Below are 55,688 nucleotides of genomic sequence, written 5' to 3'. Positions count from 1 at the left end.
CGGCCTTGACCGCCCGTCGGGCTGCGGTGACGTGCGCGTACGGCCCTACGACGGGGACCGGACCACGATCGAGTTCCACGCGGTGGAGGGGGTCGCGATCGTGCTGATGCTGACGGCCGAGCTGCACCGGTTCCTGGAGCGGGCGGCGGCCGTCGTCCCGCCCGGTCTGGAGCACCTCTACCTCGACATGGACCACAGCCTCGCCGAGCTGATGCGCGACACCTGCTGATCGCCCGCCGTAAATCGTTTGCGGGCGGTCGGCGCCGCCCGTAGCTTCGAAGACGCCCCATCCCCGTCGAACGGAGCAGGACGTTGCTCTTCTGAGGTCCGAGACACCGACCACCGCGACCATCGCGAAACCCGCGACCGTCAACACCACCGTGATCCCGCATCACCGTCACGGTCGCTGATCCGAGCGTCGGCTGTCTCCCCGCGTTGCACGCACCACTCACGCAACCTGGAGGCCTCCATGAGTCACGCCCCTGCTTTCATCACCTGCTCCGCCCTCTCCTTCGACTGGCCCGACGGCACTCCCGTGTTCGACGGGTTCCAGCTGGCCGTCGGCCCCGGCCGCACCGGTCTGATCGGACTCAACGGGAGTGGCAAGTCCACCCTGTTGAAACTGATCGCCGGTGAACTGAAGCCGTCCGAGGGCCAGTCGTCCGTCGCCGGCACGGTCGGCCACCTCCCCCAGACCGTCACCCTCGACACTGCACTGCGCGTGGACGAGGCACTGGGCATCCGCGCCACCCGCGCAGCACTCCACGCCATCGAGGCGGGCGAGGCCACCGAGGCGAACTTCGCCGCCGTGGGCGACGACTGGGACGTGGAGGAGCGGGCCCTGGCCACGCTCGACCAGCTCGGTCTCGCCCGGATCGGCCTGGACCGCACCGTCGGTGAGCTCTCGGGCGGCGAGTCCGTCCTGCTGCGCCTGGCCGCACTGCTGCTCGCGCGGCCCGACGTCCTGCTGCTGGACGAGCCCACCAACAACCTCGACCTGCGCGCCCGGCGCCGCCTCTACGCGGCCGTCGAGTCCTGGTCCGGGGTAATGCTCCTGGTGAGCCACGACCGAGAGCTGCTGGAACGGGTCGACCAGATCGCCGATCTGCGCGACGGGGAAGTCCGCTGGTACGGGGGGAACTTCAGCGACTACGAGGACATGCTCGCCGCCGAACAGGAGGCGGCCGAGCGGATGGTCCGGGTCGCGGAGGCCGACGTACGGCGGCAGAAGCGCGAACTGGCCGACGCGCAGGTCAAATTGGCGCGGCGCAAGCGGTACGGCCAGAAGATGTTCGAGAACAAGCGCGAGCCGAAGATCGTGATGGGCGCGCGCAAGCGTGCGGCGCAGGAATCGGCCGGCAAGCACCGGATCATGCACACCGAGAAGTTGGCCCAGGCGAAGGAGCGGCTGGACCAGGCGGTGGAGGCGGTCCGCGACGACGCCGAGATCCGCATCCAACTGCCCGCCACCCTGGTACCGCCCGGGCGGCGCGTCCTGACCCTCAGCGATCTGCGCCTGCCCCACGGGGCCGCCGTACCCGGCGAGTGGGAGCTGCGGGGCCCGGAGCGGATCGCCCTCGTGGGCCGCAACGGCTCGGGGAAGACCACCCTGCTGCGCACGATCGCGGGGCAGCTCGCACCCGAGTCGGGGACCGCGGTGACCCATGTGACCACGCGGTTCCTGCCGCAGCGGCTGGACGTGCTGGACGAGGACAGCTCGGTCGTGGAGAACGTGGCACGGTTCGCCCCGCAGGCCACAAACAACGTGATCCGGGCCCGCCTCGCGCACTTCCTCTTCCGGGGCGGGCGGGCGGACCGGCCGGCCGGCACCCTGTCGGGCGGCGAGCGGTTCCGGGCGGCGCTGGCGGCGCTGCTGCTGGCGGAGCCCGCCCCGCAGCTCCTCATGCTGGACGAGCCGACGAACAATCTCGACCTGTCGAGCGTGCGGCAGTTGACGGACGCCCTGGAGTCCTACCAGGGCGCGCTGCTGGTGGCCAGCCACGACGTGCCGTTCCTGGAGTCGATCGGCGTCACGCGCTGGCTGCTGCTGGACGGCGAGCTCCGGCCGACCACGGCCGAGGAGGTCCGGGAGGCGCTGTGGCACGGATAACCGCCTGACGGGGCACGCCACCGGCCCGCCGGGGGGCGACCGCACCCGGATCCCGGACATCGAATCGGGCCTGCGGCATCAGCGCGGAGTGCGTCCGGGCCCTCGTCGGCCACTACGGCTGTCCGGCCGCCGAGCTCGTGGGCCTGCTCGCGGCGATGGCGCGGGGGCGGGGCACGCACGCGGGCCGGGGCTGCTCCGGGCCGGGGCGCACGCGCGGGCCGGGGCTGCTCCGGACCGGGGCGCACGGCGGGCCGTCTTCGGTGTTGCCGACCCGCCGTCGGCGCCGCCCGAGCTCCGGGCCCGCCTCGCGCTGCGGACGGCACGCCGGCAGGTGTTCGCGCGCGGGAGCGTCCGCCGCTGCACGAGGCGCACGAGGCGCACGAGGCGGTGGTGCACGCGACTGCGCGAGTACGTGCTCCAGCTGCTCCCGGACACCCCCGGCCCGCCGAACCGCATCCGCAGCGCCTCGCGGGAGGCGGCCTCCGGCAGCGAGTTCAGCGCCGGGGGCTTCCCGGGGTCCGGGGGCTGCTGAAGCGGCTGCGCGGATGGCCAGGATCGTCCGGTGCCCCCGCTCCCATCCGCACCGCCGTGCGGGACCTGCGAGCTCTCGCGCAGACCGGAGAACGCCATGAGCATCCCCGAGGCCGCCCCGACGCCACTGCCGGTCGGACAGTCGCCCGGGCGGTGCCGTTCGGCAGCGAGGGCGCGAACTGCTTCCGCTTCGACCGGGACGCCGGCGGGCGGGCGCACATCGGAACGACGGGGTCCGCCGCGTGCGCATGCGACTCAGCCGACGCCCCCCGCGGCCGGTCGCGCCGTCAAGGCGGGAGCGGCGGACCACCTACTGGCGTGAATTTGCCCTTTCGCTGCCCCTCCTGAGCCCTCCCAAACTGTATAGATAACGGGATGTAACCAGACATAGCCACACCGGGGGCTTGGCTGGGCTTGATGTCGCGCTTAACCTACGACTCCGTAGGCTACGGAACCGTAGGTAATTCGCTTTGCACCCAGGAGTACCCGTGACGATCACCTCTCCCCACCTCGGCAGCTCGGAGGCGTGGACCGACGCCAAGCTGCTGTACGCGCTGGAAGAGGTGGTCGAGCAGGAGCTCAACCGCCATCTGAAGGTCACCAAGGACTGGATGCCCCACGAGTACGTCCCGTGGAGCGACGGCCGGAACTTCCCGGGCTTCTTCGAGGACGGCGAGGCCTGGGACCCGCAGCAGTCCAAGGTCACCGACATCGGCAAGATCGCGCTGGTCGTGAACCTGCTGACCGAGGACAACCTCCCCAGCTACCACCACGAGATCGCGACGCTCTTCGGCCGCAACGGCGCCTGGGGCACGTGGGTGCACCGCTGGACCGCCGAGGAGGGCCGCCACGGCATCGTGATGCGCGACTACCTGCTGGCCTCGCGCGCCGTGGACCCGGACAAGCTCGAAGCGTTCCGGATGCAGCACATGTCGGAGGGCTTCGAGTCCGACAACCGCCACTCGATGCTGCACTCGGTGGCGTACGTGGCCTTCCAGGAGCTGGCCACCCGCATCTCGCACCGCAACACCGGCCACCAGTCCGGTGACCCGGTCTGCGACCGCATGCTGGCGCGCATCGCGCAGGACGAGAACCTGCACATGGTCTTCTACCGCAACCTGCTGGGCGCGGCCTTCGAGCTCGCCCCGGACCTGACGATGCAGGCGGTGCGGGACGTCGTCGTCAACTTCCGGATGCCCGGACACGGCATGCCCGGCTTCGAGCGCATGGCCGCGCAGATGGCCATCGGCGGGGTCTACAACCTGCGGATCCACCACGACGACGTACTGGCCCCGGTGCTTCGCTTCCTCAAGGTCATGGACATCGCCGACCTCGGTCCGGAGGGGCAGAAGGCCCAGGACGAGCTCGGACTGTTCATGAACGGCCTGGACTCGGAGGCCAAGAAGTTCGACGAGCGCCTGGCCGCCCGCGCGGCCCGCCTGGCGGCCCGCAAGGGCTGACCTGACCGGATTCCGCCCGCTCGGGCGAGTGACGCCGATTGCCCTGGTGGAGCGCTGCTCTGCCAGGGTTTCGCGTCATGACGTCACTGCAGGTGGACATCGACCAGCTGACCCGCTTGACCCGCGCCCTGGACTCCTCGCTGAGTTCCCTGCGGGAGGCCCGGCGGGCACTGGCCCACGTACGACCCGACCAGCTGGGCACGGCGGATCTCGATGCGGCGTGCGACGGCTTCCAGGAACGGTGGGCCTACGGCACGCGGGAGCTGACCGAGCGGGTCAAGGCCGTACGGGAGGGCGTGGACCGCAGCGCCGCGCAGTACACGGAGCTGGAGGAAGCCGTCCGCGCGGCCTTCCTCCGGGCAGCGGCCACCCATGGCTGAGCACGCGGCGCTGGGCTTCGACCCCGCCCCCGGGAACGCCGCCGCGGTGCTGGCGCTGACCAGGAAGCTCGGCGCGTCGGCGAAGTCCCTCGGCGAGGCCTCCCGGGTGGTGACGGACCTCGTCTCCCACAGCTCGTCCTGGCAGGGCGAGGCGGCGACCGCCTTCCGCGCCTCCCTCTCCCGGGATCTCCCCCGCTACCTGGCCTCGGCCCACACCTCCCTGGCGGAGGCCGCCCGCCGGCTCACGGGGTGGCACGACACGCTGGTCGCCCACCGCGAGCTGGCCGCCTGGTACGAGGCGCAGGCCGGGGCGGCGAAGACGGAGGAGGCCCTCGCCGACGTCCGCCGCCTGGCCCGCGAACTGGCCGCCGAACACGCGGCGGCGGCCCGCCGCGTGGCGGCCACGCTGAACGCGGCGACGGACAAACTGGCCCCGAAGGAACCGGGCCTCCTGTCCTCGATCTGGCACAAGATCACCGAAGACCCGGCCGACGCCCTCTCGAACGCCTCGGCCATCCTGGGCGCGATCGGCGCCGGCGTGGCCCTCTTCTTCCCGCCGGCGGGCCTCGCGATCATGCTGGTCGGCAGCGGCCTGTCTCTGGCCGCGCTGGCCATGCACGTCTCGGACGCGAAGTTCCGCAAGTCCCTGACGGACGGCTTCACCAAGGGCCAGTTCGACGCCGACTTCTGGAAGAGCAGCGTCACCCTCCTGGGAGACACCGCCGGCTCCGTCCCCGGCGTGGCCGCGATCGCCTCCGGCGCCAAGGCGGGCACGGCGGCCGCCCGCGCGGCCATGGCAGCCGCCCCGGAGGCCAGCGCCCTGACAGGGCTCGCCCCGGGAAGCACGGCCTTCCGGCAGGCGGCCTGGTCCACGTCCGACGAGCTGCGGCAGGTGGAGAGCCCGCTCACGGGATGGGCCATGCGGTCATCGACTCAGGAAACCCGCGACCGGGTCGGTGTGGCGGTGGCTGGCACGGGCGCGCTGACCGGCATCCTCGATTACGCCCCGGACAATGAGGCTCTCGAACACAGCTGCACATCGGTGGACGGTGCCCGCGGCGTGCTCGACGACGCCCCCTCAGCCGTCAAGAAGTCCCACCATGCCTGGTCGGTGCTGAGGCCGTGACACAGCAGAACTCCCTACCGCCGGTTTGGTTCCGGCTGCCTGCCGGCTTCCATGACATCGGCCCCAGCGACAGGGCTGCACTGAAGGCCGTCGCCGAAGCCCTGGGCAGCTCCGACGCCCAACAAGAACTGTCTCAGCTCATCGATGGCCTCGAAGAACTCGCAGACCATGATGTCGTACACACCGCGATCGGCCTTCACCCCGAAGAGCCAGTCGGCGTCGCGACGTCCTTGTTCGCCCTGACCCTCCGGCCTGTCCAGCAGCCCAACCCACGCCTCACTGTTGCACGTGCGGCGCTGGCCATCGCCCGCTCATCGCTCTGGACCAGCTCCATCCGTCGGTTCATCGATCTCGCGTCGGGGCTCCCCTGCTGCCTGATTGCCGGGACAATTTCCGTACCGAACGTCGAGCATCGCCTATTTCAGGCCAGAGTCGCGACCGTGCATCCAGAGGGACTCCACCTACTCGTCCTCGATCTGACCAGCGCTTCAATCCAACACGCCGACGCTTACACGGACATCCTCGAAGCGGTCGCACACACCACCCTCTTCTCCGACCCAGAGGCGAGTGCGCCGACGGCATCCGGGGCCTCACGCATCCTGGAGGTGCTCCTGTGAGCCTCGCACTCACCAAGGTCGCTTGGGACCACCCTCCCACGCCAGTCGGCTACAAGCGGTTGGCCGTCCGACGCCTCAAGTGGGTGCTCAGCCTCGGCGGCCCCCCATTGATCGCCCTAGCCTTCATCGACAGGGTTCCCCATGCAGGCACGGTCTTCGCAATGATCGCTGTGCTAGTCGCGCCTTACCTGCCCTGGGTCATCATCGCCTTCGTCAGGCGACATCGCGTCGCGGCCATTTTGCAGGCCTACCCCTGGCGGGATTGGCCGTGCCAGTACCCACGCCGCCCGCCCGGGAGCCCCGCGACCATCGTGATCCCTTTCCGGGAGGACTTCGCTGCCACGTTGCGGATCCTCCCGTTCCCCATCGCGCTCGCGCAGGTGGAGAACGACCACCCCGACCGGATCTGGTTCGCGGGAGACCCTCGTTTCGGTGGGGTCGTGTCGCCCGTCGGGGGGCATTACCCCGTTCGGGTGGTGCCCCACACGCCGCGGCGCGAGGAGTGTGGTGGCGAGGGGTTCGACCTCGCGCGGCGGGTGGGGCTGGTGCGTGCCAGTGGGAAGGCCACGCGGACCTGAATCAGCGGCGGCCGGGGCGCAGCGCGAGGCGCTCCGACTCCGACAGGCCGCCCCAGACCCCGAAGCGCTCGTCATTGGCCAGGGCGTACTCCAGGCACGCCGCCCGCCCCTCGCACGCCCCGCACAACCGCTTCGCCTCGCGCAATGAGGAGCCCGGCTCCGGGAAGAAGAAGCCCGGGCCGGTCTGGGCGCACAGGGCGAGTTCGTACCAGGCGGCGGTGTCGGTGGCTGCGGTAGAGGTGTTGATAGACATGCCGCAGATACTGCTCAGCGCGGATGGACGTCCGCTATACGCCTGATCAACATGACGCACGCCGCCGCTCCGAGAGCATCGCACCCCCCACTGACAGTGGCACGATGCGAAAGCATGACCGCACCGGTGGAAGCCGCCGGGCCGCAAGGCGATCAGTCCTCGTGCTTGGCCCGGCTGGGCTGGACGCGCTTCGGTTCGCCCGGCATCTTCGGGTAGTCCGGGGGGTACGGCATGTCGCCCAGGCCGTGTTCGTGTTCGTGGCGGGCGGCGAGTTCGAGTACGGAGTCCAGGGTGAAGGCGTGGTCGTCCATGTCCGCGTGCACGTCGCCCAGTTCCGCGAAGCGGGCCGGCATCGTCACGATGTCGAAGTCCCGCGGCTCGGCGTCGTCCACCTCGTCCCAGCGCAGGGGCGCGGAGACCGGGGCGTGCGGCCGCGGGCGGACCGAGTAGGCGGAGGCGATCGTGCGGTCGCGCGCCGTCTGGTTGTAGTCGACGAAGATCCGCTCTCCGCGCTCCTCCTTCCACCAAGCCGTCGTGACCTTGCCCGGCATGCGGCGCTCCAGTTCCCGGCCGAGGGCGATGGCGCACCGGCGGACCTCACTGAAGGTCCAGCGCGGCTCGATGGGGACGAAGACGTGCAGTCCCCGACCGCCGGAGGTCTTGGGCCAGCCGCGCAGGCCCAGCTCCTCCAGCAGGGCGCGCAGTTGGTGGGCGGCGGCCACCGCGTGGTGGTAGTCGGTGCCCGGCTGCGGGTCGAGGTCGATGCGCAGCTCGTCGGGCCGGTCGGTGTCCTGGCGGCGGACCGGCCAGGGGTGGAAAGTGAGGCAGCCCAGGTTGGCCGCCCACAGGACGGCGGCCGGCTCGGTCGGGCAGATCTCGTCGGCCGTACGGCCGCTCGGGAAGGCGATGTGGGCGGTCGGGATCCAGTCGGGGAGGTTCTTCGGGGCCCGCTTCTGGAAGAAGGACTCGCCCTCCACCCCGTCGGGATAGCGCTCCAGAGTCGTCGGCCGGTCGCGCAGAGCGCGAACGATGCCGTCCGCGACCGCCAGGTAGTACTCGGCGACGTGCCGCTTGGTGAGGCCCCGCTCCGGGAAGTAGACCTTGTCCGGGCTGGACAGCCGTACCGTCCGCCCGGCCGCCTCCAGCTCGATCGCATTGCCAGCAGCACCCATGTGCGCCACGGTAGGCGGGCCGGAGCGCGCGCGCATACCGGGCGGGTCAGGACGTACCACCGCAGAATCGAATGCATGGATCTGCCAGTGATGCCGCCGGTCAAACCGATGCTCGCCAAGTCAGTGGCGAAGATCCCGCCCGGCATGCAGTACGAGGCCAAGTGGGACGGCTTCCGGGCTGTCGTGCATCGCGACGGCGACGAGGTCGAGCTCAGCAGCCGCACGGGTAAGTCCTTGACCAGGTACTTTCCCGAGCTGGTGGAAGCCCTGAAGGCGAATCTGCCCAGCCGGTGCGTCGTGGACGGCGAGATCGTGATCGTCCATGGCGGGCGTCTGGACTTCGACCGGCTGACCGAGCGGATCCACCCCGCGCAGTCCCGTGTCGCCCTTCTGGCCCAGACCACCCCCGCCAGCTTCGTCGCCTTCGACCTGCTCGCCCTCGACGACGAGGCGCTCCTCGACACCCCGCTGACCGACCGCCGTACCGCCCTGGTCGCATCCCTGTCCACCGCTCGGCCCCCCGTTCATCTCGCGCCCGCGACCACCGACCCCGCGCTCGCGCAGGAGTGGTTCGACCGGTTCGAGGGCGCCGGGCTCGACGGAGTGATCGCCAAACCGCTCGATCTCCCCTACCGGCCCGACGCCCGCCTCATGTACAAGATCAAGCACGAACGTACCGCCGACGTCGTCGTCGCCGGTTTCCGTTTCCACAAGAGCGGTCCGATTGTCGGATCGCTCCTGCTCGGCCTCCACGACGCACAGGGCACGCTCCAGCACGTGGGTGTCTGCGCCGCTTTCCCCATGAAGCGCCGGGCCGAGCTGGTGGACGAGCTCGAACCCCTGCGGATGCCGGATCCGGCAGGGCACCCTTGGGCGGCCTGGGCCGAGGAGTCCGCGCACGAGAGCGCCCGGCTTCCCGGCGCGCAGAGCCGTTGGACCGGCAAGAAGGACCTCTCCTGGGTACCGCTGCGCCCGGAGCGCGTCATCGAGGTCGCCTACGACCACATGGAGGGGGACCGCTTCCGGCACACCGCCCAGTTCCGGCGCTGGCGGCCCGACCGGACCCCCGAGAGCTGCACCTACGCCCAGTTGGAGGAGGTCGTGGGCTACGACCTCGCCGAGGTGCTGGGCCCGTCCCCGGACGCCTGAGGCCGGGACCGGGACGGGGACCGGGACCGGAACATGGACCGGAACATGGACCGGGGCCGGGTCCCCGCGCGTCAGCCCGCCGTCAGCTCCTCCCACTCCTCCCGGTCCGGCCCCACCTCGTTCGGCGCGTAGTCCGGCCGCGCCGCCAGCCAGCGCACCACCCGGGCCCGGATCTCCGGGTCCGCGTACGCCCGCTCCGGAGGCTCGGCCAGGTGCCGGACCCGCGCCCGGGCGCGCATCACGTCGGGGTCCTCCAGCGCGCAGTCGAAGAGCGCGGCCACCTCGCGCGCCGTCCCCGTACGCCCCGCCCGCGTCGCGAAGCGCTCGCCTATGGCCGCGTCGGCGACCACCTGGAAGTCGAACCACGGCTTCAGGGTCCGCACCGCCCACTCGTGGTGCGTCAAGGCGAACCGGTCGGACCCCGGCTCCATGTGCGCCGTACGGGCCACCCTGCGCGCCGCCCACAGGGCGAGCGAGGTGCCCTGCCCCAGGGTCGGATTGGTGTGCGTGATCGAGTCCCCGACCGGCACCAGCCCCGTCACCACCGGACCCCGCTCGTCCACGAGCGCGCTCCAGCGGTTGTCCAGGCCGGCCGTGGCCAGTACGCCCGACAGTGGCTCCGCGCCGAGCGCCAGCCAGGCCTCACCGGGCGGGAAGGAACGTGCCGCCCGCTCGAAGACCGCGGGGTCGCGCAACGCCGACCGCGTGGCGTCCGCCGTGTGCACGAACAGCGTCACGGCGAAGACCCGGTTGTCGGCCGGGAAGACGGCGCACCCGGCGAAGGCCCCGCCGGTCACCGCCCAGGGCCGCCGCGGACCCTCCTCCATGCCCGCGGGCAGCCGGTACCAGCGGCAGAAGTACGCGAGCCCCGTCCGGTGCCGTTCCACGACGGGCGGCCGGCACCCCACCGCGCCGAGCCTGCGCTCGATGCCTCCGCGGCGGCCGCCCGCGTCCACCACGAGGTCCCCCTCGTAGCCGCCCGCCTCGGTGGTCACTCCCGTCACCCGGATCCCGGCGGCAGGTTCGCCCCCGGCCTGCGGGGCTGTGGCGAGTCCCGTGACCGGTTCCCCGTGGCGGACGACCGCTCCGGGCTCCGCGCGCAGCGCCGTGGCCAGCGCGCTCTCCAGCACGATGCGCCGCGCCTGCAGCATGACGAGGTCCTCGTCACCGGGCAGCGCGGGCGGCCGTACCTCGAACCAGTCCAGCTCGTGCCGCTCGCGCGCGCCGAGCCGGAGCATCTCCGCGTGGACGTCGGGCAGCTCGTCCCGCAGGACGTTGCGGGCGGCTCCCAACAGCGCGTGCGGCTGGACCGCCTGCGCCACGGTCGGCCGCCGCCAGCCGAAGAAGTCGCGGTCCAGCGCGGTGCCGGGGGCGCGCGTGTCGCGCTCGAAGAGCTCCGCCGTGTGTCCTCGCCGCGCCGCGAGCAGGGCGGTGGCGAGGCCGCCGATCCCTCCGCCGATGACCAGCACGTGTGCCATGGAGCGTCCCCCCGAACCGTTGGACCGTACGACGATCACACCGCCCAGAGCCTGCGCGTACGGAGAGGGGCCGAAACCCGCACACATGTCCGCCGCGTCGAGCCCCCGCCCGCGCCCACGACCGCGCCGCCGTCCGCCCGGTCAGCCGTGGACCGTACCCGCGGCCCCGCCCGCCGCCGCGCCCGCGCGGTGGGCCTCCAGCGCCCGCCGGGTCTCCGCCTCGATCAGGTCGGCGTTGATCGCGGCGGCTGCCTGCGCGCCCTGAGCGGCCGCCCCCGCGACCTTCTCCAGCGGCGCGGTCACGTTGCCCGCCACCCAGACCCCGCGAAGCGCCGTGGCCCCGGTGGCCGGGTCGGATTCGACGCTACGGCCGATCGCGTGCCCGTCCCGCGTCATGCCCGTGGTCGGCAGGCCCAGGCTGCTCAGGACCCCCGAACGGGCCGTGAACCGCGGGGCCACCACCAGCGCCCGGCACTCCACCGCCTCCCTGCCGGCCAGGGTGACCGCGGTCAGCCGGTCGTCCTCGACGACCAGGCCGGTCACCTCGCCCTCGATCACCCGGATCCCCAGGGCCGCCGCCAGCTCCCGGTCCTCCTCGCCCAGCGGCCAGGTGTGCGCCAGCAGCGTGGTCCGCTCGCTCCAGTGCCGCCACATCTGCGCCTGGTGCACGGCGAGCGGCCCGTCGGCCAGCACCGCGACCGGCCGGTCCCGGACCTCCCAGCCGTGGCAGTACGGGCAGTGCAGCACGTCCCGCCCCCAGCGCGCCCCGAGCCCCGGCACCGCCGGCAGCTCGTCCACCAGGCCGGTGGCGACCAGCAGCCGCCCCGCCCGCACGGTCGAGCCGTCCCCGCAGCGAACCAGGAAGCCCCCGTCGGACAGCCGGTCCGCGGCGACGGCCGTGCCCGGCCGGATCCGCCCGCCGTAGCGCTCCACCTCCGCCCGCCCCTTGGCGAGCAGCGCCGCCGGGCTCTCGCCGTCCAGGCCGAGGTAGCCGTGCATGTGCGCCGCCGGGGCGTTGCGCGGGCTGCCGGAGTCGATCACCAGTACCGAACGGCGGGCCCGGACCAGGGTGAGCGCCCCGGCGAGTCCGGCCGCGCCGCCACCGACGACGACCACGTCGAACGGTTCTTCTTGTGCGTTGTCCATGTCCTCTGCGTTGTCCATGTCCTCTGTGTTGTCCATGTCCGCGAGGGTCCGCCCGAAGCTGCCATTTGACAAATGCTCTTGCCGAAGCGGCAAATGGAGTCATGGCTCCCGAGAAGCAGGACGAGGAACTCGCCGACGTGCTCACCGCCGTGGGCCCGCGGCTGCGGGCCCTGCGCCGCCGGCGCGGCACCACGCTGGCCCAGCTCAGCGAAACCACCGGGATCTCCCTCTCCACCCTCTCCCGGCTGGAGTCCGGGCAGCGCAGGCCGACACTGGAGCTGCTGCTGCCGCTGGCCAAGGCGCACCGGGTGGCGCTGGACGAGCTGGTCGGCGCGCCGGAGACGGGTGATCCCCGGGTCCGCCCGCGCCCCTTCGTCCGGCACGGCCACACTTACGTACCCCTGACCCGCAACTTCGGCGGGGTGCACGCCTTCAAACAGATCCTCCCGCCCGTCGAAGGCCCCCCGACCGTACCCGAACTGAAGGTCCACGAAGGATACGAGTGGCTGTACGTGCTGTCGGGGCGTGTCCGGCTGCTGCTCGGGGAACACGACCTCGTGCTCGACCCCGGAGAGGCCGCCGAGTTCGACACCCGTACGCCGCACGCCTTCTTCAACGCCGGTCCGCAGCCTGCCGAGTTCCTCAGCCTCTTCGGCCCCCAGGGCGAGCGGATCCACGTTCGCGCCCGTCCCGCCACTCCTCCGGAAGGACGTCCATGACCACCACAGGCGATCGCCCCGAACACCCCGAGCGCGAGCGTCCCGAACGGGCCGTTCCCCAGCCGAACGCCGTCGTCGGCGTCGGTCTCGTCGTCATCGGCCACGACGGCCGCGTGCTGCTCGGCCAGGCGCACGACGGCCGTTGGGAACTGCCCGGCGGCAAGGTCGACCCCGGAGAGGGCTTCGAGCAGGCCGCCGCCCGGGAACTCGCCGAGGAGACGGACCTGCGGGTGGCCCCCGAGGGCGTGCGCGTCCTGTCCGTCCACATCGAGGCGAAGTCCGGCCTGACCCGGCTGACGGCTGCCGCCGTCACCACCATGGCGGAGGGCGTGCCCGCCGTCACCGAACCCCACAAGATCGCCCGCTGGGAGTGGTTCGCGCCCGCCGAGATCCCGCCGGCGCTGTACGCCCCCTCGGCTGCGGTGCTCCGCGCCTGGCGCCCCGACCTCACGGAACTGCCGGACGTCCCCTCGTACGACTATCCGGCGACCGGTCGGGCTCCGAGCGCCTGAGGCCTGGGGGCCTCTCAAGCCCGCATGCCGGAGCAGTCGGCCTGCCCCCGGAGCCCGGCTCCCCGGCCCTGTACGACGCGCGCGCCGCGTCGCGCCCGCGCTCAAGAAGATCTACCCGGCCGCGCTTCAGGCCTCGGTGGAACGCGCGGCCGAGGCGCTCGGGGTCAACGCACCCGAGCTGTCGGCATCCCTGGACGCCCAGCCAGCTGGGCCCGGACGCCGCAGGAGATGCCGGCGATCGCCCTCTCCCGCCCGCCACGTCGTACGAGTACAGCAACACCAACCACGCGCGGTTCGGGGCGGCCCCGCCGACCAGGCGGGACTTCGACGACACGACCTAGCCCGCCGCTGCGGCCGTGACCACCGTCATCGCCACCACGGCGGCCTGCATGTCGCGGATGGCCTTGCGGACGCTCTCGGCCGCCCACTGGCCGTCGGCTATCTCCGCCATCCTGGGGCTCACCGACCCGGGCCTGTGGTGGGGAAAGGCCAGTCGGTGCAGCTTCGCCGCGTGAAGCAGGGCGATGAGGCCGGCCGTGCGCTCGTCCGGCTCGGCGCGCTCCAGGACGGCCGCGGTGAGCCGCTCCCGCAGGGCGCGCTCGACCCTCCCGTCGGCCTCGGGGTAGCGGCGCTGGGGGAACATCCCCAGCACCTTGTGTTCCCGCTGTGCCACCAGCCCGCGCTCGCCGAGGCGTTCCAGCACCGGAGCGACCGCCTTCATGTAGTCCTTCGACAGCCATTGCGACACCCGGCGCCGGCTGAGGCCGCGCAGCCAGGTCTCGATCAGCCGGATCCGGCCGTCGAGCAGCGGCTCCCCGGTCGGCTCGGTGCTCCTGAGCTCCAGGTGCTTCCCCGAGATCGACACCCGTTCCGCCAGGACCAGTTCGAGCAGGATCGCCCCCGCCAGCGCCGGTGCCACCGACTGGCGCTGCCTCACCACCCCGGACTCGTCGTCCAGGGACAGGAGCATGATCTCCTCGGCCAGCGTGATCGTGATCCCCATGTGCGTCGCCCCCAGGTCCTCCTGCGTCTCGAAGGGAAGGACGAGGGGAGACCACCCGGAGTTCCACACCGACCAGCGTGATCGACAAGGCAACCGCCGGACAGCCCTCAGTGCCGCACGGCCACCTTCGGTGCGAAGTTGCCCTCGCCCAGGTCCTCGGCCAGCAGTCGCTTGGCGATCGCGTCCGCCGCGACCCGCAGTTCGGCGCTGCGCGGCCGGCCCCGGTCCTTCTCCAGCCGGTCGCCGAGCCACCGGGCCCACGCCGCCGAGATGACGTCGGCCTCCCGCTGCCCGGCAGCCGTGAGGCTGAAGAAGGCGCCCTCCCGGGAGAGGAAGCCCTCCTCCACCATCCGGTCGAACACCGGGAGCAGTACCTCCGGCGGGAGCGAACGCCGCCCGGCGACCAGGCCGATGGTGGAGTAGCCGATCGTCCTGGTCATCAGCTCCACCTGCATCACCGTCCACGCGCCCGCGATGTCAAGCCGGGTGTCGGAGGATTCGACGATCGCCCGCGCCGTGTCCGCCCCCATGTTCCGTACGAGCTTGCCGACCGCCAGCTCAAGCAGCTTGGCCGAGTCCCCGGAGGCCGTGGCCGGCGAGCCGAAGCCGTCGCCCATGTCGGTGGAGCCTGCCCGGGCGCTGTCGCGCAGTTTGACCTGCTTGAGGAAGAGCGCCACGACGAACCCGAACACCGCCACCGGCACGGTCCACAGGAACACCGTGTGCAGGGCTTCCGCGTACGCCTCGATGACCGGTGTCGCGGCGGCCGGATCGAGCCGGTGCACTCCCTGCGGGGTCGAGGCGGCCTCGGCCAGGGCCGCCGGGTCCTGACCGGTGGCCGTCGCCGCCTGCGCGACCGCCGCTTCCAGCGACGGCCCCAGGTGGTTGGCGTAGATCGTGCCGAAGACCGCCGTCCCGAAGGCGCTGCCCAGCGTACGGAAGAAGGTGACCCCGGAGGTGGCCGTGCCGAGGTCGGCGTAGTCGACGGTGTTCTGCACGGCGATCGTCAGCACCTGCATGGACAGGCCGATGCCGACACCGAGCACGAACATGTAGAGCGACTCCAGCAGGGTGCTGGTCCCCGGATGCATCCGCGACAGCAGGTACAGGCCGACGCCCATGACCGCGTTGCCGACGATCGGGAAGATCCGGTACTGGCCGGTCCTGCTGACGACGTTGCCGCTGAAGACGGAGGCGAGCAGCAGCCCGAAGACCATGGGCAGGGTCCGGACGCCCGAGATCGTGGCCGAGTCCCCGTCGACGTACTGGAGGTAGGTCGGCAGGAACGTCATCGCGCCGAGCATCGCGAACCCGACGACGAAGCTCAGCACGGAGCACACGGCGAAGACCGGGTTGCGGAAGAGCCGCATCGGGATCGTCGGCTCGACGGCGCGCGTCTCGGCCAGGCAGAACAGCGCCAGCGCGACCGCACCGCCCGCGAACAGGCCGATGATCACGGGCGAGGTCCAGGCGTACTCGTTGCCGCCCCAGCTCGTGGCCAGGATCAGGGCGCTGGAACCGATCGCCACCAGGGCGATGCCCAGGTAGTCGATGACCGGCTTGCCCGAGGCGCGTACCACCGGGATCGTCCTGGCGGCCGCCACGACCACCAGGATGGCGATCGGGACGTTGACGTAGAAGCACCACCGCCAGGTCAGCTGGTCGGTGAAGAAGCCGCCGAGCAGCGGCCCGATGACGGTGGCGACGCCGAACACTGCGCCGATCATGCCCTGGTACTTGCCGCGTTCACGCAGCGGCACGACGTCGGCGATCAGGGCCATCGCGGTGACCATCAGGCCGCCGGCCCCGACGCCCTGGACGCCGCGCCACACGATCAGGAACGTCATGTTGCTGGACAGGCCGCACAGGAAGGAGCCGCTGATGAAGACGATGGCGGAGGTCTGGAAGACCAGTTTCCGGCCGAAGAGGTCACCGAACTTGCCGACCAGGACCGTCGCCACCGTCTCCGCGAGCAGGTAGGACGTCACCACCCACGACATGTGGTCGCCGCCGCCCAGGTCCCCCACGATCGTGGGCAGGGCCGTTCCGACGATCGTCTGGTCGAGTGCCGCCAACAGCACGCCCAGCATGATGGTGCCGAAGATGACGTTGCGCCGCCGCCGGTCGAGCACGGGAGGCGTCGCGACTGCGGCGGGGGCAGTGGTCACATCTCGCACTCTCACAGGCCGCCCGCCGCGCCGCATGCGGCGCTGGGCCGTCGGAGGGACCCGCACCGCGCCCGCCGCGGCGACCGGCGGGGCGGATCAGCGCAGGTGGGCCAGGCCCGGATGGGCCTGCGCGTAGCCGTCCAGCAGCCGCCGGGCCACCGCCACGGAGTCGACCAGCGGGTGGAGCGCGAAGGCCTTCACGGCGTCCGCCCGCGAACCGCTCGCGGCCGCCGCCAGGATCTCCCGCTCCACGGCCTTGACGGCCGTCACCAGCCCCACCGCGTGCAGCGGCAGCTGCTCGACGCCCACGGGGTGGGCGCCGTTCGCGTCCACCAGACAGGGCACCTCGATGACCGCCGCGGCGTCCAGGACGGAGAGCGTCGAGCCGTTGCGGACGTTCAGGATCAGCGTGGCCCGCTCGTCCCGGGCGATGGCGCGCATCAGTGCCAGGGCCACCTTCTCGTAGCCGCCGGACTCCAGGTCGCTCTCGTCGCGCTCGCCCACTCCGGCCGCCTCGCGGTTCTCGGCCATGTACGTGGCTTCGCGCTCGGCCCGGGTCCGGTCCCAGGCGGCCAGGGCCGCCCCGGCGGGCAGCCCGGCCCGGCCGGCCTCGGCGTAGAAGCCGCGCTGCTGGTCGCGCAGGAAGGCCCCGCGGGTCTGCCCTGCCTCCTGGTACGCCCGTACGGTGTCACGGTTGAAGTAGTAGTAGTGGAGGTACTCGTTGGGGATCGCGCCGAGCGAGCGCAGCCACTCGGCGCCGAAGAGGCGGCCCTCCTCGAAGGACTCCAGCGCCTTGGTGTCGGCCAGCAGCCGCGGCAGCTCGTCCCGGCCGCCGATGCGCAGGCCGCGTACCCAGCCGAGGTGGTTGAGGCCCACGTAGTCGATCCAGGCCTCTTCGGGGCGGGCTCCGAGCAGCCGGGCGATGCGCCGGCCGAGGCCGACCGGCGAGTCGCAGATGCCGATCACCCGGTCGCCGAGCTCCTCGGCCATGGCCTCGGTGACCAGGCCGGCCGGATTGGTGAAGTTGATGACCCAGGCCTCGGGGGCCACGCGGGCGATCCTGCGGGCGATCGCACGGGCCACCGGAACGGTCCGCAGTCCGTACGCGACCCCGCCCGCGCCCACCGTCTCCTGGCCCAGCACCCCCTCGGCCAGGGCGACGCGCTCGTCCGCGGCGCGCCCGTCGAGGCCGCCGACCCGAATGGCGGAAAAGACGAAGTCGGCCCCCCTCAGGGCCTCGTCGAGGTCCCGGGCGGCCGTGACGGCCGGGGCGTCGGGCACCGCTGCGGCCGCGGCCAGGTCGGCGAGGACGCGGGTCATGGCGGCGAGCCGCGCGGGATCCTCGTCGTAGAGCGTCACATGGGACACCCGCCCCTCGGCGTGGTCCCCGAGCAGTGCTCCGTAGACGAGCGGTACCCGGAAGCCGCCTCCGCCGAGGATCGTCAGCCGCACGCCCCTACCGCCCTTCGCCAGTGCAGATTCCGGTGCCGGTGCCGGTGCGGATGCCCGTACCGGCGGCAGTACCCGTAACCCGTACCACCACCCGCGCTCCCGCCGGCGCCAGTGCCACGATCGGTGACACGGCCCGTGTCACGATCGGCGACACGGATCCCGGCCGGCGGCTGCTTCCGCCCGCAGGAACCAGTCTGCCCCGGCCGGTCAGTCGCCCAGCGACGGCACGGCGCGCAGCCTGGCGCCCTGCGGCGGGTAGGTGACGGCCGCGCCACCCCGTCCGGGGCCCGTCGGCACGCCCTGCGGCCCGGACAGGATGAGGGTGATCCGGGTCAGCCCCATCTCGTCCAGCATGCGGCTGGTCTCGGCCACCATCCGGCAGCGCACCAGGCCCCACCGCGGGTCGGGATGGCGCACGGTGCGCACCGCCCCGTCCTGCTCGGCGGCCTCCGGCCCGCGCTTGCTCAGCCAGTGGGGGACGCCGTAGCGGTAGGCCGCCTCCATGAACGGGTCACGGGCCACCTCCTGGCGGATGCTGCACAGCCCCTCGTCCTCCGGGGCTTCGGCGAGCGCCGCCGCGAACTGGGCGAGCAGCGGTACGCACCAGGCCGGTTCGTGGTCCTCCAGCACGGCCGCGGCGTCCGGGTGGAACAGCGCGAAGCGCAGGAAGTTGTCGTCCGGCAGGGCCGTCGGGTGGGGCCGTACGGACTGGAAGAGCTGGTCGAAGGCGGAATTGGTGAGGGCGACGTCCCACCGGTGGTCCACCAGGAAGCTCGGGTAGGGCACGGCTTCCATGAGGGCCGCGTAGTCGCACAGGTAGTCGCGCTGCGCCGGGTCCTCGGGGAGCCGGTTCTCGTCGGAGGCCCGCCACGTGGGCGGCGGGTCGCGGTCGACCATGACGCGGAAGAGCCAGAAGCACTGCCGCTCGCTCATCTCCAGGGCTTCGGCCAGGGCGAGGAGCTTGCGGTCCGTCCACTCCTTCACCAGGCCGCGTTCCCAGTTGCCGTACGCACGCACGCTGATGCGCAGCCGGGCGGCGAGGTCCTCCTGGCTCAGCCCCAGCTCTTCGCGGCGCTGGCGCAAAATCTCCTTGCGTCGCTCCGACCGTACGGCGCCGCGCGCGGACTCCTCGCCCGCCAGGCGTTCCTCACCGGCTCGGGCGAGGCCATCGGACGGGCCCACCGCTGCGAGATGTGGCACTGAGAGCTCCCCCTCCTCCGGTCTGGATCTTCATTTCCGTGTGGCGATCCTGCTACCGACTTCATTCGAGTGTCAACTATTGTGGCAATTCCAGCCTCTTGACAGCTCATTCCCGCCACAGCTGTGGCACGTTCTAGCCCTTCCGCGCGAGAGCGGCTAGATTCCAGAAGCCGACCATGTGCCGTACCGACTTCGCGCGATCTAGGAGAACCACTGGTGACAGACGGCTTCCCGGCTCCCGTCGCGGTGGCCGACGCACCCCTGGCCGCGACCATCACCCGCGTCGCCGAACTCGCGGGCAAGATGGGCCGCGAGCTGAACCAGGTCTTCGACCTGCGACGCCTCTCGGAGGCTTCGGGCGTGCCCACGGATGTGGTGAAGACGCTGCTCGAAGGCAGGCCGGCCGGCGAACCCGACCTCCAGGCCCGCTTCCTGCAGCGCCTCGACCTGCTCCGGCGCACCCGCGTCAAGGCGAACGGCCGACGCTACACGCAACAGGAGATCGCCGACGGCGCCGGCATGTCGAGGCAGCAGGCGGGGGCCCTGATCAACGGTGATCGCCGCCCCACCATGGAGCATTGCGACGCGATCCAGCGCTTCTTCGGGGTGCACGCCGGGTTCCTCACGGCCCACGACGCCGACGCCCTCACCGACGCGCTCCAGCGGACCGAACAGCAGCTGCTCCAGGACTACGCGGGGCGCGCGCGGGAAACCGTACCGGCCTCGGCCGCATCGGCGGGCGATCCGCTGGCAAGACTCCTGCAGAACCATGGTGTACGGGGTATCGCCTGGCGCGCTGCCCAACTGCCCAGCGACAAGCACCGGGACAAGGTGACCGAATGGCTGGACATGCTCCTCGAAAGCGTAAAACCGAACGAGTCCTGACCCAGTCGAAAGTCTGGGTCTGATCCTTGAGTCCTGATCCGGATCCGCGCCGACGGGGAGAACGGTGAGCATAGGCAGAGAGCAGCGGCGGTTGTGCGGGGAGCTGGTGGCCGGCATCCGGCTGACCGCCCCCGTGGAACCCGTGGACCTCTACGCTGCCCTCTGTGAGGGCATGAGCAGACACCGCGGCCGACGGGTCGACTTCCGGATGGCCTCCTTCCCGCCCCGGACGGCCAGCGGTCTGTGGCTCGACATGGCGGACCGCGATCTCGTGGTCATCGAGGAGCGCACCGCACCCGATCACCAACTGGTCATCCTGGGCCACGAGCTGTGGCACATGAAGGCCGGCCACTGCAGCCACCACGTCGACGGCGCCGCCGTCGCCGCGCGGCTGCTGTCCGACGAGGCCGACATCGGCGAGACGGTCCGCCGCGTCGCCGCGCGTACGCGTGCCGACGTCCAGGAGGAGACCGAGGCCGAGACCTTCGGTTTACTGCTGGGCAGCCGCTGCCGGAACTGGCTGGCCGGGTCGGCGGGCCATCGGGCCCCCGTCCAGCGCGATGACCTGGCGGGCCGGATCGAGGCCTCGCTCGGCTACCGGGGACTGAGGAACGACCGTTGACCGGTGAGGACTACTACATCCCGGCAGCGGCGATGGCGATCTCCCTCGCCTTCAAGCTGCCGGCCCTGCGGCACAACTGGCGCGACCCGCTCCTGCGCTCGGTCGTCGCCCTGCTGGCCCTGGCGGGAGCGGTGTTCTCCTTCGCCGCTCCGCCCACCATCGCGGCGGTCAACCGCTGGACCGGGGTCGTCAACTTCTCCGCCCCGCTGGTGTACTGCCTGATCACCGCCTTCAGCGCCTCCTGCCTGGTTCTGATGGTCAACTGGCGGGGCGGGCCGGCCGAGCGGACCAAGCGCGTCTCGCGCCGCTGGATCCTCGGCTACAGCATCGTGATCGTGGCCCTCGTCGTGTTGTTCGCCCTCGGTGAGACCCCCGAGGAACGCCTGCGGGACTTCGACACCTTCTACGCGAACACCCCCTACGTCGGCCACATGATCGCCCTCTACCTGCTGGCGCACCACGTGGCGGCGGTGGTGATGGTGGTCCTGTGCTGGCGCTGGTCGCTCCAGGTGCGCGGCTGGCTGCGGATCGGGCTGATGATCATCGTCGCCGGCTACCTGTTCAACCTCGGCTACGACGCCACGAAGATGACCGCCGTCGTCGCCCGCTGGCTCGGCCACGACCTGGACGGCCTGAGCACCTACGTGGCCCCGCCGCTCGCCTCCCTGGGCGCGCTGATCAGCGCGATGGGCTTCGTGGTGCCGCTCGTCTGCCAGCGGCTCTCGGACCACTGGCAGACCTGGGCGACTTACCGCCGGCTCGGCCCGCTGTGGCAGGAGGTGCAGATCTCCGCCCCCGTCGGGACGCCCTCCGTGCAGATGGCCTGGTGGACGGCCGGGGAACTGCGCGTGATCCAGCGGGAGTCCGACATCCACGACGGGTTCTTGCACCTCGGCCCCTACTTCGACAAGGGCCTGCGCGACGACGCCTACGACACCGCCGTCGCCGACGGCGCCGACGAGGAGACCGCCCGCGCCGTCGCCGACGCGGCCATGGTCGCGGCCGCCGTACGGGCCCGCTCGGCGGACCCGGAGGGAAAGATCATCGGCGAGGACGAGGAGACCCTGCCCGCCGCCTCCGACGGGCCGCGCGATCTGCTGCGGATCTCCGACGCCCTGCGGCGTTCGCCGGTGGTACAGGCGGCCCGGCGGCACGCCACGGTCTAGGCCGAGTCGTCAAAGTCCCGCCCGGCAGGCGGGACTTTGACGGCACTCCCCAGGGGATGCCGGCCGGGGCCCCGACGGGGAAGGGCACCGGCCACCACCCGGCCGCCGGCCCGATCAGCGGGCCGCGGCCGCCGCGGTCTTCGGGAACAGCTCCTGGAACGGTCCGGCCGAGTCCATCCCGTCCCGCCCGTACGGCGCGTCGAAGCTCCACACCATGAACAGCAGGAACACGATCAGCGCGCTGAAGAGCCCCGCCAGCAGCAGTTCCCGCCCGGAGCGCCGGATCTGCAGTGTGAAGATCAGTCCGACGGTGACCACCCCGCCGACCAGCAGCCCGAACCACACCACACCCGGCAGCGTCGACTCGGAACTCTGGGTGCGCGAGTGGCGGGCCTCGTCGGCGGCCGCGATGTGGTCCAGCAGCGGCTGGTAGGCCTGCGCCTGCAGCTCGGTGGCCGGGCTCTGGTGGGTGACGGAGGTACGGAGCTTGCCGAGCAGCTCGCCGCCCTCGGCCGACGCGCTCTCGCCGGAGGCCAGCAGCGGCCAGTCCACGGCGACGGTGTGGTTGACGTACGCGTCCACCTCGCCGCGGATCCGGTCGCGGACCGCGGCCGGGTAGACGTCGGCGCGCTGGGTGACCTCGTACAGTGCCTGGGCCTCCCGGCGCACGCTGTCCTCGGCGGCGCCGCGCGCCTCCCATACGCCCGCGATGGCCAGGCCCAGCACGATCGCGTAGACCACGCCCACCATCATCGTCATGTACTCGATGACATCAGGGGTTTCGCTGGTGTCCTCGTCGGCGGCGGCCCGGCGGTGCCGGATCGCCGTGAAGGCGAGGACGAGGGCGCAGACGAGCACCATGGCAATGGCCAGGACCAGCCATTCGGACACGTGGATTCTCCCGGTGTGGATCGGTGGGCGGACGGGGCGGTGGGCGGACTCATCGACGGGCGGACTCATCGGCGGACGGACGGAGCGGTGGACGACGGGGGTCGGCGGTCAGCCGCGGCCCTTGCCCCGGGGGCGCAGCGCGGCGGCGGCCAGAACGGCCGGCGTGGTGACGACGACCATGAGCATCACCGTGGACATCCCGCCCGGGCCGCGCCGCTGCAGGGCGACAGAGCGGTACGGGCGCACGTGGAAGGCGCTCACGGGCGCGGCGGCGGCCCTGGGCCGGGGCGGGGCGGGCGCTTCGGCCGGAGCCGGCCCCGAAGCCCCCTGCGGACCCGGCGCGGGCGGCAGCGGCTCCGCCCGCGCGGCCGCGGCCTCCGCCGAAGGCCCGGCTGGATCCGCGGCAGTCGGCGGCTCCGCCGGCCCGGGCAGCCCCGGCACCGCGGGCCGCCCGGGCCGCACCCCGGCGGCGGGCTCGGGGATCCGCCCGGGGTGGCGCACCGTCGGCCCGTCGGCGCCGGGCACGCCGACCCGCACCGAGGGCCGGCCGGCTGGCGGTACGTGGGGCCGCTTCGGCTGGCCGGCCGGCACGCACAGGTCGACGCGCGCCCCGCGGCCGTGGCCGTCGGCCGCGACCGCCACATGGCCGTGGAGCGGACAGAGCGCAGCCACCAGCCCCGCCCCGGCGAAGTACTGCCAAGCGGTCACCGCGCGTCCTCCCGATTCCCCAGCAGACATGAGAGCTACATCTGAAGAAACGATCAAGGCCCGGCTTCGACACGCGGCGGACCGGTGGAGATCACGCCGCCGTGCGCGGGCCCACGCGCCGGATGGCGATGCGGCTTGATTGCGCCATGCTGACCGAGGGGAGAACGCCCGCCTGATCGCGGGGCGTTGTCGACTGGATGCCAGGCTCGGGCGCGGCGGCACGGGTGTCGTGTGGCGGGCCACGGACCAGCTGCTCGGCCGCTCCGTCGCCGTCAGGAAATGGTGCCCGACGCGGCCCTGTCGCCGGACGAGGCCCGGCTCCAGCGCGAGCGCACCCTGCGCGAGGCCCGCGCGGCCGCGCAGCTCAAGCAGCCCCACATCATCGTGGTGCACGGCGTCGTCGAGGACTGCGAACGCCCCTGCCTCGTCACCTCGCCCGCCGAAAGCTTCCGCATCGGCCTCAAGGTGTCGGACACCGAGCCGGGCGGCCCCCTCGCCGTGCACCGGCGCTCCCGCTCCCAGGGGGCGACGACCAACCCCGGTTACCGTGACGCCGAGGTCGCGACGAGCACGCGCAACGGCCACGCGGCGGCCGTCTGGCTGTTCACCTGGAACGGCTTCTCCACGGCCGAGGGCCCCGGCACACCCGCGACTTCTGCTGGGAGGAAGGCGCCGGCTCTACGACGTCTGGGTCTGCGCCCCGGTCGGACGGACCGCCGAAGCCCGCGCCCACTTCGACACGGCCGTCGCCACCGTCACCCGCAACGGAGGCTGAACGCCCGTCCGCGGACACGCCGAAGGGGCGCGGCCCGGTGGGCGCGCCCCTTCGGTCGGACGGGTGTCAGCCCGCCTCGGTGCCACCGAAACGCTCGCGGTAGGATTCCAGGTCCTCCTCGGTGACCCGGGCGAAGAGCACCGGCGGGACGGTGAACGGGGTTCCGGCCGGGACCGCGTCCAGGGCCTTGGCCTGCTCCGGGGTCACCCACGTCGCCGTGTCGTCGGCGAGCGCGAACGCCGAGCGCATGGCGCGCGCCGAGGCCGGGATGAACGGCTCGGAGACCACCGAGTAGAGGTGGATGAGGTTCATCGCGGTGCGCAGGGTGAGCGCGGCGCCGTCCAGGTCGGTCTTGACCTCCAGCCAGGGGGCCTTCTCGTCCAGGTAGGCGTTGCCGGCGGACCACAGCGCGCGCAGCGCGGCCGCGGCCTTGCGGTACTGGAGGGTCTCCATGTGGCCCTCGTACTCGGCCAGCAGCTCGGCGATCTGCTCGCCGAGCTTCGCCTCGGGCTCTCCCGCGGGGCTGCCGGCCGGGACCTCGTCGCCGAACTTCTTGCGGGAGAAGGTCAGCACGCGGTTGACGAAGTTGCCGAGGGTTCCGCCGAGGTCCTTGTTGACCGTGGCGGCGAAGTGCTCCCACGTGAAGGACGAGTCGTCGGACTCGGGGGCGTTGGCGATGAGGAAGTAGCGCCAGAAGTCGGCCGGGAGGATCTCCAGAGCCTGGTCGGTGAAGACGCCGCGCTTCTGCGAGGTGGAGAACTTGCCGCCGTAGTACGTCAGCCAGTTGAAGGCCTTGACGTAGTCGACCTTCTTCCACGGCTCGCGGGTGCCCAGCTCGGTGGCGGGGAACATCACCGTGTGGAACGGGACGTTGTCCTTGGCCATGAACTGGGTGTAGCGGACGTCCTCGGCCTCGTACCACCAGGACTTGTAGTCGCGGTTCGCCGGGTCGGCGTCCGCCCACTCCTTGGTCGAGGCGATGTACTCGATCGGGGCGTCGAACCAGACGTAGAAGACCTTGCCCTCGGCCGCCAGGTCGGGCCAGGTGTCGGCCGGGACCGGGACGCCCCAGTCGAGGTCACGGGTGATGGCGCGGTCGTGGAGGCCCTCGGTCAGCCACTTGCGGGCGATCGAGGAGGCCAGCTGCGGCCACTCCTCCTCGTGCTCGGCGACCCAGGCCTCGACCTCGTGCTGGAGCTTGGACTGCAGAAGGAAGAGGTGCTTGGTCTCGCGGACTTCCAGCTCGGTGGAGCCGGAGATGGCCGAGCGCGGCTCGATCAGGTCCGTGGGGTCCAGGACGCGGGTGCAGTTCTCGCACTGGTCGCCGCGGGCCTTGTCGTAGCCGCAGTGCGGGCAGGTGCCCTCGACGTAGCGGTCCGGCAGGAAGCGGCCGTCGGCGGGCGAGTAGACCTGCCGGATCGCGCGCTCCTCGATGAAGCCGTTCTCCTGGAGCTTGCGCGCGAAGTGCTGGGTGATCTCGGCGTTCTGCGGCGAGGAGCTGCGGCCGAAGTAGTCGAAGGACAGCTCGAAGCCGTCGTAGACCGCCTTCTGGGCGTCGTGGGCCTGCGCGCAGAATTCGGCGACCGGGACGCCGTTCTCCTTGGCGGCGAGCTCGGCGGGGGTGCCGTGCTCGTCGGTGGCGCAGATGTAGAGGACGTCGTGGCCGCGCTGGCGGAGGTACCGGGAGTACACATCCGCCGGAAGCATCGACCCGACCATGTTGCCCAGGTGCTTGATCCCGTTGATGTACGGAAGCGCGCTGGTGATCAGGTGTCGAGCCATCCTCGGATGCTCCATTTCCTATGTGCGGTACGACGTGACGTCACGGACTGTGAGTGCGGTTCATCGTATCGAACCGCCGATCGGCCACGCGCCGCATTTGTTCTCGGTGGGCATAACGCAAAAGCGAGGACAGTGACCTCTCCGTCACGGCCCTCGCGATCGGGCCCATGGTACAGCGGGTCGGTGACCCGCCTGACCCGCGGTACGGCGGCACCGGCAGGGGGCATATGCATACGTGCTGGCTGGAGGCCTGTGTGATCGAGACCGATCACGGTTCGATCATCAGCGACGCATTGCTTCCCAGGTTTCTTCTCTGCGCCCCCCGAGTGCGCCCGCGCTGCTTTCCTGCTTGCACGCACCAGGGGACGAGGTGGAGCGGAGGTGGAACGGTGAGCGATGGCGGACCGGAGGAGTCCGGTGGGGCCGTGGGACTGCCGAGCCGGCGTCGGCGGCCGACTCCCATGAGCCAGTGGGACCCGGCGGCACGCCTGTCGTACTGGGCCTTCCACGCCAACCGGCGCCCCGCGTACATGCGCTTCGCGTATCTGCAGCTGGGCTCGGACACGGCGGCCGAGGAGGCCGTGGACGCCACCTTCGACTCGATCATGGGCGACTGGCTGCGCATGCTCCACATGGACCGCCTGGACGCCTACGCGTGGACCGTGCTCAAGCACTGCCTGGTCGACCGGCAGCACCGGCGCCACCCCTGGCAGCAGGAGCCCGAGCCGATGGACATCAGCGCCTTCGAGGCGGCGCTGAAGGAGGCGCACACCGACCAGTACGAGGTGCTGACCGACACCATCCGCTTCTACTCCGCCGTCTCCCGGCTCGCCGAGCGCCAGCGCGACGCCGTGCTCCTTCGGTACGGCCTGCAGTGCACCCCCGGTGAGGCGGCCTCCGTGATGGGCGTGGACGAGGCCACGGTCCGCTCCTACCTCGGCCAGGCCCACCGGCGCCTCGCCCGGCTGCTCGACACGTCCGCCGATCCGTCTGAACCGGCCGAAGCAGCCGATCCGACCGAACCAGCCGGCTCATGAGGCGCCGCGATCGGCTCGAGCGGCCGGACGGCGACCCGGCGCCCCGCTCACTGGCCGAGTTCCTCGCCCGGGCGGGCGTCCGCGACCGCTACCGCCACTACGACCTCGGCGCGGCCGAGGCCCGGCTGCTGCGCGCCACCCCGCACCCGTCCGTCCCGCACCGCGCCCGGCGCCGCGCGACCCCCGGCTGGAGCGACCCGGACCGGGACCGTCCGCTCGACGCCGAGCGGGCCCGTCGCGACCTCAAGGCGCTCTGCCTGGCCTCCGTGTGCGAACCCGATGCAGCGTCGCACCTGGACTCCTTCACCGGCATGCGCACCGACCTGTCCGGCGCCGTCGTCTTCGGCTGCCTGCTCCACCTCGCCGGGATGCGCGAAGGCGCCCGGTTCTGGTGGCAGTTCGCCGCCGCGTCCGGAAGTGCGAAGGCCGCCACGGCCGCCTACTGCCTCTTCCTCGACCACTCCCGACGCGGCGAGCACCACGACGCCCGGCACTGGGCGTGCGAGCTGGGCCGCCGCGGCTTCAGGCCGGGCGGCCGACGGGACCTGCGCGAGGTCCGGCTGTGCGCGCAGGCCGCCGTCCTGCGCTACGTCGACCTGCGCGAGGACCCCGACCTGGGCCCGGTGCCGCTGCCGCGGGCCGGGCTCTCGCGTGCGCTGGGCGCGTTCCTGCCGCCGCCTCCCGTCACGGTCGTCGGGCCGACGGCGGCGGCCCGGCCCGGCGCCGGGCCTCTGCGCCATCCCGCGCTGACGGCCGCGGCCCGCGGGACCGTCGTACAGGGCGGTCCGGGCGAGGCGCTGGCGGAGGCCCGCCGCGCACTGGCCGTCGTACGCGTCCTGGAGCAGCATCCGCTGGGGGTGCGGGCCGCCCAGATCGCACGGGAGTCGGGCCTCGCGGAGGCGCAACTGCGGCCGCTCCTGGCGATGCTGTGCGAGGAGGAGTACGCGTACCGGCTGGGGGTGGGGGTGTACGGGCGCGGCCCGGCCCTGGACCGGCTCGCCGGCCCCGGCGGCCACGGCCTGGCCGGGCAGCTCCAGCGCACGCTGGCCCTGGCCCGGGACAGTGCGGGCGCTGCCGTGTACCTCAGCCGGTACGCGGGGGGCGAGGTCCACATCACGCAGATGGCGGCCGGGCCGGCGACCCCGCCGGTCCGGGAGTGGGTGGACTTCCGGGACGCGGCGCACGCCAGCGCGGTGGGCAAGTGCCTGCTGACGCAGCTCGACCACGACCGCCGCGCCGACCACGTGGCCCGTCACCGGCCCGCGCGCCTCACCCCGCAGACCATCACCGACAGCCGGGCCCTGTTCACGGCCCTGGACGCGGTGGCCCCCGGCGCCCCCGTCTTCGACCTGCTCGAATACTCCCCCGGGGTCGTCTGCTCGGCCGTTCCCCTCGCCATGGGCGGCGCCGCGGGCAGTCTCGCGCTGTCGCTGCCCGCGACCCACGCCCACCGGCTGCGTACGGCGACCGAGGCGCTGCGCCGCAAGGCCGTACCGGTCCTCCTCGCCCTGCTCCTGACCGGCGCCGTGCCCCCGGACCCCCCGGCCGCGCCCGCCGTCGAGGCCGGCCGCGCGCCCGACCGGCCCGAACCCCGGCCCCCGGCCCAGCCCCAGCCGATGCGGGCGCCGGTCACCCCGGAGACCCTGCGCCACCTCCGGCAGCTCTTCCGTACCCCGCTCGCGGAGGCCGCGGCCGCGCCCCAGGGCCCGCACCTGGTCAGCGACACCACGGCCGGCGCGGCCTACCTCTTCGACGCGGCCCCGGACGGCGAGGCCCCCCGGCTGTCCCTCCCGCACACCTTCACCTCGGTCACCCCGGGCAGCCTGACCCGCCCCACAGGACTGGTGGTCCTGGGTACGTGAGCGGGGGTACTCGCCGGAGCAACACGAAGAGCCCCACACGATGTGTGGGGCTCTTGCTGGTGTCCGAGGGGGGACTTGAACCCCCACGCCCGATAAAGGGCACTAGCACCTCAAGCTAGCGCGTCTGCCATTCCGCCACCCGGACCGGTGGTCGGCCCCGGTTTCCCGCGGCGACATGGACAACAATAGCAAAGGATCGGCGGGTCTCCGACCACTTATCCGGGCCGGCCGTGGTCCGCCACGCCGGGCTGACCTGCGGGCATGCCCCGGAGCAGTCGGCAGGACGGGCCGTCTCGCCGCGCTCGGGGGCGCGCGCGGCAGGGGGCGGACGGGCCCGGTCGGGCTTGCGGATGTCGGTATCGGGCTGGACAGCCGCGGCGCCGGACGGTCGGATGGCTGCGCACACATCCGGGGGGAGCCGCGCATGGAAACCGAGCACCGCGTCAGCACGCTGGAGCTGTTCTTCGACCTCGTCTTCGTCTTCACCATCACGCAGTTGACTGTGCTGCTGGCGGACGACCTGACCCCGAGGGGCGCGGGGCAGGTCGTGCTCATCTTCACCGTGCTGTTCTGGATGTACGGCGGCTACGCGCACCTGACCAATCAAGTGCCGCCGGACCGGACCGCCAGGCGGGTACTGCTCATGCTGGCCATGGGCGCGTTCATGGTGTGCGCGCTGGCCGTGCCCACCGCGTTCGGGGCCGGCGGTGTCGCCTTCGGCCTGGGGTATCTGCTGGTGGTGCTGGTGCACGGCGCGCTGTTCACGCAGGCGCACGGCCGCGGGGTGCTGTGGTTCGCGTTGCCCAACGTGCTGTGCGCGCTGGCGGTGACGGCCGCGGGGTTCTTCGACGGGCTGCCGGCCTGGGGACTGTGGCTGCTGGCGCTGCTGCTGCAGTTCGTGACGCCGGTGGTCGTACAGCGGGTCGCGGCGAGCGGCGCCGCGGCGGAACCGGAGGTGCCCGAGCAGACGGTCGGCGACCAGCTCGGCGGGATGAACGCGGCGCACCTGGTGGAGCGGCACGGCCTGCTGCTGATCATCGTCTTCGGCGAATCCGTGATCGCGATCGGCATCGGGGTGGGGTCGCTGCCCCTGTCCGCCGGCATCGCCGGCGGCGCGTTCCTGGCGCTCACGATCGCGTCCGCGATGTGGTGGATGTACTTCGTGCGGGACGAGGGCCGGGCCGAGGAGGTCTTCGCGCACACCCCGCCGGAGCGGCGTTTCAAGCTGGCGATGGCCGCGTACTACTACGCGTTCCTGCCGGTGCTGCTGGGCATCGCCGTCTTCGCGGCCGGAGTGAAGAAGACCATCGGGCACCTCGGGGAGCACCTGCACACCGGCCCGGCGGTCGCGCTGGCCGGCGGGGTCGCCCTCTACCTGGCCGGGAACCTGGTCTTCCGGGCGGTGCTGGGCCTCGGGCCGGCCCGCTACCGCGCGACGGCCCTGGTGCTCGCGCTCGCCACCGTTGCGGTGGGGACCGGCTGGACGGGAGCGGGCCAGCTGGTGGCCCTGGCGGTCGTCCTGGTCTGCGCGGTGGTCGCCGAGGGCGCCCGCTCCCCCGCCGCGCCGGCGCGGGGAGCGGCCACGGAGAGCGTCACGGGCAGCTGATGACCTGGCCGGCGTAGGAGAGGTTGCCGCCGAAGCCGAAGAGGAGGACGGGGGCGCCCGAGGGGATCTCGCCCCGCTGGACCAGCTTCGACAGGGCCATGGGGATGCTGGCCGCGGAGGTGTTGCCGGAGTCGACGACGTCACGGGCGACGACGGCGTTGACCGCGCCGATCCTGGCGGCGAGCGGCTCGATGATGCGCAGGTTCGCCTGGTGGAGGACGACCGCGGCCAGGTCCTCCGGGGCGACGCCGGCCTTCTCGCACACCTTGCGGGCGAGCGGCGGGAGCCGGCTGGTGGTCCATCGGTAGACGGACTGGCCCTCCTGGGCGAAAACCGGCGGCGAGCCCTCGATGCGGACCGCGTTGCCCATCTCCGGCACCGACCCCCACAGCACCGGGCCGATGCCGGGCTCCTGGCAGGCCTCGACGACGGCCGCGCCCGCACCGTCGCCGGTGAGCACGCAGGTGGTGCGGTCGGCCCAGTCGGTGATCTCGGTCATCTTGTCGGCACCGATGACCAGCGCACGGGTGGCGGAGCCGGCCCGTATGGCGTGGTCGGCCGTGGCCAGGGCGTGGGTGAAGCCCGAGCAGACGACGTTGATGTCCATGACGGCGGGGCTGCCGCCCATGCCCAGCTTGGCGGCGACGCGCGCGGCCATGTTGGGCGAACGGTCGATCGCGGTGGAGGTCGCGACCAGGACGAGGTCGATGTCGTCGGGGGTCAGGCCGGCGCCGGCCAGCGCCTTTCCGGCCGCCTGGTAGGCCAGCTCGTCCACCGGCTCGTCCGGGCCCGCGACGTGGCGGGTGCGGATGCCGACGCGGGACCGGATCCACTCGTCGGTGGTGTCGACCATGGCCGCGAGGTCCTCGTTGGTGAGCACTTTCGCGGGCTGGTAGTGCCCTAGCGCCACCACGCGTGAACCGGTCATGGGCGGGGTCCCCCCTCGTACGGAAGTCAGGATCACCCAGCTTTGCCTGCTACCGATGGGTACGGGTGCGTGTGACCCGACAGGATTACGGCCCCGGATTTTGGAGCTTCCCGAGGAGCTCCCTGCCCGGGACCTGGTCGGATGCGGAACCGTGAGAATGAGTACGTCGGGCATCGGCGAAAACAGAAGGGGTGGGCTGATCACCATGGGACGGGTCACCGAGCGCCGTCGCGTCGTCCGGATCCGGAACGGCGCGGCGGGTGTCCGCCCGGACACACTGGTGGCCGAGGAGCCGCTGGAGATACGGCTGAACGGCAAGCCGCTGGCCATCACGATGCGCACGCCGGGTGACGATTTCGCCCTCGCGGTGGGCTTCCTGGTGAGCGAGGGGGTACTGGGCGCGGCGTCGGAGGTCCGGGCCGTCACCTACTGCGAGGGTGCGACCGAGGACGGGTCGAACACCTACAACGTCGTCAACGTGCAGCTGGCCGCCGGCGTCCCGGTGCCGGACATCACGCTGGAGCGGAACGTCTACACCACCTCGTCGTGCGGTCTGTGCGGGAAGGCCAGCCTGGACGCGGTCCGGACGGCGAGCCGCTTCCCCGGGGTCGCCGACGACCCGGTACGGGTGCCCGCGGAGGTCCTCGCCGGTCTGCCGGACCGGCTGCGCGCTGCCCAGAAGGTCTTCGACCGTACGGGCGGCCTGCACGCGGCCGGGCTGTTCACGGCCCAGGGCGAACTGCTCGACCTGCGCGAGGACGTGGGCCGGCACAACGCGGTGGACAAGATCGTCGGTCGGGCACTGCAGTCGGGGCGGCTTCCGCTGACGGGCGCGGTCCTGCTGGTGTCGGGCCGGGCGTCCTTCGAGCTCGCGCAGAAGGCCGTGATGGCGGGCATACCGGTGCTGGCGGCGGTCTCCGCCCCGTCCTCGCTGGCGGTGGACCTGGCCCTGGAGTCGGGCATGACCCTGGTCGGCTTCCTGCGGGGCCCGGACATGAACATCTACGCGGGCGAGGAGCGGATCACCCTGTAGCGGTCCGCCGGTACCGCTCCTTGTCACCGTGTCCGAGGAACCTGGCCCACACGTCGCTGCCGTCTCCCGTCGTCCCTCCCTTGCCGGTGCCGTTGACGGTGAACCAGTCGGCGCAGCCCGGTACCGGGGGTGTCCCGTCGACGGTGAACTTGATCAGGGTCCCCGGGCTCTCGTCGGAATGCCGATCCATGATCCAGCTGCCCTCCGCGGTGACCGCGGCCGGCTGCCCGGTCGGATTGCACGTCCAGTCCGCGGCGTCCGTGAGGCGCGCCCGGCCGTCGGTTGTCACTACGAGCCGGGCTCCGCGGTCCCCCTGCCACGTGCCAATGACGTCTTCCGCCGTCAGGGGCGCGGAGGGTTCGCTGCCTTCGACGGAGACGGCAAAGCAGGCGACGGCCATGACCAGCAGGCCGAACAGGACGAGCACCGCGCGGGCGAGGTTCTGCCCGTCAGCGCCCCCGGCGGGAGCGGCGACCGGTGTCGGCCGGTGGCTTCGGGGTCGGGGGGTCGATGCGGTGGAGGTCAAGGGTGGCCGGGAGCGGGGTGGCTCCCGGGCCGCCCGACTCGGCCCAGGCGATGATCTCGTCGGTGGCGGTGTCGTCGAGGGCCCAGCCGAACCACACCGCGCGGGCGCCCCGGCGGCGGGCCTCGGTGGTGGGCTGGACCACGATGACGTTGGCCTGCGCGCACGGGCCGAGGCAGTCGCTCGTACGGACGGCCAGGCGGCCCCCGGACGCGGCTGCGGCCTCGCGCAGCCGGGCGAGCTGGCCCGCGTGGTCGGAGCCGGGGTTCTTGCGGGGGTCACCGCAGCAGCAGCCGCGACAGACCACCAGGGTGCAGGGGCGTTCGGCGTGGGCGCCGAGCGGGCGTATCCAGGTCACCACCGCACGTTACCGGGCCTGGGTCGCGGCCTGTTGGGCCGTTGGGGAGACCTCCGCCACACGGTCGGCGGGGAGTTCGGGCAGCGGGTCCGCGGCGCGGCGGCGGGCGATGACGGCGCAGACCATCAGCTGCATCTGGTGGAAGAGCATCAGCGGGAGCACGGCGAGGCCGGCCTGGGCCCCGAACAGCACGCTGGCCATGGGGAGTCCGGCGGCCAGGCTCTTCTTCGACCCGGCGAACTGGATGGCGATGCGGTCCTCGCGGCCGAAGCCGAGGCGGGCCGCGCCGTACCAGGTGACGAGCAGCATGACCGCGAGGAGCACGGCCTCCACGACCATCAGCGCGCCGAGGCGCAGCGGGTTGACCTGCTGCCAGATGCCGGCGGCCACGCCCGCGCCGAAGGCGGTGTAGACGACGAGGAGGATCGAGCCGCGGTCGACGCGTCCGAGGGCCTTCTTGTGGCGGGTGAGGAAGCCGCCGACCCAGCGGCGCAGGGCCTGGCCCAGGAGGAAGGGCAGCAGGAGCTGGAGGGTGATCTTGAGGAGGGAATCGAAGGAGAAGCCGCCCGTGCGGCCGCCGAGCAGGACGGCCGCGAGCAGCGGGGTGAGCACGATGCCGGCCAGGCTGGAGAAGGAGCCGGCGCAGATGGCGGCGGGTACGTTGCCGCGGGCGATCGAGGTGAAGGCGATCGAGGACTGGACGGTCGAGGGGACCAGGCAGAGGAAGAGCAGGCCGCTCTGGAGCGGGGGCGGCAGGAGGCCGGGGGCGAGGGCGCGCAGGGCGAGGCCGAGGACCGGGAAGAGCAGGAAGGTGCAGGTGAGCACGGTGAGGTGGAGCCGCCAGTGGCGCAGGCCGTCGAGTGCCTCGCGTGCGGAGAGCCGGGCGCCGTAGAGGAAGAAGAGGAGGGCCACGGCCGCGGTGGAGGCGGCGCCGGCCGCAGTGGCGGCCGCGCCGCGGGCGGGCAGGAGGGCGGCGAGGCCGACGGTACCGAGCAGGGCCAGGACGTACGGGTCCGGGCGGAGCCGGGCGGGGAGGTGCGGGCGGCGCATGCGCAGGGTGCTCACTTGCTGTCGGGGACGGTCGGGACCCCGGCCGGGTCTGACCGGGTGCTCTTCGTCCCTTCATGGTCGGGCCCCGGCGGTGATCGGGAAACCCGTACACCGCTCTCACTGTCATCACGGATCGGGATGAGCCGGCCTACGCTGGGGGGATGTACGACCCGGTGCAGCTGCGTACGTTCCTCACGGTGGCCCAGACGCTGAGCTTCACGCAGGCCGCCGTGCGTCTCGGCGTGCGTCAGTCCACGGTCAGCCAGCACGTGCGGCGGCTGGAGGAGGCGACCGGGCGGCCGCTGTTCCTGCGGGACACGCACAGCGTGGAGCTGACGGAGGACGGCGAGGCGATGCTCGGCTTCGCGCGGACGATCCTGGAGGCGCACGAGCGGGCGGCGGCCTTCTTCACGGGGACGCGGCTGCGGGGGCGGCTGCGGTTCGGGGCCTCGGAGGACTTCGTGCTGTCGCGGCTCCCGGAGATCCTGGAGGGCTTCCGGCACGAACATCCCGAGGTGGACCTCGAACTGTCGGTGGAGCTGTCGGGCACGCTGCACGAACGGCTGGACGCGGGGCGCCTGGACCTGGTGCTGGCGAAGCGGCGGGGGCCGGGCGACGAGCGGGGCAGGCTCGTCTGGCGGGACCGGATGGTGTGGATCGGCGCGGAGGGGCTGCGGGTGGATCCCGAGCGGCCGGTTCCGCTGATCGTCTTCCCGCCGCCGGGCATCACGCGGGCGCGGGCCCTGGAGGTGCTCGAACGGGACGGCCGGGCGTGGCGGATCGCGTGCACGAGCGGAAGCCTGAGCGGTCTGGTCGCGGCCGCCCGGGCCGGGCTGGGCGTGATGGCGCACACGCGGGGGCTGATCCCGCCGGGCCTGGTGAGGGTCGGCGGGCTGCCCGAGCTGGGGCCGGTGGAGTTCGCGCTGGTGCGCGGGGCGCGCGCGTCGCCCGCGGCCGAGGCGCTGGCGGCGGCGGTCCTCTCGGGCGCGGACCGGCTCACGCGCAGCGGATGAGCGCCGCGCACCGCCCGGGCGCGCACCGTCGAAACGCGCACCGCCGAAACGCGCACCGGCCGCAGGCGCACCGGCTGCAGGCGCACCTCCCGACGCGCACCGCCATGGCGGCCGACCGCCGCATACCGCCCGGGCGGTACGCTGCGCACGGGAGCGACCGCCGGGCGTACGCCGTGCCGCCCGTTTCCTTCCGACCCGCACGTCAGCGGCGTGAACGACGTGATCACTGGGGAGGTCTTGTGGAGGTGTCCGAACGCCGATCTACCCCCCTTGACACTGAGGTACGTTCACCGCGGCGCGCGGAGAGGAGCGGGTCCTTGCGTGAGATCACCGTCCCACCGATCGTCACGGGCGCGCCCGTCGGCGGCTTGGCCGACATCGTCTTCCAGCACGCCCGGGAGGAGCCGGACCGGGTGGTCCTGGGCCGGAAGGCCGACGGGGCGTGGCGGGACGTGACGTCCGGCGAGCTGGCGGCCGAGGTGCTGGCGCTCGCCAAGGGACTGCTGGCCCAGGGGGTGCGCTTCGGGGACCGGGTGGCCGTGATGTCGCGCACCCGGTACGAGTGGACGCTGTTCGACTTCGCCCTGTGGGCGATCGGCGCCCAGCCCGTCCCCGTCTACCCGACGTCCTCCACCGAGCAGGTGCACTGGATCCTCTACGACACCGACTGCACGGCCTGCGTCGTGGAGAACGAGGACCAGGCCATGACGGTGGGTTCGGTCATCGACCGGCTCCCGCACCTGAGACGGCTGTGGCAGCTGGACGCCGGGGCCCTGGACGCCCTCGTCGAGGACGGCCGCTCGGTCGCCGACGACGTCGTGCACCGCCACCGCGGAGCGGTGACGCCCGACGCGACGGCCACGGTCATCTACACCTCCGGCACCACCGGCCGCCCCAAGGGGTGCGTGCTGACACACGCCAACTTCATGTACGAGGCCGACACCCTGGTGGCCCGCTGGGAGTCGGTGTTCCGGGGCAGGCAGGGCGACCAGCCGTCGACCCTGCTCTTCCTGCCGCTGGCCCACGTCTTCGGGCGGATGGTGGAGGTGGCGGCCGTCCGCGCGCGGGTCAAGCTCGGGCACCAGCCGGTGCTGGCGGCGGCCGAGCTGATGCCGGACCTCGCGGCGTTCCGGCCGACCTTCGTGCTCGGCGTCCCCTACGTCTTCGAGAAGGTCTTCGCCGCCGCCCGCCGCAAGGCGGAGGCGGAGGGGCGTACGGGACCCTTCGACCGGGCGGTGGAGACGGCCGTGCGGTACGCGGAGGCGCGCGAGCGGAAGGCCTTCGGCACCGGGCCGGGTCCCTCGGCGACGCTGCGGATGGAGCACCAGCTCTTCGAGAAGCTCGTGTACGGGAAGGTCCGCGAGGCGATGGGCGGGCGGGTCCGGTACGCCATGTCGGGCGGGTCGGCGATGTCGCGCCGCCTCGGGCTGTTCTTCGACGGCGCCGGGATCACGGTGTTCGAGGGGTACGGGCTGACCGAGTCCTGTGCGGCGGCCACGGCGAACCCCCCGGAGGCGACGAAGTACGGGACGGTGGGGCCGCCGATCCCGGGCAGCACGGTGCACATCGCGGACGACGGGGAGGTCTGGCTGCACGGCGGGCACATCTTCTCCGGGTACCTGGGCGACCCCCGGTCCACGGAGGCGGTGCTGCGGGGCGGCTGGCTGGCGACCGGGGACCTGGGGCGGCTGGACGAGGACGGGTACCTCGTCATCACCGGGCGCAAGAAGGACATCCTGGTGACGTCCAACGGCAAGAGCGTCGCCCCGGCGGCGATGGAGGAACGGGTCCGTTCGCATCCCCTGGTGGCGCAGTGCGTGTTGGTGGGCAACGACCGGCCGTACATCGCGGCACTGCTCACCCTGGACATGGAGGGGATAGCGCACTGGCTGTCGATGCGCGGCAGACCGCAGATGCCGGCGGCGGACCTGGTGAGCGACCCGGAGCTGACGGCGGAGGTCCGCCGGGCGGTGGTGGCCGCCAACACCCTCGTCTCACAGGCGGAGGCGATCCGCACCTTCCGGGTGCTGGCCGAGCAGTTCACGGAGGAGCGGGGGCTGCTGACCCCCTCGCTGAAGCTCAAGCGCCGGGCGATCGAGAAGGCGTACGCGGAGGAGGTCGCGGCGCTCTACCAGACGTGAGCGGCGGATCCGGAGCGGCGGATCCGGAGCGGGGAATCGCCGCATCTGACGGCTCGTCATTTCGACGGGTCGTTGATATTGACGATCCGTCAGGTCGCCCACAGAATGCGGGGATTCCGACGCGAGGGGATCCCCGACATGTTGCGACCGATCCGCACCCTGGCCGCCGCGGCGGCGGCCGTCGCGCTCGTCTCCGCCTGCAATTCCGCCTCCACCAACGGTACCGCTGCGGGCGGGCCCGGCGACGCGCCCGGCAGCACGCGCGGGGTGACCGGCGACTCGATCAAGGTCGGCGGCATCGTGTCGATGACCACCGCCAGCGGCTACAGCAAGAAGGACACCGACCTCGGCGCGAAGGCGCGCTACCTGAGGGCCAACGCCGAGGGCGGAGTCAACGGCCGCAAGATCGAATACCTGGGCGCGGAGGACGACGGCCAGGACCCCGCGAAGAACATGGCGGCCGCCCGCAAGCTCGTCCAGCAGGACAAGGTCTTCGCGGTGTCCCCCATGAGCTCCGTGACCTTCTCCGGCGCCGACTTCCTGGAGCAGGAGAAGGTACCCACCTTCGGCTGGGGCACCCTGCCCTCCTTCTGCGGACCCAAGTACGTCTACGGCTTCAACGGCTGCCTGGTCCCCTCCCCCGGCGGCACCCTGAACCAGACCTGGCCCGAGGGCATCGCCCAGATCCTCGGCGGGGCCCGGGGCAAGTCGGTCGCGGTCATCGCCAACGACAGCGACGCAGGCAAGTTCGGCATCCGGACCTTCCAGCAGGGCTTCGCCGGCGCCGGCTTCACGGTGTCCTACGCCAAGGCCTCCGTGCCCGGCACGGCCGTCCCCAGCGACTGGTCCGCGTACGTGAAGGAGATCCTCTCCAGCAACGACGGCAAGGCCCCGGACGCGGTGGTCTCCGTCATGCAGACCCCCAACAACATCGGCCTCTTCACCGCGCTCAAGCGCGGGGGGTACAAGGGGCTGCTCTCCGACCCCACCGACTACGACCCCGGGCTGCTCACCCAGGACGCCACCAGGCAGGCCCTCGACGGGGTCCACGTGCTGCTGCAGTTCCAGCCGTTCGAGTCGGCCGACCCGAAGATGGACCGGTTCAAGGCCGACATCAAGGCGGCCGCGGGCGGCAGGGAGGTGCCGCTCAGCATGCACATGCTCACCGGGTACATGTCGGCCGACCTGTTCCTGTCCATCGCGCAGAAGGCGGGCAAGGACCTGACCGTCGAGTCCTTCCAGGCAGCCGCGCAGGGCTTCTCCGACACCGGCACGCTCGTCGGCGACCGCTCGCTGCCCAAGGGGCAGAAGGACAGCTTCGGCTGCGGATCGCTCGTACAGCTGAAGAACGGCGCGTACGAGGTCTCCGTCCCGTTCAAGTGCCACGAGCCCATCCCCTTCAAGTAGGCCGCGACATGGGGGATCTGCTCGTCTTCGTCCTGAGCGGTCTGGTCTCCGGCGCCCTGTACGCGCTGCTCGCCACCGGGCTGGTGCTCTCGTACTCGGCGTCCGGGCTGTTCAACTTCGCGCACGGGGCCACCGCCTACCTGTGTGCGCTCACCTTCTACGAACTGCACTCCGGGCTGGGCCTGCCGGCGGTCCCGGCGGCGCTGCTGGTGGTGTTCGTCCTCGCCCCCGGCCTCGGCCGGGGGCTGGACCGGCTGATGTTCCGGCGGCTCGCGCGGGTCGGCGAGACGGCGCAGATCGTGGCGACCATCGGGCTGCTGGTGGCACTGCCCGCTGCCGGCCTGTGGGCGGTCGAGTTGCTCGCGGACGCGGGCGCCCCGGTGAAGCCGGCGGAGAACCGGTTCGGGCTGCCGGGCGTGGGGCCGAGCCCGGCGAAGTCCTGGCAGCTCACCGACGGCGTCGGCATCGACTCCGACCAGCTGATCACCTGGGTGGTCACCGCGCTGGTGGCGGTGGCCCTGTGGGTGCTGATGCGGCACACACGGATCGGGCTGCTGCTGCGGGCGGCCGTCGACAACCGCTCGCTGACCGAGCTGCGCGGGATCAGCGCCGACCGGCTGTCGTCGGTGGCGTGGATGATCGCGTCGGTGCTGGCCGGACTGGCGGGTGTGCTGGCGACCCCGCTGCTGGGGCTGTCGGCCCATGACTTCACGCTGTTCCTGTTCGTCTCGGCCACGGCGGCCGTCATCGGGCGGTTCGCGTCCGTGCCGCTCGCCTTCGCGGGCGGGCTGGGGCTCGGGGTGCTGCAGAACCTGGTGGCCGGCTACGCGTCCTTCGCCGAGTCCGTCACCGGCTTCCGTACGGCGGTGCCCTTCCTGATCCTGTTCGGCGGGCTGCTCGTGCTGACCCGCAGGTCGCGGACCGCCGGGGTCGCGGCCGTGGACGCCCCGCCGGTGGACCACCTGGCCGGGGCCTCCTGGGGCCGGCGTTGGGGGGTCTGGGCGGCCGGCGCGGGGCTGCTGTGCACCGCGTTCTACACCGTGACGACACCCTTCTGGAGCGGGCTGCTGGCGCAAGGACTGGCCGTGGCACTGGTGTTCATGTCCTTCACGGTGGTGACCGGGCTCGGGGCGATGGTGTCCCTAGCCCAGGGCACCTTCGTGACGGGGGCCGCTCTCGTGGCCGGACTGCTGATGAGCCGGGGCTGGCCGTTCGTGGCCGCGCTGGCGGTGGGCACGTGTGCGGCCGCGCTGCTGGGAGCGCTGGTCGCGCTGCCGGCGCTGCGGCTGGGCGGCAGGTCGCTGGCGCTGGCCACGCTGGCCCTGGCGTTCCTCGCCGACCAGGTGCTGTTCCAGCTGCGGTGGCTGCGCAACGGCGACACCGGCTGGTCGGTTCCGCGGCCGGTGGTCGGGCCGGTGGACCTCTCCGACGACCGGGCCCTGGGGGTGGCCCTGGTGGTGCTGGTCGCGCTGGTCGCCGCCGCTCTGACGGCGCTGCGCGCATCGCCGTCGGGGCGGGCGATGCTCGCGGTGCGGTCGGCCCCGGCGGCGGCCGTCGCCTCCGGGGTGTCCGTACTGCGCACGAAACTGCTGCTTTTCACCCTGTCGGCCGGACTGGCCGGCTTCGGGGGCGTGATGTACGCCTCGTACAACACCCGGATCACGGCGACGGACTTCACGGCGATGACGGGGCTGGTGTGGCTGGCGGTCGTGGTGGCGGCGGGCGTGCGGCGACCGCAGTACGCGGTGGTGGCGGGACTGGTGTACGCCGTGGCCCCGCGGCTGCTGTCCGACTACGTGACCGGGTCCGCGCACCTGCCGGTGATCCTCTTCGGCCTGGCCGGCCTGGCCCTCGCCAACGACCCCGACGGGTACTGCGCGGCCGTCCCGGTACGGCTGGCGCGGCGGCGCGCCGCCGCCGCGGTCCCTGCGGAGCCCTCCCCCGCCCCGCCCCTTCCCCGACCGGGAGTCCTCCCCGGCCCCCGCGCCGCGCACGCCGGAGGGGGTCAAGGACCCGCGCTCGAACTGCGCGGCGTCACGGCCGGGTACGACGGCGGGCTCGTGCTGCACGGGGTCGATCTCGTCGTGCGGCGCGGGGAGATCCTCGCGGTGCTCGGGCCGAACGGAGCCGGGAAGAGCACCGCGTGCCGGGTCGCGGCCGGGCTGCTGCCCGTCACCGGCGGGGAGGTGCGGATACGCGGGCGGGACGCCACCGGCGACGGGCCCGTACGCCGGTCCCGGGCCGGGGTCCTGCTCGCCCCCGAGGGCCGGGGGATCTTCCCGTCGCTCACCGTCGAGGAGAATTTGGCCCTTCACCTGCCGCAGGCCGACGCCCGGGCCGCCGTCTACGACCGCTTCCCCCGGCTCGCCGAGCGCCGCGGGGTGAGCGCGGGAGCCCTGTCCGGCGGGGAGCAGCAGATGCTGGCCCTGGCTCCGCTGCTGCAGCGGCCGCCTTCGGTGCTGATCGCCGACGAGCCCTCCCTCGGGCTGGCCCCACGCGTGGCTGAGGAGGTGTACGCGCTGCTCACCGAACTGCGCGACGCCGGCACCGCGCTGCTCCTGGTGGAGGAGAAGGCCGCCGGGATCCTGGGCGTCGCCGACACCGTGGCCTACCTCTCCCAGGGCCGGGTCTCCTGGTGCGGCCCGCGGGACGAGGTGGAGGCCGACCGGCTCACCGAGGCCTACTTGGGGATGGGGACATGAGCGGCTACGCGCTCCACGCGGGCGGGGTCGGGGTGCGCTTCGGCGGCGTCCGGGCGCTGGGCGGGGTGGACCTCGGGGTCCGGGCGGGCGAGGTGTGCGGGCTGATCGGACCCAACGGGGCCGGGAAGACCACGCTCTTCGACGTCCTGTCGGGGATCCGCCGGCCGGAGCGGGGGCGGGTCCTGCTGGACGGGGCGGACATCACGCGCCGCTCCCCCGTCTGGCGGGCCCGGCACGGCATGCGCCGGACGTTCCAGCGGCAGCAGCTGTTCGGTCAGCTCAGCGTGGCGGACAACGTGCTGGTGGCGCAGGAGTGGCGGGGCGGCGGGGGCGGGCCTGTCGCCGACCTGCTCGCCCTCCCGTCCCGGCGCGCCCGGGAGCGGGCCCGCAGGGTGCGCGGCGAGCGGGTGCTGGCCGACTGCGGGATCGGCGCGCTGGGGACCGCGTACGCGGGCGGGCTGCCCGTCGGGCAGGCCCGGATGGCCGAGCTGGCGCGCGCGGTGGCCGATCCGCCGCGGGTGCTGCTGCTGGACGAACCGGCGTCCGGGATGTCGGCGCCCGAGCGGGAGCAGCTCGCGGCGGTGGTGCGGCGGCTGGCGGCGCAGGACGGCTGCGCGGTGCTGCTGGTCGAGCACAACGTGGCCTTCGTGATGGACCTCTGTACGCGCGTGGTCGTACTGGACCTCGGGACGGTGCTGGCCGAGGGCACGCCGGCCGAGGTGCGGGCCGACCCGCTGGTGCGGAAGGCGTACCTGGGCAGCGCGTGAGGCGGGCCGGCGCGGCGGGAATACGTTGCACGAGGGGCCGGTTGTCGCCCCTCGTACGACGCTGTAACACCGCGCAGCAACGCGCCGACGTGAGGGAACGACCCGACGTGAACCAGGTCCCGGCCATCAAGCTCAACAGCGGCACGCTCATGCCCCAGCTCGGCTTCGGCGTCTGGCAGGTGCCGGACTCGGAGGCGGAGCACGCCGTGGGAACCGCCCTGGAGGCGGGCTACCGGAGCATCGACACGGCCGCGATCTACGGCAACGAGCGGGGCACGGGCAAGGCCGTCGCCGCCTCCGGGCTGCCGCGCGAGGAACTGTTCGTCACCACCAAGCTGTGGAACGGCCCGAAGCAGACGTGGAACCGCGACGCGGTGCTGCGCGCCTTCGACGACTCCCTGGCCAAGCTGGGTCTCGACCACGTCGACCTGTACCTGATCCACTGGCCGCGCCCGATGCGCGACGACTTCGTCACCATCTGGAAGACCTTCGAGGAGATCGCGGCGAGCGGCCGCGCCAAGGCGGTCGGCGTGTCCAACTTCCGCACCGAGGACCTGGACCGGATCGCCGCCGAGAGCTCCCTGGTGCCGGCCGTCAACCAGGTCGAGCTGCACCCGCTGCACCCGCAGACCCAACTGCGCGCCGAGCACGCCGCGCGCGGGATCGTCACCGAGGCCTGGTCGCCGCTGGGCCAGGGCAAGGAGCTCCTCACACTGCCGGCCGTCACCGCGATCGCCGAGGCGCACGGCCGCAGCGCCGCGCAGGTGGTGCTGCGCTGGCACCTCCAGCACGGCAACGTCGTGATCCCGAAGTCGGTGACCCCCGCCCGCATCCGGGAGAACCTGGACGTCTTCGGCTTCGAGCTGGACGCCGCCGAGACGGCCGCGCTGGACGCCTTGGGCGCGGGCGCGGCGGGCCGCCGGATCGGCCCGGACCCGGCCGAATTCGACGTGTGAGGACGGGCGCGTGAACCTTCCCGAAGGGCTCTACCGGATCCGCAACGTGGACAGCGGGCTGGTGCTCCAGCTGGAGGGCGCCTCCCGGGTGCGGGTCGGCCCGGACGGGCCGCCCGCTCCGGCGGCCGCCCGCCGGTGGCTGATCGCGCCGGTGCACAGCGGCGGCGGGATCTTCCACGTGGTGAGCGAGGACAACGAGCGGCGCCTGGACGTGGCGAACGCGTCGACGGACAGCGGCGCCCGGGTGCAGGTGTGGCGTGCCAACGCCTTCGGCGCGCAGGAGTGGATCGTCGAGGAGCACCTCGACGCTCCCGGTGTGGTGTCCCTGATCGCCTGCATCAGCGGCCTGCTGCTGGAGGCCGACGCGGAGGGCCGGGTCCGGCAGGTCGAGGACACCGATTCCGCGTCCCAGTGGTGGCGGCTGGAACCGGCGTAGGCGCCGGTCCGGCGGGCCCGGCAGCGGCGCCGGGCCCGTTGCGCGCCGGGCCCGTTCCGCAGCGTCACGTGCGTACGAAGCTCCGCAGGCGGTACGTCGGTTCCGGGCGCGGGGTGTCCTGGTCGGGCAGCAGTTCCAGCCGGGCCGCCAGCTGGCGTGCGGTGATGCCCCGCGGGACGATGCGGGAGGCGTACCGCCCCGCGAGCAGCGCCTCGGCGGAGCCGCGGGGGGTGCGGCCCTGGCCGTGGCCGGTGAAACGGGCCTCGCCGCCGGGGCGCAGGCCCGCCCGGGAGGCGTGGGCCTCGACCTCCCCGGAGGAGTCCGAGGGGGTGGGGGTCAGATGCGCGGCGAACACGGCGTCGATGTCGCTGCCGACGTCGTGCGCGCAATCCTTGTCCACGGTGGTGACGAGGACCCCGCCGGGCCGCAGCACCCGGGCGGCCTCGGCGATCACCGCGGGCACCAGCCCCGGCCCCCGCAGCAGGTGCAGCAGCCACACCGCGCTCACCGCGTCCAGCGAGCCCGAGCGCACGGGCAGCCGGGCCGCGTCGGCGCGGGCCACGGGGACGCCGCGGCGCAGCGCCGCGGCGGCCATGCCGTGGGAGGCGTCGGCGCCCAGGACGCGCAGTCCGGGGCGCCCCAGCCGGGCGGTGACGATGCCCGTGCCGCAGCCGAGGTCGAGGAGGGTGGCCACCTCGGGCGGGAGGAGGCTGAGGACGGCCGCCGCGGCGGCCTCGGCGCGCGGGGTGCCGCCGCGGGAGGCGTCGTAGACCTCGGCCTCGGCGTCGTAGTCGAGCAGCGGTTTCGCGGTCGGTATGTGCGTGGTGGTCATCAGCTCGCGCCGTGGGAGGGGGCGAGGGACTCGACGCGCTCCGCGAGGGCGAAGTCGGTCTCCGTCACCACGCCTCCGGCGTCGTGGCTGTTCACGGAGAGCCGCACCGTGTTGTAACCGAGCGTCAGATCGGAGTGGTGGTTCAACTCCTCCTGGACGGAGGCGATGTGGGCGACCAGGGCGCTCGCCGCGAAGTGCGTGCCCAGGCGGTAGGTACGGATGATCCGGTCGTCCTCGAAGGCCCAGCCGGGGAGTTCCCGCAACCGGTCCTCGATCTCCTTCTGCGACAGCGGTTCACTCGGCATGCACCGGCTCCTTTTCCCCGTGACGTGTAGTCAAGGTTCCCACAGTGCACGCCGGATCGAACCTTTCGCGCCATAGTGCGCTCGGGTACTTCTGCACCTTCCGCCCCCGGCGCACGCCCCCTAGGCTCCTGCGCCGGACGTGACTGTTACCAGCAGTAACGAGGGGGCATTCGCCATGGCCGGCACCGGGAGTTCCAGGCGTACGTTCATCGCGGGCACGGGCGCCGCGACCTTGTCGGCCCAGGCCGCGGCGGCCCTGGCGGCTCCGGCGGCGGCCGCCGCGCCCGCCGCGGCACCGCCCGCGGCGCCCTCCCCGAACGGCCGGCGCGTCGCCGTCCTGGGCGGCGGGGTCGCGGGGATGACCGCGGCACACGAACTCGCCGAGCGCGGATACGCCGTCACCGTGTACGAGCGCCGGGCGCTCGGCGGCAAGGCCCGCAGCATGGACGTGCCGGGCAGCGCGCGCGGCGGCCGCAGGCCGCTGCCCGCGGAGCACGGCTTCCGCTTCATCCCCGGCATCTACCACAACCTGCCCGACACCATGCGGCGCATCCCCTTCGCGGGCAACGCGAACGGCGTGTGGGACAACCTGGTGGCCCCGCCCGAGATGATGTTCGCCCGCGCCGGGGGCCGCGAGGACCTGCGCGGCCCGATCCCCTGGCCCGGCCACTCCCCCGCCGCGCTCACGCCCGAGGAGGTGCGGCGCGCCCTGTCGGGCATCCTGCAGACCCTGGTCAGGCTGCCTCCGCACGAGACGGCGTACTTCGTCGACCGCGTACTGGTCTTCCTCACCAGCTGCGACGAGCGGCGGGCCGAGGTGTGGGAGCACACCCCGTGGTGGGAGTTCACCCGGGCGGCACGGATGTCGTACGAGTACCAGCGCATCCTGGCGGTCGGCGTCACCCGCAACATCGTGGCGACCAAGGCGGAGGAGGCCTCCACCCGTACCGTCGGCACCCTCGGCGAGGCCTTCGTCTTCAACCTCCTGGGCCGCGGGGCGGACGGCCCGCCGGACCGGATCCTCAACCTGCCGACCAACGAGGCGTGGATCGACCCGTGGGAGGCCCATCTGCGCTCCCTCGGGGTGGAGTTCAGGATCGGCTGGACCGTACGGGAGGTGCAGTACGCGGGCGGCCGGGTGAGCGGGGTCGCGGTCGAGGGCCCGGACGGCGCCCGGCAGACCGCGACCGCCGACCACTACGTCAGCGCCCTGCCCGTCGAGCACGCCCGGCGCACCTGGAGCGCGGGGCTGCGGGCCGCCGACCCGATGCTGGGGCGCTGCGACAGGCTCCGGACCGACTGGATGACCGGCATCCAGTTCTACCTGACCGAACGGGCACCGCTGGTGCACGGCCACTTCAACTGCGTCGACTCCCCTTGGTCGTTGACGGCGATCCAGCAGGCCGAGCACTGGCCGGCGCGGGACTTCCCCGCCGACTACGGCGACGGGGCGGCGGTCGACTGCCTGTCGGTGGACATCTCGGAGTGGGACAAGCCGGGGATCCTGTACGGGAAGACGGCCAAGCGGTGCACCCGCGACGAGGTGGCGCGCGAGGTGTGGGCCCAGCTGAAGGCCTCCCTCAACGACACGGGGGAGACCCTGCTGTCCGACTCGAAGCTGCACTCGTGGTTCCTGGATCCCGGGGTGGACGGCCTCGGCACCCCGGAGCCCACCAACCAGGACGAGCTGTTGATCCACCCGGTCGGGACCCTCGCCAACCGGCCGAGCGCGGGCACGCGCGTCCCGAACTTCTTCCTCAGCGGGGACTACGTCGCCGTCGACATCGACCTGGCGACGATGGAGGGCGCCAACGCCTCGGCCCGCGCGGCCGTCAACAGCCTGCTGGACCGCGACGGTTCGACGGCGCGGCGGTGCACCGTCCGGCCGCTGTACCGGGCGCCGGAGATGGAGTCCGCCAAGCGGCACGACCTGTGGCGGTACCGCCTCGGCCTGCGCAACCTCTTCGATGTCGGCTGATCGCGCCGGGCGCCCGGGCCCGGCGGGCTCGGCTACCGTCGGAGCCATGACCACCTCGACACCCGCAGTCGGCGCCCTGCTCCGCACATGGCGGGAGCGGCGCGGCATCAGCCAGCTGGAGCTGGCGGGCCGCGCCGACTCCTCGTCCCGGCACATCAGCTTCATCGAGACGGGGCGGGCCCGGCCGAGCGAGGAGATGGTGCTGCGGCTCGCCGACCGCCTCGATGTCCCGGTGCGCGAGCGCAACGCCCTTCTGCTGGCCGCCGGTTACGCCCCGCACTATGCGCAGACCGCGCTGGACGACCCGTCGATGGAGACACTGCGGGAGGGCATCGAGCGGCTGCTGACCGGGTACGAGCCCTACCCCGCGCTGGTCGTGGACGCCGCGTACGACGTCGTCGCCGCCAACCGGGGCGTCCTGATGCTGCTGGACGGCCTGCCGGAGCACCTGCTGACACCGCCGCTGAACGCGATGCGGATCACCCTGCACCCCGAGGGCCTGGCCCCGAGGATCCACAACCTCAGGGAGTGGCGCGGGCACTTGCTCGCCCAGATGGAGCGCCAGATCGCGTTGGCCCGCTCCGAACCGCTGCGCGCGCTGTACGAGGAGGTCTCCTCCTATCCGGTGGCCGAACGCCCCGGCGACGGCGCACCGCGGGAGCCCGTCCCCTACATCGCGCTCCCCCTGCTCATCGAGCACGACGGCCACCTGCTGTCCTTCGTGTCGTCCATCGCGACCTTCAACACCCCGATGGACGTGACCGTCGCCGAGCTGGCCATCGAGACGATGCTCCCGGCCGACCCGGCGACGGTGAAGTACCTGCGCTCACTCGGCGACTGAGCGCAGCGCGAGCTGCTGGAGGACGGCGAAGCCGGCGACGGTGAGGGCCTGCGCCGGGATCCACACGGTCCCTGCGAGGGTCGGCGAGAACCACACGGCGAGGGCCACCAGGCTCAGCGCGGCCCAGGCGTAGTTGGTCTCGACGACGGCCTTCACGGCGAACACCGGGGGCCGGCCGCGCGAAGCCAGCAGGCCGACGGCGGCGCCGTAGAGCACCAGCAGTACGCCGACGGCCGGCAGCAGCCCCGGCCCGACCCCGAGCAGCCGCCCCAGCGGCGCGGAGAAGGCGACGTAGGCGAGGCCGTTGCCGGTGGTGACAACGGCGTCGAGGGCGAGGAAGCGACGCAGCGCGAGCTGCGGGACGGGCGTACGGGCGAAACCGGCGAGCAGGGTCGCGGACATGGGGCAGCCTCCGTCGAGGTGGAACGGCCAGGTGGGAGCCGGGCCCCGGAACCGAGTGCGCGGCCCCGGAACCCGACGCCCCCACTGTGCCGGGCCCTCTCGCCGGGGGTCGATTACCTCCGAGGTCATGCCCACGCTTTTTGAGGTGGGCGGCAGCAAAACATTGGGGTTCCCGTGGTTCGGCCGGGGGTGGGGGGCTAGGCTTCACGCAGCCCGATCCACTCGAACGCCTTGTCGACATATGGAGAATCAGCCGGTGCGAGCCGCCGCCCGACCCGACCTCGCCGCGATCTGGCGGCGCGTGGGGGCACTCGCGGAGCGGTGCGGCCGGGACCCGGCCGAGGTGCTGGCGGTGGGGCGGCTGAGCCACCTGTCCGGTGTCGAACCCGGGCGCATCCCACCGGTGGTGGCGGGTACGGCCGCCGAAGTACCGCTGGAACAACGCGTGCACCAGCGGTTCCGGCTGCTGCGGGCGACCCGGCGCGACAAGCACGGCCGGGAATGGCCGCTCGCCGCCATCGCCCACGACTTCGACGCCCCCGGCGCCTCCCTCGGCCCCCTCAACGCGGGCACCGGGCTGCTGCGGATGGGCCACGCGGCCGGCGTGCAGCGGTTCTTCGGCGTCTACGCCGGATTCCTGCTGGCCGACTGCAAGAGCGCGGTGGAACGCGCCCTCGCCCTGTCCGTGACCACCGTCTCCGACGGCCGGGACGACCTGGAACACCTCTCGTACCTGACCGGTATCACGCCCCAGGCCGTCCGGCAGACGCTCGACGGCAGGCCGCCCCGGCTCCCCCTGAAGGAGCAGGTGCACCAGCGGTTCGAGCACCTGCGGCGCACCAGGCCCCGGGAGGACGGCCAGGCCCACTCGCTCACGGCCATCGCCAAGTCCTTCGACGCGTCGGGGCAGTCGCTGACCCGCCTCGCCCAGGGCGAGGGCATGCCGAACCTCGCCGCGGCCGCCGGGATACAGCGCTTCTACGGCGTCGACGCCGGCTTCCTGCTCGCCGACGACACCGAGGCGCTCGCCACGGCACTCGCACTGATCGAGGGCGAACTGGAGTGCGTGGAACGGGAGCGGGAGAATCCGATGCTGGCCGTGCTGCGTGCGCATGACGTACGGAGCATCGTCACGCGGGCCGGCCGGCTGTCGCCACAGGGGTGGAAGTCACTGGCCGACCACTTGGACGACCTCCTCGCGCGCGAGGGGCAGCTCGGACTTCCGGGCACGAAGGGCGGGGCGCCGACCGAGGGCGCCGCCGCCGAGGGAGAAACACCATGAGGACCACACGGGCCATGCGCAAGCTGGGCTCCGAACTGCTGGAGGGCGCACGCCTGACGGCGCCGGCCGATGTCGGGGAGATCATCGGGGCGCTGTGCGCCGCCTACACCCAACGGCGCGGCACAGACCGGAAGGTGGACTTCCATTTCACCTCGTTCCCGCCCGACACCGCGAGCGGGCTGTGGCTGGAGCTGGACGACGTCGACCTGATCGTCGTGGAGCAGCACACCCGGCCCGAGCACCAGCTCGTCATCGCCTGCCACGAGCTGTGGCACCTGGACGAGGGGACCTGCGACAGCGTCGGTCCGGGCATGCTGGTGGCCGCCCGGCTGGCGGGACGCCACGGCAGCCTCGCCGAACTGCTCGCCCCCGGCTCCGGGCTGGACGCGGTGGTCCGGCAGGCCGCCGCCCGCGCCGACCAGGGGGATCCGGCGGAGATCCGGGCCGAGACCTTCGGCCTGCACCTCGGCAACATCCTGCGCTCCCGCCTCCCGTCGCCCCGGGAGCAGCAGCTCCCCGAGGCGATCGAGCGCATCAAGTCCTCACTCGGCTGGGGAAGCCCCGTGCCACGCCGTGACCAGCACCAGCCAGTCGCCGCATCCCTCACGCCGATGCCCTCAGCACGGCCCTGACAGAGAGCCCGCCACGATGAACCAGTCCTCCCCGCCCCGCCACGCCGTCGTCATAGGCGGCAGTCTGGCCGGCCTCCTCGCGGCCGCTGTCCTCGCCGAGCACGCCACGGTCACCGTCATCGACGCCGACCCGCTGCCGGAGGGGCCGGCCCCGCGCCGTGGGCTCCCTCAGGCCCGGCACACCCATCTGCTGTGGTCGGGCGGCGCCCGGGCCATAGAGCGGATCCTGCCCGGCATCACCGACGACTGGACGAAGGCTGGCGCCATCCGCCGCAGCCTGCCCACCGACCTGGTCACCAAGACCGCCCAGGGCTGGATCCCGCGCTGCGGCGAGAAGCAGTTCAACATCTCCTGCAGCCGCGACCTCCTCGACTCGGTGGTCCGCGCCCGGATCACCGGCCTCGCCGGGGTCACCACCCTCCAGAAGAGCCGGGTCCGGGGCCTGGAGGGCACGGCCGCCCGGGTCACCGGCGTCCGCGTCGACACCCCCGAGGAGCAGGACCGGCTGGTGACGGCCGATCTCGTGGTCGACGCCAGCGGCCGCGGATCGCGCGCCCGGACGTGGCTCCAGGCCCTCGGCGTGAGCGGCATCCGGCAGGCCGAGGTCGACTCCGGTCTCGTCTACGCGACCCGGATCTTCGAGGCCCCGCCCGGCGCGCACGAGATGGGCTTCCCCATCGTCAACGTACAGTCCGACCCCCGGGTGCCCGTGCCCGGGCAGACCGCCACGATCGTGCCCATCGAGAACGGCCGGTGGCAGGCCACCCTGTCGGGCACCCGCGGCGGCCAGCCCACCGGCGACCCCGAGGCGTTCATCCCCTTCGCCAAGTCCGTACGCGACCCGATCGTCGGCGAGCTCCTGGAGGGCCGCAAGCCCCTGACGGACGTCGCCGTCACCCAGGGCACCGCCAACCGCCGGATCTACTTCGAGAAGGCCGAGCTGCCCGACGGCTTCTTCGCCGTCGGCGACTCCGTCGCCACCTTCAACCCGCTGTACGGGCAGGGCATGACCGTCGCCGCCCAGGGCCTGCTGGCCGTACGCACCCTCCTGCGGGCGAAGGGGCTGGCCCATCCGGGAATCGGCCGCGAGGCGCAGCGCGTCATCGCACCCCAGGTCGCCACCGCCTGGGAGCTCGCCACGTCGCAGGACATCCTGTATCCGGGGGCCACCGGGATGAAGCCGCGCGCGGGCACCGGCCTGCTCAACGGCTACGTCAACCGGCTGATGACGGGCGCCACCACCGACGAGGCGCTCACCGCCGCCCTGTTCAACGTCCTCACCATGAGCATCGAGCCCACCCACTGGCTGCGCCCGTCGGTGGTCTGGCACGTGGCGCGCGCCTCCGACCGGGGCGCACTGAAAGCTCCGCCGCTCACCGCCGCGGAGCGGGCCGTCGCCGGACTGGACCCGGCGCCGGGCACGAGAACCGGGTCCGGGAGCACCGGCGCCGGGCCGGGGGCCGCCCCCACCGGTCCGGAAATCGATCCGGTCGGCCCTGCCGACCCCGTCGGACAGGCCCGATGAGCTGCGAGATCTCCCTGCTCCTGCCCGGCTCCCTGATGGTCCTGGCGCTGCTGATCAAGGCTCCGGAGCTGCGCCGGAACTGGGACCAGCCGCTGAACCGGACCGCGTGCGCGCTGCTCGTCGTCGGCGCCCCGATCACCTTCCTGGCGTCGCCGCCGACGATCGCCGCCGTCAACCGCCGTACCGGCGTGGTCAACTTCTCCGCGCCGCTGGTGTTCGGCCTGCTCACGGTGTTCTCCGGGCTGTGCGTCGTCCTGGTCCTGCAGTGGCGCGGCGGGCCGCCCGCGGCCGTGCGCCGTGCCACCCGGCTGACCGCGGTCGTGTTCGGCACGGCGACCGCCGCGATCGTCGCCCTGTTCGTGATCGGCGACGCGCCGGTGGAACGGCTCAGGGACCTGGACACGTACTACGCCACGACGCCGTGGATCCGCGAGATGATCGTCTGCTTCCTGGTGGCACACACCCTGGGCACCTCGGCGCTGACCTGGCTGTGCGCCAAGTGGTTCGCCCGCGCGGACCGCTCGCTGCGCCCGCTGCGCACCGGGCTGGCCCTGATCGTCCTCGCGGGGCTCCTGGACCTGGCCTACCTCACCGCCAAGTGGGCCTCGGTGGCCGCCCGCTGGGCCGGCCGCGACTGGGTCGTGCTGTCCACTGACGTGGCACCGCCCCTGGCTTCCGCCTCCGCGCTGCTGCTCGGCGCCGGGTTCGTCGTGCCGTTGATCGGCGGGTCGGCGACGTGGACGGGCTTCAGTGAGTACCGGCGGCTGCGCCCGCTGTGGAAGGCGCTGCGCGGGTTCGCCGCGGCCCAGGGACGGACCGTCCCGCTGGCCTGGTGGTCCCCGGTGGGGATCCGGCTCGTCCACCGCGAGTCCGTCATCGACGACGGCATCCTGGCGCTGGCCGGCTGGTTCGACCCCCGGGTACACGCCACCGCGTACGAGGCGGCCCGCGGCCGGGGTCTGGACGAGGCGCGGGCCGCAACGGTCGCGGACGCCGCCGTCGTGGCCGCCGCGTGCCGCCTCAAGGACGCCGCCGCGCGCGGATCCGGGCCGGGCCCGGCCCCGGTCGCGGAGCCGCACCGTTTGGGCCGCCGCCCGCTGACCGCGCTGGCCCACGAGTTCCGCACGTCCGCGGTCGTCGCCGCTGCCCGCGACGCGGCCGCCGCCGCGCCCGCCCCGGGCCCGGAGCCGGTCGTCGCCTGAGTACCGGGAACGCACAACGCCCCGGGCCGGGGCCCGGGGCGGTGCGTCGGACGCGCCGATCGGCGCGCGCAGCGGATCGGCGGGCGGAATCAGAGGGCGGCGAGGTCCAGCCCCGCCTGCGCTGCGGCGGCCCGCACGGTCTGCTCCAGCAGGACGGCGATCGTCATCGGGCCCACACCGCCCGGAACCGGCGTGATCAGCGAGGCCCGGGCAGCCGCCGACTCGAAGTGGACGTCGCCGACGTTGCCCTCGTTGTAGCCGGCGTCCAGGACCACCGCGCCCGGCTTGATGTCCTCGCCCCGGATGAACTCCGCCTTGCCGACGGCGGCGACCAGCACGTCCGCCTGGCGCACGATCGAGGAGAGGTCCCGGGTGCGGGAGTGGCAGTAGGTGACGGTGGCGTTCTGCTCCAGCAGCAGCATCCCGGCCGGCTTGCCCAGGATCGCGCTGCGGCCGACGACCACGGCGTGCTTGCCGGTCAGGTCCACCTCGTACTCGGCGAGCAGGCGCATGATGCCGCCCGGGGTGCAGGAGACGAAGCCGGGCAGGCCGAAGCCCATGGCCGCGAACGAGTGCATGGTGACCCCGTCCACGTCCTTGCCGGGGGCGATGGCCTCGAAGGCGGCCCGCTCGTCGATGTGGTGCGGGACGGGGTGCTGGAGCAGGATGCCGCTGATCTGCGGGTCCTCGGAGAGCGCCGTGATCGCCGCGACCAGCTCCTGCGTGGTGGTCGAGGCCGGCAGCTCCACGTGGCGGGAGGTGATCCCGGCCTTGGCGCAGCGGTTCTGCTTCATGCGGACGTAGGTGACGGAGGCGGGGTCCTCGCCGACCAGCACGGTCGCGAGGCAGGGTGCGGTGCCGGTGCGCTCGGTGATCTTCGCCGCGAGGGCGGCGGTCTGCTCCGAGATGCGGCGGGCGAGGGCGGTGCCGTCCATCAGCTGGGCGGTACCGGCGGCAGGGGCAGTCTGGGCAGTCGTCACGGGGTCTCCTGAACGTCGCTGCGGATCGCGGTTCGCCCAGGCGCGCGGCAGTCGGCGTACGGGAGGTCCTGAGGTACGCCGGGCCGCTCCCCGGTGGTGATCCACCCGAACGCCAGTCACGGCCCGCCGACCACTGTAGTCGACCAACCCGGTGGTCACCCGGCGCCCGACCTGCGACGATCAATACATGACGCGAACTTTCGACCATCTTGTCGCCGAGGCCGAGTCCGTCTCCGTGGACGGCTGGGACTTCTCCTGGCTCGACGGCCGCGCCACCGAGCAGCGCCCCTCCTGGGGCTATCAGCGGCTGATGGCCGAGCGCCTGGCCCGGGTCCGGTCCGCCCTGGACATCCAGACCGGCGGCGGCGAGGTCCTCGCCGGATCCGGCCCCCTGCCGCGCCTGACGGTGGCCACGGAGTCCTGGCCGCCCAATGTCGAGCGGGCGACGAAGCTGCTGCACCCGCTGGGCGCGGTGGTGGTCGCGGACTCCGACGAGCCGCCCCTGCCCTTCGGCGACGAGGCCTTCGAGCTGGTGACCAGCCGGCACCCGGTGACCATCTGGTGGGACGAGATCGCCCGGGTGCTGGAGCCGGGCGGGACGTACCTCTCCCAGCAGGTCGGCCCGGCGAGCGTCTTCGAACTCGTCGAATACTTTCTCGGGCCACAGCCGGAGGAGGTCAGGCGCGCACGGCACCCCGACGACGCGGTCGCGGACGCCACGAAGGCGGGTCTCGAAGTGCTCGACCTGCGCTCCGAACGGCTGCGCACCGAGTTCCACGACATCGGAGCCGTGATCTACTTTCTACGGAAGGTGATCTGGATGGTGCCCGGCTTCACGGTCGTGCAGTACCGGGACCGCCTGCGCGAGCTGCACGAACGGATCGAGCGGGACGGCCCGTTCGTCGCGCATACCGCCCGTTTCCTGATCGAAGCCCGCAAAACGGGCTGACGCGGAGGGCGGACGGATCCACGCCGGATCCGGTTGCCCGGCCCCAGCGTGGCGCAGGTCACTCAATTCAGCGCGTAACGAATCGACTCGGGCATGCGATGAACCGACAGGTGTCCTCGCGCGGCCCGGAATACAGACCCCCCTCGGGTCTGTTTCCCGAGTTCGCGCGATGATGTCCCGCCCACCCCTTATCTGTTCGCAACGAGAGGCTCCTTGTGTCGCTCAGCCCGTCCCGTACGTTCCCTCCGGAGATCGCCGAATCCGAGGCCCTGGTAGCGCTCGTCGAGCGCGGCCGCGAGCAGGGTCACATCAACGGTGACGACGTGCGCCAGGCCTTCGAGGCCGGCCGCATCCCGGTGGACCAGTGGAAGCGGGTCCTGCGCAGCCTGAACCAGGTCCTCGACGAGGAGGGTGTCGCCCTTCACGTGAGCGCGGCCCCCGCCACCAAGGCTGCCGCGAAGAAGCCCCGCAAGGCTGCCGCCGCCCCCGCCCGCACCGTCGCCAAGAAGGCCGCCGCCGCGCCCCGCCCCATCGGTGCGCGCAAGACCGCGGCCACCGCCGCGGCGCCCGCGGTCACGTCCACGGCTTCGGCGATATCCGCTCCGTCGGCCTCCGCGGCCGCGGAGGCGGCGCCGGCCGAGGCCGCCGCCGAGCCGAAGAAGCGCACGGTCAAGAAGACCGCCGCCAAGAAGACCGCCGTGAAGAAGACCGCCGCGGCGAAGAAGGCCGGCGCCAAGGACGCCGACGAGGGTGAGACCCCGGCCGTCGAGGGCGAGGACTGGGCGGCCGAGGACCTCGTCGACGAGGCCGAGGAGGAGGCCCCCAAGACCGGCGCCCAGGGCTTCGTGCTGTCCGACGACGACGAGGACGACGCCCCGGCGCAGACGGTCATGGTGGCCGGCGCCACCGCCGACCCGGTCAAGGACTACCTCAAGCTCATCGGCAAGGTGCCGCTCCTCAACGCCGAGCAGGAGGTCGAACTCGCCAAGCGCATCGAGGCCGGTCTCTTCTCCGAGTACAAGCTCGAAGAGGAGGAGGACCACAAGCCCGCCTTCAAG

General features: G+C 72.7%; 50 protein-coding genes, 1 tRNA gene, 2 pseudogenes and 1 riboswitch (2 of these 54 running past the window's edge). Of the genes and pseudogenes, 33 read left to right on the top strand and 20 right to left on the bottom strand.

The genetic code is table 11. From position 1 onward, the window contains the following. The 7 genes from ssgD to ACZ3X1_RS17115 all read left to right on the top strand — a co-directional run. On the top strand, positions 1 to 229 hold the 3' portion of the coding sequence (ssgD, locus tag ACZ3X1_RS17145) for a spore wall synthesis regulator SsgD (protein WP_356811905.1). It extends 188 nt beyond the left edge of the window; 229 of the gene's 417 nt are visible here — the last part of the coding sequence; its start codon lies off the left edge, out of view; it ends in the stop codon at positions 227 to 229. Between the two features lie 240 nt (positions 230 to 469). Beyond that, positions 470 to 2,110 (top strand): ABC-F family ATP-binding cassette domain-containing protein, encoded by a 1,641-nt coding sequence (locus ACZ3X1_RS17140; protein WP_467280131.1) that lies wholly within the window; start codon positions 470 to 472, stop codon positions 2,108 to 2,110. Positions 2,111 to 3,129: 1,019 nt separating this feature from the next. Next, entirely contained in the window at positions 3,130 to 4,101 is a 972-nt protein-coding gene (locus ACZ3X1_RS17135; RefSeq protein ID WP_356811903.1) for an acyl-ACP desaturase, read from the top strand. A gap of 77 nt (positions 4,102 to 4,178) precedes the next feature. Then, positions 4,179 to 4,481 (top strand): hypothetical protein, encoded by a 303-nt coding sequence (locus tag ACZ3X1_RS17130; protein ID WP_467280129.1) that lies wholly within the window; start codon positions 4,179 to 4,181, stop codon positions 4,479 to 4,481. Continuing rightward, positions 4,474 to 5,607, top strand: coding sequence for a hypothetical protein (locus ACZ3X1_RS17125; RefSeq protein ID WP_467280127.1), 1,134 nt, complete (start codon positions 4,474 to 4,476; stop codon positions 5,605 to 5,607). The genes ACZ3X1_RS17130 and ACZ3X1_RS17125 overlap by 8 nt, the downstream gene beginning before the upstream one ends. Continuing rightward, the gene (locus tag ACZ3X1_RS17120) at positions 5,604 to 6,224 is read left to right on the top strand and encodes a hypothetical protein (protein WP_467280126.1); all 621 of its coding nucleotides are present in this window, start codon (positions 5,604 to 5,606) and stop codon (positions 6,222 to 6,224) included. The genes ACZ3X1_RS17125 and ACZ3X1_RS17120 overlap by 4 nt, the downstream gene beginning before the upstream one ends. Continuing rightward, the gene (locus ACZ3X1_RS17115) at positions 6,221 to 6,802 is read left to right on the top strand and encodes a hypothetical protein (RefSeq protein WP_467280125.1); all 582 of its coding nucleotides are present in this window, start codon (positions 6,221 to 6,223) and stop codon (positions 6,800 to 6,802) included. The genes ACZ3X1_RS17120 and ACZ3X1_RS17115 overlap by 4 nt, the downstream gene beginning before the upstream one ends. Position 6,803: 1 nt before the next feature. Here the strand turns inward: ACZ3X1_RS17115 and ACZ3X1_RS17110 are convergent, their stop codons facing one another. Together ACZ3X1_RS17110 and ligD are read right to left on the bottom strand one after the other, a co-directional pair. After that, positions 6,804 to 7,055, bottom strand: coding sequence for a WhiB family transcriptional regulator (locus ACZ3X1_RS17110; protein ID WP_356811899.1), 252 nt, complete (start codon positions 7,053 to 7,055; stop codon positions 6,804 to 6,806). A gap of 152 nt (positions 7,056 to 7,207) precedes the next feature. Continuing rightward, complete coding sequence (ligD, locus tag ACZ3X1_RS17105) at positions 7,208 to 8,227, bottom strand: non-homologous end-joining DNA ligase (protein WP_356811898.1); 1,020 nt, start codon at positions 8,225 to 8,227, stop codon at positions 7,208 to 7,210. A 75-nt stretch (positions 8,228 to 8,302) separates the two neighbouring features. On the opposite strand from ligD, the gene ACZ3X1_RS17100 reads away from it, so the two are divergent. After that, positions 8,303 to 9,376, top strand: coding sequence for an ATP-dependent DNA ligase (locus tag ACZ3X1_RS17100; RefSeq protein ID WP_362623337.1), 1,074 nt, complete (start codon positions 8,303 to 8,305; stop codon positions 9,374 to 9,376). A gap of 71 nt (positions 9,377 to 9,447) precedes the next feature. On the opposite strand, the gene ACZ3X1_RS17095 is transcribed toward ACZ3X1_RS17100, so the two are convergent. Together ACZ3X1_RS17095 and ACZ3X1_RS17090 are read right to left on the bottom strand one after the other, a co-directional pair. Further along, positions 9,448 to 10,854, bottom strand: coding sequence for an NAD(P)-binding protein (locus tag ACZ3X1_RS17095; protein WP_467280124.1), 1,407 nt, complete (start codon positions 10,852 to 10,854; stop codon positions 9,448 to 9,450). A gap of 141 nt (positions 10,855 to 10,995) precedes the next feature. After that, a complete protein-coding gene (locus tag ACZ3X1_RS17090; RefSeq protein WP_467280123.1) occupies positions 10,996 to 12,036 on the bottom strand; it encodes an NAD(P)/FAD-dependent oxidoreductase in 1,041 nt (346 codons plus the stop codon). A gap of 65 nt (positions 12,037 to 12,101) precedes the next feature. Here ACZ3X1_RS17090 and ACZ3X1_RS17085 point away from each other — a divergent pair, with 65 nt between their 5' ends. Together ACZ3X1_RS17085 and ACZ3X1_RS17080 are read left to right on the top strand one after the other, a co-directional pair. Then, a complete protein-coding gene (locus tag ACZ3X1_RS17085) occupies positions 12,102 to 12,719 on the top strand; it encodes a helix-turn-helix domain-containing protein (RefSeq protein ID WP_356811895.1) in 618 nt (205 codons plus the stop codon). Continuing rightward, positions 12,716 to 13,231 carry a nucleotide triphosphate diphosphatase NUDT15 gene (locus ACZ3X1_RS17080; protein WP_356811894.1) on the top strand — a complete coding sequence of 172 codons (516 nt, stop codon included), beginning with the start codon at positions 12,716 to 12,718 and terminating at the stop codon, positions 13,229 to 13,231. Before ACZ3X1_RS17085 ends, ACZ3X1_RS17080 begins: the two co-directional genes overlap by 4 nt. Before the next feature lie 337 nt (positions 13,232 to 13,568). Here the strand turns inward: ACZ3X1_RS17080 and ACZ3X1_RS17075 are convergent, their stop codons facing one another. The 4 genes from ACZ3X1_RS17075 to ACZ3X1_RS17060 all read right to left on the bottom strand — a co-directional run bounded on the left by ACZ3X1_RS17075 (position 13,569) and on the right by ACZ3X1_RS17060 (position 19,054). Then, entirely contained in the window at positions 13,569 to 14,234 is a 666-nt protein-coding gene (locus ACZ3X1_RS17075; RefSeq protein WP_467280122.1) for a GOLPH3/VPS74 family protein, read from the bottom strand. A 107-nt stretch (positions 14,235 to 14,341) separates the two neighbouring features. Next, on the bottom strand, positions 14,342 to 16,438 hold the full coding sequence (locus tag ACZ3X1_RS17070; protein ID WP_467280315.1) for an MDR family MFS transporter: 2,097 nt from the start codon (positions 16,436 to 16,438) through the stop codon (positions 14,342 to 14,344). A 60-nt stretch (positions 16,439 to 16,498) separates the two neighbouring features. Then, positions 16,499 to 17,854 carry a 6-phospho-beta-glucosidase gene (locus ACZ3X1_RS17065; RefSeq protein ID WP_356811891.1) on the bottom strand — a complete coding sequence of 452 codons (1,356 nt, stop codon included), beginning with the start codon at positions 17,852 to 17,854 and terminating at the stop codon, positions 16,499 to 16,501. A 207-nt stretch (positions 17,855 to 18,061) separates the two neighbouring features. Further along, positions 18,062 to 19,054, bottom strand: coding sequence for a helix-turn-helix domain-containing protein (locus ACZ3X1_RS17060; RefSeq protein ID WP_362623361.1), 993 nt, complete (start codon positions 19,052 to 19,054; stop codon positions 18,062 to 18,064). Between the two features lie 216 nt (positions 19,055 to 19,270). On the opposite strand from ACZ3X1_RS17060, the gene ACZ3X1_RS17055 reads away from it, so the two are divergent. The 3 genes from ACZ3X1_RS17055 to ACZ3X1_RS17045 all read left to right on the top strand — a co-directional run bounded on the left by ACZ3X1_RS17055 (position 19,271) and on the right by ACZ3X1_RS17045 (position 21,727). Next, the gene (locus ACZ3X1_RS17055) at positions 19,271 to 19,939 is read left to right on the top strand and encodes a helix-turn-helix domain-containing protein (protein ID WP_030825642.1); all 669 of its coding nucleotides are present in this window, start codon (positions 19,271 to 19,273) and stop codon (positions 19,937 to 19,939) included. A 64-nt stretch (positions 19,940 to 20,003) separates the two neighbouring features. Beyond that, on the top strand, positions 20,004 to 20,561 hold the full coding sequence (locus ACZ3X1_RS17050; RefSeq protein WP_030030910.1) for a hypothetical protein: 558 nt from the start codon (positions 20,004 to 20,006) through the stop codon (positions 20,559 to 20,561). Beyond that, entirely contained in the window at positions 20,558 to 21,727 is a 1,170-nt protein-coding gene (locus ACZ3X1_RS17045; RefSeq protein WP_356811889.1) for an MAB_1171c family putative transporter, read from the top strand. Before ACZ3X1_RS17050 ends, ACZ3X1_RS17045 begins: the two co-directional genes overlap by 4 nt. A 114-nt stretch (positions 21,728 to 21,841) precedes the next feature. On the opposite strand, the gene ACZ3X1_RS17040 is transcribed toward ACZ3X1_RS17045, so the two are convergent. Together ACZ3X1_RS17040 and ACZ3X1_RS17035 are read right to left on the bottom strand one after the other, a co-directional pair. Next, a complete protein-coding gene (locus tag ACZ3X1_RS17040; protein ID WP_356811888.1) occupies positions 21,842 to 22,618 on the bottom strand; it encodes a bestrophin-like domain in 777 nt (258 codons plus the stop codon). A gap of 108 nt (positions 22,619 to 22,726) precedes the next feature. Then, a complete protein-coding gene (locus ACZ3X1_RS17035) occupies positions 22,727 to 23,326 on the bottom strand; it encodes a hypothetical protein (RefSeq protein WP_467280121.1) in 600 nt (199 codons plus the stop codon). 172 nt (positions 23,327 to 23,498) lie between these two features. Between ACZ3X1_RS17035 and ACZ3X1_RS17030 the strand changes: the two are divergent. Further along, positions 23,499 to 23,755, top strand: a pseudogene (locus tag ACZ3X1_RS17030) (serine/threonine protein kinase); the annotation flags it as partial. A 412-nt stretch (positions 23,756 to 24,167) separates the two neighbouring features. On the opposite strand, the gene metG reads toward ACZ3X1_RS17030, so the two are convergent. Beyond that, entirely contained in the window at positions 24,168 to 25,883 is a 1,716-nt protein-coding gene (gene metG, locus ACZ3X1_RS17025; protein WP_356811886.1) for a methionine--tRNA ligase, read from the bottom strand. Between the two features lie 461 nt (positions 25,884 to 26,344). Here metG and ACZ3X1_RS17020 point away from each other — a divergent pair, with 461 nt between their 5' ends. Next, complete coding sequence (locus ACZ3X1_RS17020; RefSeq protein ID WP_356811885.1) at positions 26,345 to 26,920, top strand: RNA polymerase sigma factor; 576 nt, start codon at positions 26,345 to 26,347, stop codon at positions 26,918 to 26,920. A gap of 797 nt (positions 26,921 to 27,717) precedes the next feature. After that, positions 27,718 to 28,437, top strand: a pseudogene (locus ACZ3X1_RS17015) (IclR family transcriptional regulator domain-containing protein); the annotation flags it as partial. A gap of 402 nt (positions 28,438 to 28,839) precedes the next feature. Here the strand turns inward: ACZ3X1_RS17015 and ACZ3X1_RS17010 are convergent. Beyond that, positions 28,840 to 28,927: transfer RNA gene (locus ACZ3X1_RS17010), tRNA-Leu, on the bottom strand. A 279-nt stretch (positions 28,928 to 29,206) separates the two neighbouring features. Here ACZ3X1_RS17010 and ACZ3X1_RS17005 point away from each other — a divergent pair. Continuing rightward, entirely contained in the window at positions 29,207 to 30,388 is a 1,182-nt protein-coding gene (locus tag ACZ3X1_RS17005) for a low temperature requirement protein A (protein ID WP_356815406.1), read from the top strand. On the opposite strand, the gene ACZ3X1_RS17000 is transcribed toward ACZ3X1_RS17005, so the two are convergent. Then, positions 30,375 to 31,316: a beta-ketoacyl-ACP synthase III gene (locus tag ACZ3X1_RS17000; protein ID WP_362630021.1), complete on the bottom strand. Its 942-nt coding sequence runs from the start codon at positions 31,314 to 31,316 to the stop codon at positions 30,375 to 30,377. The two genes, ACZ3X1_RS17005 and ACZ3X1_RS17000, sit on opposite strands and share 14 nt — an antisense overlap. A 205-nt stretch (positions 31,317 to 31,521) precedes the next feature. On the opposite strand from ACZ3X1_RS17000, the gene fdhD reads away from it, so the two are divergent. Further along, positions 31,522 to 32,349: a formate dehydrogenase accessory sulfurtransferase FdhD gene (fdhD, locus tag ACZ3X1_RS16995; protein ID WP_356815404.1), complete on the top strand. Its 828-nt coding sequence runs from the start codon at positions 31,522 to 31,524 to the stop codon at positions 32,347 to 32,349. Here fdhD and ACZ3X1_RS16990 read toward each other — a convergent pair. From ACZ3X1_RS16990 to ACZ3X1_RS16980, 3 genes are read right to left on the bottom strand one after another with little or no spacing between them, the layout of a single operon-like run. Continuing rightward, a complete protein-coding gene (locus ACZ3X1_RS16990) occupies positions 32,339 to 32,776 on the bottom strand; it encodes a hypothetical protein (RefSeq protein WP_467280119.1) in 438 nt (145 codons plus the stop codon). The genes fdhD and ACZ3X1_RS16990 overlap by 11 nt on opposite strands. 22 nt (positions 32,777 to 32,798) lie before the next feature. Beyond that, a complete protein-coding gene (locus tag ACZ3X1_RS16985) occupies positions 32,799 to 33,230 on the bottom strand; it encodes a (2Fe-2S) ferredoxin domain-containing protein (RefSeq protein WP_467280118.1) in 432 nt (143 codons plus the stop codon). A gap of 9 nt (positions 33,231 to 33,239) precedes the next feature. Further along, on the bottom strand, positions 33,240 to 34,280 hold the full coding sequence (locus tag ACZ3X1_RS16980) for a bile acid:sodium symporter family protein (protein WP_467280314.1): 1,041 nt from the start codon (positions 34,278 to 34,280) through the stop codon (positions 33,240 to 33,242). A gap of 161 nt (positions 34,281 to 34,441) precedes the next feature. On the opposite strand from ACZ3X1_RS16980, the gene ACZ3X1_RS16975 reads away from it, so the two are divergent. From ACZ3X1_RS16975 to ACZ3X1_RS16945, 7 genes are all read left to right on the top strand, one after another. Further along, complete coding sequence (locus tag ACZ3X1_RS16975; RefSeq protein ID WP_391701193.1) at positions 34,442 to 35,293, top strand: LysR substrate-binding domain-containing protein; 852 nt, start codon at positions 34,442 to 34,444, stop codon at positions 35,291 to 35,293. A gap of 317 nt (positions 35,294 to 35,610) precedes the next feature. Beyond that, complete coding sequence (locus ACZ3X1_RS16970; protein ID WP_467280117.1) at positions 35,611 to 37,434, top strand: AMP-dependent synthetase/ligase; 1,824 nt, start codon at positions 35,611 to 35,613, stop codon at positions 37,432 to 37,434. 138 nt (positions 37,435 to 37,572) lie between these two features. Further along, positions 37,573 to 38,841 carry an ABC transporter substrate-binding protein gene (locus tag ACZ3X1_RS16965; protein ID WP_467280116.1) on the top strand — a complete coding sequence of 423 codons (1,269 nt, stop codon included), beginning with the start codon at positions 37,573 to 37,575 and terminating at the stop codon, positions 38,839 to 38,841. 8 nt (positions 38,842 to 38,849) lie between these two features. After that, positions 38,850 to 41,543, top strand: coding sequence for an ABC transporter permease subunit (locus tag ACZ3X1_RS16960; protein ID WP_467280115.1), 2,694 nt, complete (start codon positions 38,850 to 38,852; stop codon positions 41,541 to 41,543). Next, a complete protein-coding gene (locus ACZ3X1_RS16955) occupies positions 41,540 to 42,310 on the top strand; it encodes an ABC transporter ATP-binding protein (RefSeq protein ID WP_356815397.1) in 771 nt (256 codons plus the stop codon). Before ACZ3X1_RS16960 ends, ACZ3X1_RS16955 begins: the two co-directional genes overlap by 4 nt. Before the next feature lie 107 nt (positions 42,311 to 42,417). Beyond that, positions 42,418 to 43,266 (top strand): aldo/keto reductase, encoded by an 849-nt coding sequence (locus tag ACZ3X1_RS16950; protein WP_467280114.1) that lies wholly within the window; start codon positions 42,418 to 42,420, stop codon positions 43,264 to 43,266. A gap of 10 nt (positions 43,267 to 43,276) precedes the next feature. Further along, positions 43,277 to 43,702, top strand: a complete 426-nt coding sequence (locus ACZ3X1_RS16945; protein WP_467280113.1) for an RICIN domain-containing protein — start codon at positions 43,277 to 43,279, stop codon at positions 43,700 to 43,702. Positions 43,703 to 43,766: 64 nt separating this feature from the next. On the opposite strand, the gene ACZ3X1_RS16940 is transcribed toward ACZ3X1_RS16945, so the two are convergent. Beyond that, complete coding sequence (locus ACZ3X1_RS16940) at positions 43,767 to 44,534, bottom strand: class I SAM-dependent methyltransferase (RefSeq protein ID WP_356815394.1); 768 nt, start codon at positions 44,532 to 44,534, stop codon at positions 43,767 to 43,769. Next, positions 44,534 to 44,839, bottom strand: a complete 306-nt coding sequence (locus ACZ3X1_RS16935; RefSeq protein ID WP_356815393.1) for a 4a-hydroxytetrahydrobiopterin dehydratase — start codon at positions 44,837 to 44,839, stop codon at positions 44,534 to 44,536. The genes ACZ3X1_RS16940 and ACZ3X1_RS16935 overlap by 1 nt, the downstream gene beginning before the upstream one ends. 175 nt (positions 44,840 to 45,014) lie before the next feature. Between ACZ3X1_RS16935 and ACZ3X1_RS16930 the strand changes: the two genes are divergently transcribed. Together ACZ3X1_RS16930 and ACZ3X1_RS16925 are read left to right on the top strand one after the other, a co-directional pair. Further along, positions 45,015 to 46,817, top strand: a complete 1,803-nt coding sequence (locus ACZ3X1_RS16930; protein WP_467280112.1) for a hydroxysqualene dehydroxylase — start codon at positions 45,015 to 45,017, stop codon at positions 46,815 to 46,817. Between the two features lie 46 nt (positions 46,818 to 46,863). Further along, a complete protein-coding gene (locus tag ACZ3X1_RS16925; RefSeq protein WP_356811187.1) occupies positions 46,864 to 47,658 on the top strand; it encodes a helix-turn-helix domain-containing protein in 795 nt (264 codons plus the stop codon). Here the strand turns inward: ACZ3X1_RS16925 and ACZ3X1_RS16920 are convergent. Beyond that, entirely contained in the window at positions 47,644 to 48,060 is a 417-nt protein-coding gene (locus tag ACZ3X1_RS16920; protein ID WP_467280111.1) for a hypothetical protein, read from the bottom strand. The genes ACZ3X1_RS16925 and ACZ3X1_RS16920 overlap by 15 nt on opposite strands. Before the next feature lie 256 nt (positions 48,061 to 48,316). Here ACZ3X1_RS16920 and ACZ3X1_RS16915 point away from each other — a divergent pair, with 256 nt between their 5' ends. Genes ACZ3X1_RS16915 through ACZ3X1_RS16900 form a run of 4 tightly spaced genes read left to right on the top strand, consistent with a single transcriptional unit; the run spans position 48,317 to position 52,701 of the window. Beyond that, positions 48,317 to 49,342: a hypothetical protein gene (locus ACZ3X1_RS16915; protein WP_356811185.1), complete on the top strand. Its 1,026-nt coding sequence runs from the start codon at positions 48,317 to 48,319 to the stop codon at positions 49,340 to 49,342. After that, a complete protein-coding gene (locus tag ACZ3X1_RS16910; protein WP_356811184.1) occupies positions 49,339 to 49,974 on the top strand; it encodes a toxin-antitoxin system, toxin component in 636 nt (211 codons plus the stop codon). The genes ACZ3X1_RS16915 and ACZ3X1_RS16910 overlap by 4 nt, the downstream gene beginning before the upstream one ends. A 16-nt stretch (positions 49,975 to 49,990) precedes the next feature. Next, positions 49,991 to 51,499 (top strand): NAD(P)/FAD-dependent oxidoreductase, encoded by a 1,509-nt coding sequence (locus tag ACZ3X1_RS16905; RefSeq protein ID WP_467280110.1) that lies wholly within the window; start codon positions 49,991 to 49,993, stop codon positions 51,497 to 51,499. Next, on the top strand, positions 51,496 to 52,701 hold the full coding sequence (locus tag ACZ3X1_RS16900) for an MAB_1171c family putative transporter (RefSeq protein ID WP_467280109.1): 1,206 nt from the start codon (positions 51,496 to 51,498) through the stop codon (positions 52,699 to 52,701). The genes ACZ3X1_RS16905 and ACZ3X1_RS16900 overlap by 4 nt, the downstream gene beginning before the upstream one ends. An 89-nt stretch (positions 52,702 to 52,790) precedes the next feature. On the opposite strand, the gene ACZ3X1_RS16895 is transcribed toward ACZ3X1_RS16900, so the two are convergent. Then, on the bottom strand, positions 52,791 to 53,636 hold the full coding sequence (locus tag ACZ3X1_RS16895) for a bifunctional 5,10-methylenetetrahydrofolate dehydrogenase/5,10-methenyltetrahydrofolate cyclohydrolase (protein ID WP_362630046.1): 846 nt from the start codon (positions 53,634 to 53,636) through the stop codon (positions 52,791 to 52,793). A 72-nt stretch (positions 53,637 to 53,708) separates the two neighbouring features. Next, a riboswitch (ZMP/ZTP riboswitch) is annotated at positions 53,709 to 53,811 on the bottom strand. Between the two features lie 57 nt (positions 53,812 to 53,868). Here ACZ3X1_RS16895 and ACZ3X1_RS16890 point away from each other — a divergent pair. Both ACZ3X1_RS16890 and ACZ3X1_RS16885 read left to right on the top strand, forming a co-directional pair. Beyond that, the gene (locus tag ACZ3X1_RS16890; RefSeq protein ID WP_356811181.1) at positions 53,869 to 54,630 is read left to right on the top strand and encodes a methyltransferase domain-containing protein; all 762 of its coding nucleotides are present in this window, start codon (positions 53,869 to 53,871) and stop codon (positions 54,628 to 54,630) included. A 215-nt stretch (positions 54,631 to 54,845) separates the two neighbouring features. Continuing rightward, positions 54,846 to 55,688 carry the 5' portion of an RNA polymerase sigma factor gene (locus tag ACZ3X1_RS16885; RefSeq protein ID WP_356811180.1) on the top strand. Its footprint extends 753 nt past the window's final position, so the window shows 843 of its 1,596 coding nt (coding positions 1–843); the start codon lies at positions 54,846 to 54,848; its stop codon lies beyond the right edge, outside the window.

Source organism: Streptomyces sp. NPDC023541 (assembly GCF_055559995.1).
The sequence above is the reverse complement of the archived record's forward strand: the minus strand, read 5'-3'. Positions and strand labels throughout refer to the sequence as shown.

What these genes read in the sequence shown, in the direction of transcription:
- metG (WP_356811886.1), bottom strand. Translation starts at nt 25,883, where the DNA reads ATGGCTCGACACCTGATCACCAGCGCGCTTCCGTACATCAACGGGATC.
- ACZ3X1_RS16980 (WP_467280314.1), bottom strand. Translation starts at nt 34,280, where the DNA reads ATGCGCCGCCCGCACCTCCCCGCCCGGCTCCGCCCGGACCCGTACGTC.
- ACZ3X1_RS17085 (WP_356811895.1), top strand. Translation starts at nt 12,102, where the DNA reads ATGGCTCCCGAGAAGCAGGACGAGGAACTCGCCGACGTGCTCACCGCC.
- ACZ3X1_RS16930 (WP_467280112.1), top strand. Translation starts at nt 45,015, where the DNA reads ATGGCCGGCACCGGGAGTTCCAGGCGTACGTTCATCGCGGGCACGGGC.
- ACZ3X1_RS17020 (WP_356811885.1), top strand. Translation starts at nt 26,345, where the DNA reads ATGAGCCAGTGGGACCCGGCGGCACGCCTGTCGTACTGGGCCTTCCAC.
- ACZ3X1_RS16935 (WP_356815393.1), bottom strand. Translation starts at nt 44,839, where the DNA reads ATGCCGAGTGAACCGCTGTCGCAGAAGGAGATCGAGGACCGGTTGCGG.
- ACZ3X1_RS17075 (WP_467280122.1), bottom strand. Translation starts at nt 14,234, where the DNA reads ATGGGGATCACGATCACGCTGGCCGAGGAGATCATGCTCCTGTCCCTG.
- ACZ3X1_RS16965 (WP_467280116.1), top strand. Translation starts at nt 37,573, where the DNA reads ATGTTGCGACCGATCCGCACCCTGGCCGCCGCGGCGGCGGCCGTCGCG.
- ACZ3X1_RS16895 (WP_362630046.1), bottom strand. Translation starts at nt 53,636, where the DNA reads ATGGACGGCACCGCCCTCGCCCGCCGCATCTCGGAGCAGACCGCCGCC.
- ACZ3X1_RS17130 (WP_467280129.1), top strand. Translation starts at nt 4,179, where the DNA reads ATGACGTCACTGCAGGTGGACATCGACCAGCTGACCCGCTTGACCCGC.
- ligD (WP_356811898.1), bottom strand. Translation starts at nt 8,227, where the DNA reads ATGGGTGCTGCTGGCAATGCGATCGAGCTGGAGGCGGCCGGGCGGACG.
- ACZ3X1_RS16975 (WP_391701193.1), top strand. Translation starts at nt 34,442, where the DNA reads ATGTACGACCCGGTGCAGCTGCGTACGTTCCTCACGGTGGCCCAGACG.
- ACZ3X1_RS17140 (WP_467280131.1), top strand. Translation starts at nt 470, where the DNA reads ATGAGTCACGCCCCTGCTTTCATCACCTGCTCCGCCCTCTCCTTCGAC.
- ACZ3X1_RS17000 (WP_362630021.1), bottom strand. Translation starts at nt 31,316, where the DNA reads ATGACCGGTTCACGCGTGGTGGCGCTAGGGCACTACCAGCCCGCGAAA.
- ACZ3X1_RS16920 (WP_467280111.1), bottom strand. Translation starts at nt 48,060, where the DNA reads ATGTCCGCGACCCTGCTCGCCGGTTTCGCCCGTACGCCCGTCCCGCAG.
- ACZ3X1_RS16905 (WP_467280110.1), top strand. Translation starts at nt 49,991, where the DNA reads ATGAACCAGTCCTCCCCGCCCCGCCACGCCGTCGTCATAGGCGGCAGT.
- ACZ3X1_RS17100 (WP_362623337.1), top strand. Translation starts at nt 8,303, where the DNA reads ATGGATCTGCCAGTGATGCCGCCGGTCAAACCGATGCTCGCCAAGTCA.
- ACZ3X1_RS17125 (WP_467280127.1), top strand. Translation starts at nt 4,474, where the DNA reads ATGGCTGAGCACGCGGCGCTGGGCTTCGACCCCGCCCCCGGGAACGCC.
- ACZ3X1_RS17005 (WP_356815406.1), top strand. Translation starts at nt 29,207, where the DNA reads ATGGAAACCGAGCACCGCGTCAGCACGCTGGAGCTGTTCTTCGACCTC.
- fdhD (WP_356815404.1), top strand. Translation starts at nt 31,522, where the DNA reads ATGGGACGGGTCACCGAGCGCCGTCGCGTCGTCCGGATCCGGAACGGC.
- ACZ3X1_RS16900 (WP_467280109.1), top strand. Translation starts at nt 51,496, where the DNA reads ATGAGCTGCGAGATCTCCCTGCTCCTGCCCGGCTCCCTGATGGTCCTG.
- ACZ3X1_RS17080 (WP_356811894.1), top strand. Translation starts at nt 12,716, where the DNA reads ATGACCACCACAGGCGATCGCCCCGAACACCCCGAGCGCGAGCGTCCC.
- ACZ3X1_RS17095 (WP_467280124.1), bottom strand. Translation starts at nt 10,854, where the DNA reads ATGGCACACGTGCTGGTCATCGGCGGAGGGATCGGCGGCCTCGCCACC.
- ACZ3X1_RS17090 (WP_467280123.1), bottom strand. Translation starts at nt 12,036, where the DNA reads ATGGACAACACAGAGGACATGGACAACGCAGAGGACATGGACAACGCA.
- ACZ3X1_RS16925 (WP_356811187.1), top strand. Translation starts at nt 46,864, where the DNA reads ATGACCACCTCGACACCCGCAGTCGGCGCCCTGCTCCGCACATGGCGG.
- ACZ3X1_RS17110 (WP_356811899.1), bottom strand. Translation starts at nt 7,055, where the DNA reads ATGTCTATCAACACCTCTACCGCAGCCACCGACACCGCCGCCTGGTAC.
- ACZ3X1_RS16960 (WP_467280115.1), top strand. Translation starts at nt 38,850, where the DNA reads ATGGGGGATCTGCTCGTCTTCGTCCTGAGCGGTCTGGTCTCCGGCGCC.
- ACZ3X1_RS17070 (WP_467280315.1), bottom strand. Translation starts at nt 16,438, where the DNA reads ATGCGGCGCGGCGGGCGGCCTGTGAGAGTGCGAGATGTGACCACTGCC.
- ACZ3X1_RS16910 (WP_356811184.1), top strand. Translation starts at nt 49,339, where the DNA reads ATGAGGACCACACGGGCCATGCGCAAGCTGGGCTCCGAACTGCTGGAG.
- ACZ3X1_RS16955 (WP_356815397.1), top strand. Translation starts at nt 41,540, where the DNA reads ATGAGCGGCTACGCGCTCCACGCGGGCGGGGTCGGGGTGCGCTTCGGC.
- ACZ3X1_RS16940 (WP_356815394.1), bottom strand. Translation starts at nt 44,534, where the DNA reads ATGACCACCACGCACATACCGACCGCGAAACCGCTGCTCGACTACGAC.
- ACZ3X1_RS16890 (WP_356811181.1), top strand. Translation starts at nt 53,869, where the DNA reads ATGACGCGAACTTTCGACCATCTTGTCGCCGAGGCCGAGTCCGTCTCC.